Annotated in this window: 55 protein-coding genes and 1 pseudogene (1 of these 56 running past the window's edge); 32 read left to right on the forward strand and 24 right to left on the reverse strand. The window is 68.3% G+C overall.

Translation table 11 applies throughout. The features are described 5' to 3' along the window. Positions 1 to 36: 36 nt before the first annotated feature. The 6 genes from NS3_RS12695 to NS3_RS12715 all read left to right on the forward strand — a co-directional run bounded on the left by NS3_RS12695 (position 37) and on the right by NS3_RS12715 (position 4457). The gene (locus NS3_RS12695) at positions 37 to 375 is read left to right on the forward strand and encodes an ESX-1 secretion-associated protein (RefSeq protein WP_067858622.1); all 339 of its coding nucleotides are present in this window, start codon (positions 37 to 39) and stop codon (positions 373 to 375) included. Next, positions 372 to 671, forward strand: a complete 300-nt coding sequence (locus tag NS3_RS12700; RefSeq protein ID WP_067858625.1) for a WXG100 family type VII secretion target — start codon at positions 372 to 374, stop codon at positions 669 to 671. The genes NS3_RS12695 and NS3_RS12700 overlap by 4 nt, the downstream gene beginning before the upstream one ends. 5 nt (positions 672 to 676) lie before the next feature. Then, the gene (locus tag NS3_RS12705; RefSeq protein WP_245649586.1) at positions 677 to 1993 is read left to right on the forward strand and encodes a hypothetical protein; all 1317 of its coding nucleotides are present in this window, start codon (positions 677 to 679) and stop codon (positions 1991 to 1993) included. A gap of 1 nt (position 1994) precedes the next feature. Beyond that, complete coding sequence (locus tag NS3_RS29050; RefSeq protein ID WP_157101296.1) at positions 1995 to 2510, forward strand: hypothetical protein; 516 nt, start codon at positions 1995 to 1997, stop codon at positions 2508 to 2510. An 86-nt stretch (positions 2511 to 2596) separates the two neighbouring features. Next, entirely contained in the window at positions 2597 to 3220 is a 624-nt protein-coding gene (locus NS3_RS12710) for a TetR/AcrR family transcriptional regulator (protein ID WP_174550467.1), read from the forward strand. 82 nt (positions 3221 to 3302) lie between these two features. Beyond that, complete coding sequence (locus NS3_RS12715; RefSeq protein WP_067858627.1) at positions 3303 to 4457, forward strand: acetyl-CoA C-acetyltransferase; 1155 nt, start codon at positions 3303 to 3305, stop codon at positions 4455 to 4457. A gap of 99 nt (positions 4458 to 4556) precedes the next feature. Here NS3_RS12715 and NS3_RS29055 read toward each other — a convergent pair whose 3' ends face one another. Further along, positions 4557 to 5093 carry a GNAT family N-acetyltransferase gene (locus NS3_RS29055; protein WP_157101297.1) on the reverse strand — a complete coding sequence of 179 codons (537 nt, stop codon included), beginning with the start codon at positions 5091 to 5093 and terminating at the stop codon, positions 4557 to 4559. Further along, positions 5090 to 6244, reverse strand: coding sequence for a helix-turn-helix domain-containing protein (locus tag NS3_RS12720; protein WP_067858630.1), 1155 nt, complete (start codon positions 6242 to 6244; stop codon positions 5090 to 5092). Before NS3_RS12720 ends, NS3_RS29055 begins: the two co-directional genes overlap by 4 nt. Positions 6245 to 6391: 147 nt before the next feature. Between NS3_RS12720 and NS3_RS12725 the strand changes: the two genes are divergently transcribed. Further along, complete coding sequence (locus NS3_RS12725; protein ID WP_067858634.1) at positions 6392 to 7054, forward strand: HAD family hydrolase; 663 nt, start codon at positions 6392 to 6394, stop codon at positions 7052 to 7054. Here NS3_RS12725 and NS3_RS12730 read toward each other — a convergent pair. The 4 genes from NS3_RS12730 to NS3_RS12745 form a co-directional block, all read right to left on the reverse strand. Next, positions 7047 to 7916 carry a helix-turn-helix transcriptional regulator gene (locus NS3_RS12730; protein WP_067858637.1) on the reverse strand — a complete coding sequence of 290 codons (870 nt, stop codon included), beginning with the start codon at positions 7914 to 7916 and terminating at the stop codon, positions 7047 to 7049. The two genes, NS3_RS12725 and NS3_RS12730, sit on opposite strands and share 8 nt — an antisense overlap. Before the next feature lie 98 nt (positions 7917 to 8014). Further along, entirely contained in the window at positions 8015 to 9358 is a 1344-nt protein-coding gene (locus NS3_RS12735; protein ID WP_245649587.1) for an outer membrane protein assembly factor BamB family protein, read from the reverse strand. Positions 9359 to 9384: 26 nt separating this feature from the next. Next, the gene (locus tag NS3_RS12740; RefSeq protein ID WP_067858893.1) at positions 9385 to 10710 is read right to left on the reverse strand and encodes a hypothetical protein; all 1326 of its coding nucleotides are present in this window, start codon (positions 10708 to 10710) and stop codon (positions 9385 to 9387) included. 210 nt (positions 10711 to 10920) lie between these two features. Continuing rightward, entirely contained in the window at positions 10921 to 11790 is an 870-nt protein-coding gene (locus NS3_RS12745) for a helix-turn-helix transcriptional regulator (RefSeq protein ID WP_067858643.1), read from the reverse strand. 101 nt (positions 11791 to 11891) lie between these two features. Between NS3_RS12745 and NS3_RS30435 the strand changes: the two are divergent. Both NS3_RS30435 and NS3_RS30440 read left to right on the forward strand, forming a co-directional pair. Next, positions 11892 to 12308 (forward strand): annotated as a pseudogene (locus tag NS3_RS30435) (SDR family NAD(P)-dependent oxidoreductase); the annotation flags it as partial. Positions 12309 to 12351: 43 nt separating this feature from the next. After that, positions 12352 to 12660 carry an SDR family NAD(P)-dependent oxidoreductase gene (locus NS3_RS30440; protein WP_307609864.1) on the forward strand — a complete coding sequence of 103 codons (309 nt, stop codon included), beginning with the start codon at positions 12352 to 12354 and terminating at the stop codon, positions 12658 to 12660. A gap of 197 nt (positions 12661 to 12857) precedes the next feature. Here NS3_RS30440 and NS3_RS12755 read toward each other — a convergent pair whose 3' ends face one another. From NS3_RS12755 to NS3_RS12770, 4 genes are read right to left on the reverse strand one after another with little or no spacing between them, the layout of a single operon-like run. Beyond that, on the reverse strand, positions 12858 to 13955 hold the full coding sequence (locus tag NS3_RS12755) for an NAD(P)H-dependent flavin oxidoreductase (protein ID WP_067858646.1): 1098 nt from the start codon (positions 13953 to 13955) through the stop codon (positions 12858 to 12860). Next, the gene (locus tag NS3_RS12760; protein ID WP_067858649.1) at positions 13952 to 14713 is read right to left on the reverse strand and encodes a CoA-transferase subunit beta; all 762 of its coding nucleotides are present in this window, start codon (positions 14711 to 14713) and stop codon (positions 13952 to 13954) included. The genes NS3_RS12755 and NS3_RS12760 overlap by 4 nt, the downstream gene beginning before the upstream one ends. Beyond that, on the reverse strand, positions 14710 to 15597 hold the full coding sequence (locus NS3_RS12765) for a CoA transferase subunit A (protein ID WP_067858652.1): 888 nt from the start codon (positions 15595 to 15597) through the stop codon (positions 14710 to 14712). The genes NS3_RS12760 and NS3_RS12765 overlap by 4 nt, the downstream gene beginning before the upstream one ends. Positions 15598 to 15603: 6 nt before the next feature. After that, complete coding sequence (locus tag NS3_RS12770; RefSeq protein ID WP_067858655.1) at positions 15604 to 16374, reverse strand: enoyl-CoA hydratase family protein; 771 nt, start codon at positions 16372 to 16374, stop codon at positions 15604 to 15606. 80 nt (positions 16375 to 16454) lie between these two features. Here NS3_RS12770 and NS3_RS12775 point away from each other — a divergent pair, with 80 nt between their 5' ends. The 5 genes from NS3_RS12775 (at position 16455) to NS3_RS12795 (ending at position 21545) form a co-directional block, all read left to right on the forward strand. Then, on the forward strand, positions 16455 to 17279 hold the full coding sequence (locus tag NS3_RS12775) for an SDR family oxidoreductase (RefSeq protein ID WP_067858658.1): 825 nt from the start codon (positions 16455 to 16457) through the stop codon (positions 17277 to 17279). After that, on the forward strand, positions 17276 to 18217 hold the full coding sequence (locus tag NS3_RS12780; protein WP_373865297.1) for an SDR family oxidoreductase: 942 nt from the start codon (positions 17276 to 17278) through the stop codon (positions 18215 to 18217). The genes NS3_RS12775 and NS3_RS12780 overlap by 4 nt, the downstream gene beginning before the upstream one ends. Before the next feature lie 228 nt (positions 18218 to 18445). Beyond that, positions 18446 to 19984 (forward strand): hypothetical protein, encoded by a 1539-nt coding sequence (locus NS3_RS12785; protein ID WP_157101298.1) that lies wholly within the window; start codon positions 18446 to 18448, stop codon positions 19982 to 19984. A gap of 23 nt (positions 19985 to 20007) precedes the next feature. Beyond that, positions 20008 to 20523: an ImmA/IrrE family metallo-endopeptidase gene (locus tag NS3_RS12790; RefSeq protein ID WP_067858895.1), complete on the forward strand. Its 516-nt coding sequence runs from the start codon at positions 20008 to 20010 to the stop codon at positions 20521 to 20523. Next, a complete protein-coding gene (locus NS3_RS12795) occupies positions 20520 to 21545 on the forward strand; it encodes a hypothetical protein (RefSeq protein ID WP_067858667.1) in 1026 nt (341 codons plus the stop codon). Before NS3_RS12790 ends, NS3_RS12795 begins: the two co-directional genes overlap by 4 nt. Positions 21546 to 21960: 415 nt before the next feature. On the opposite strand, the gene NS3_RS12800 is transcribed toward NS3_RS12795, so the two are convergent. After that, complete coding sequence (locus tag NS3_RS12800) at positions 21961 to 22377, reverse strand: helix-turn-helix domain-containing protein (protein ID WP_011207048.1); 417 nt, start codon at positions 22375 to 22377, stop codon at positions 21961 to 21963. A gap of 362 nt (positions 22378 to 22739) precedes the next feature. Next, positions 22740 to 23903, reverse strand: a complete 1164-nt coding sequence (locus tag NS3_RS12805; RefSeq protein ID WP_067858670.1) for a steroid 3-ketoacyl-CoA thiolase — start codon at positions 23901 to 23903, stop codon at positions 22740 to 22742. 180 nt (positions 23904 to 24083) lie between these two features. On the opposite strand from NS3_RS12805, the gene NS3_RS12810 reads away from it, so the two are divergent. Next, on the forward strand, positions 24084 to 25349 hold the full coding sequence (locus NS3_RS12810; protein ID WP_067858673.1) for a cytochrome P450: 1266 nt from the start codon (positions 24084 to 24086) through the stop codon (positions 25347 to 25349). A gap of 211 nt (positions 25350 to 25560) precedes the next feature. Here the strand turns inward: NS3_RS12810 and NS3_RS12815 are convergent, their stop codons facing one another. Genes NS3_RS12815 through NS3_RS12835 form a run of 5 tightly spaced genes read right to left on the reverse strand, consistent with a single transcriptional unit; the run spans position 25561 to position 30069 of the window. Next, entirely contained in the window at positions 25561 to 26013 is a 453-nt protein-coding gene (locus NS3_RS12815; protein ID WP_067858676.1) for a nuclear transport factor 2 family protein, read from the reverse strand. After that, entirely contained in the window at positions 26010 to 26897 is an 888-nt protein-coding gene (locus NS3_RS12820; protein ID WP_067858898.1) for a TIGR03619 family F420-dependent LLM class oxidoreductase, read from the reverse strand. Before NS3_RS12820 ends, NS3_RS12815 begins: the two co-directional genes overlap by 4 nt. A gap of 17 nt (positions 26898 to 26914) precedes the next feature. Continuing rightward, entirely contained in the window at positions 26915 to 28087 is a 1173-nt protein-coding gene (locus NS3_RS12825; RefSeq protein WP_067858679.1) for a thiolase family protein, read from the reverse strand. Then, the gene (locus tag NS3_RS12830) at positions 28084 to 29124 is read right to left on the reverse strand and encodes a thiolase family protein (RefSeq protein WP_067858682.1); all 1041 of its coding nucleotides are present in this window, start codon (positions 29122 to 29124) and stop codon (positions 28084 to 28086) included. Before NS3_RS12830 ends, NS3_RS12825 begins: the two co-directional genes overlap by 4 nt. A gap of 12 nt (positions 29125 to 29136) precedes the next feature. Further along, positions 29137 to 30069: a Zn-ribbon domain-containing OB-fold protein gene (locus NS3_RS12835; protein WP_067858901.1), complete on the reverse strand. Its 933-nt coding sequence runs from the start codon at positions 30067 to 30069 to the stop codon at positions 29137 to 29139. A gap of 224 nt (positions 30070 to 30293) precedes the next feature. Between NS3_RS12835 and NS3_RS12840 the strand changes: the two genes are divergently transcribed. Together NS3_RS12840 and NS3_RS12845 are read left to right on the forward strand one after the other, a co-directional pair. Continuing rightward, positions 30294 to 31331 carry an LLM class F420-dependent oxidoreductase gene (locus NS3_RS12840; protein ID WP_067858685.1) on the forward strand — a complete coding sequence of 346 codons (1038 nt, stop codon included), beginning with the start codon at positions 30294 to 30296 and terminating at the stop codon, positions 31329 to 31331. Between the two features lie 22 nt (positions 31332 to 31353). Continuing rightward, positions 31354 to 32907 carry an acyl-CoA synthetase gene (locus tag NS3_RS12845; protein ID WP_067858688.1) on the forward strand — a complete coding sequence of 518 codons (1554 nt, stop codon included), beginning with the start codon at positions 31354 to 31356 and terminating at the stop codon, positions 32905 to 32907. Between the two features lie 106 nt (positions 32908 to 33013). On the opposite strand, the gene NS3_RS12850 is transcribed toward NS3_RS12845, so the two are convergent. Next, positions 33014 to 34057, reverse strand: a complete 1044-nt coding sequence (locus NS3_RS12850) for a sigma-70 family RNA polymerase sigma factor (RefSeq protein ID WP_067858904.1) — start codon at positions 34055 to 34057, stop codon at positions 33014 to 33016. 129 nt (positions 34058 to 34186) lie between these two features. Between NS3_RS12850 and NS3_RS12855 the strand changes: the two genes are divergently transcribed. Next, the gene (locus tag NS3_RS12855) at positions 34187 to 34606 is read left to right on the forward strand and encodes a VOC family protein (RefSeq protein WP_067858691.1); all 420 of its coding nucleotides are present in this window, start codon (positions 34187 to 34189) and stop codon (positions 34604 to 34606) included. A gap of 117 nt (positions 34607 to 34723) precedes the next feature. Here NS3_RS12855 and NS3_RS12860 read toward each other — a convergent pair whose 3' ends face one another. Continuing rightward, a complete protein-coding gene (locus NS3_RS12860) occupies positions 34724 to 35551 on the reverse strand; it encodes a crotonase/enoyl-CoA hydratase family protein (RefSeq protein ID WP_067858694.1) in 828 nt (275 codons plus the stop codon). Positions 35552 to 35615: 64 nt separating this feature from the next. On the opposite strand from NS3_RS12860, the gene NS3_RS12865 reads away from it, so the two are divergent. After that, positions 35616 to 37265, forward strand: coding sequence for an acyl-CoA synthetase (locus NS3_RS12865; protein ID WP_067858697.1), 1650 nt, complete (start codon positions 35616 to 35618; stop codon positions 37263 to 37265). An 87-nt stretch (positions 37266 to 37352) separates the two neighbouring features. Further along, positions 37353 to 38153, forward strand: coding sequence for an acyl-CoA thioesterase domain-containing protein (locus NS3_RS12870; protein WP_157101299.1), 801 nt, complete (start codon positions 37353 to 37355; stop codon positions 38151 to 38153). Between the two features lie 102 nt (positions 38154 to 38255). On the opposite strand, the gene NS3_RS12875 is transcribed toward NS3_RS12870, so the two are convergent. Then, positions 38256 to 39386, reverse strand: coding sequence for an acyl-CoA dehydrogenase family protein (locus NS3_RS12875; protein ID WP_067858700.1), 1131 nt, complete (start codon positions 39384 to 39386; stop codon positions 38256 to 38258). A 37-nt stretch (positions 39387 to 39423) separates the two neighbouring features. Then, on the reverse strand, positions 39424 to 40617 hold the full coding sequence (locus NS3_RS12880) for an acyl-CoA dehydrogenase family protein (protein ID WP_067858703.1): 1194 nt from the start codon (positions 40615 to 40617) through the stop codon (positions 39424 to 39426). A 182-nt stretch (positions 40618 to 40799) separates the two neighbouring features. Here NS3_RS12880 and NS3_RS12885 point away from each other — a divergent pair, with 182 nt between their 5' ends. The 12 genes from NS3_RS12885 (at position 40800) to NS3_RS12940 (ending at position 52613) form a co-directional block, all read left to right on the forward strand. After that, a complete protein-coding gene (locus NS3_RS12885; protein ID WP_067858706.1) occupies positions 40800 to 40988 on the forward strand; it encodes a ferredoxin in 189 nt (62 codons plus the stop codon). Between the two features lie 43 nt (positions 40989 to 41031). Continuing rightward, positions 41032 to 41937, forward strand: coding sequence for a 3-oxoacyl-ACP reductase (locus NS3_RS12890; protein ID WP_067858709.1), 906 nt, complete (start codon positions 41032 to 41034; stop codon positions 41935 to 41937). Between the two features lie 355 nt (positions 41938 to 42292). Beyond that, a complete protein-coding gene (locus tag NS3_RS12895; RefSeq protein ID WP_067858711.1) occupies positions 42293 to 43057 on the forward strand; it encodes an MlaE family ABC transporter permease in 765 nt (254 codons plus the stop codon). A 4-nt stretch (positions 43058 to 43061) separates the two neighbouring features. Beyond that, positions 43062 to 43913: an MlaE family ABC transporter permease gene (locus NS3_RS12900; RefSeq protein ID WP_067858714.1), complete on the forward strand. Its 852-nt coding sequence runs from the start codon at positions 43062 to 43064 to the stop codon at positions 43911 to 43913. A 13-nt stretch (positions 43914 to 43926) separates the two neighbouring features. Then, on the forward strand, positions 43927 to 45132 hold the full coding sequence (locus tag NS3_RS12905) for an MCE family protein (protein WP_067858717.1): 1206 nt from the start codon (positions 43927 to 43929) through the stop codon (positions 45130 to 45132). Further along, complete coding sequence (locus NS3_RS12910) at positions 45129 to 46169, forward strand: MCE family protein (protein ID WP_084495450.1); 1041 nt, start codon at positions 45129 to 45131, stop codon at positions 46167 to 46169. Before NS3_RS12905 ends, NS3_RS12910 begins: the two co-directional genes overlap by 4 nt. Beyond that, entirely contained in the window at positions 46166 to 47245 is a 1080-nt protein-coding gene (locus NS3_RS12915) for an MCE family protein (RefSeq protein WP_067858720.1), read from the forward strand. The genes NS3_RS12910 and NS3_RS12915 overlap by 4 nt, the downstream gene beginning before the upstream one ends. Next, complete coding sequence (locus tag NS3_RS12920; RefSeq protein WP_067858723.1) at positions 47242 to 48540, forward strand: MCE family protein; 1299 nt, start codon at positions 47242 to 47244, stop codon at positions 48538 to 48540. The genes NS3_RS12915 and NS3_RS12920 overlap by 4 nt, the downstream gene beginning before the upstream one ends. After that, on the forward strand, positions 48537 to 49760 hold the full coding sequence (locus NS3_RS12925; protein ID WP_067858726.1) for an MCE family protein: 1224 nt from the start codon (positions 48537 to 48539) through the stop codon (positions 49758 to 49760). Before NS3_RS12920 ends, NS3_RS12925 begins: the two co-directional genes overlap by 4 nt. Continuing rightward, on the forward strand, positions 49757 to 51175 hold the full coding sequence (locus NS3_RS12930; RefSeq protein WP_067858728.1) for an MCE family protein: 1419 nt from the start codon (positions 49757 to 49759) through the stop codon (positions 51173 to 51175). The genes NS3_RS12925 and NS3_RS12930 overlap by 4 nt, the downstream gene beginning before the upstream one ends. Beyond that, entirely contained in the window at positions 51172 to 52128 is a 957-nt protein-coding gene (locus tag NS3_RS12935; RefSeq protein WP_067858732.1) for an Rv1363c family protein, read from the forward strand. Before NS3_RS12930 ends, NS3_RS12935 begins: the two co-directional genes overlap by 4 nt. Then, positions 52125 to 52613 carry a h domain protein gene (locus NS3_RS12940; protein WP_067858735.1) on the forward strand — a complete coding sequence of 163 codons (489 nt, stop codon included), beginning with the start codon at positions 52125 to 52127 and terminating at the stop codon, positions 52611 to 52613. Before NS3_RS12935 ends, NS3_RS12940 begins: the two co-directional genes overlap by 4 nt. 148 nt (positions 52614 to 52761) lie before the next feature. Here the strand turns inward: NS3_RS12940 and NS3_RS12945 are convergent, their stop codons facing one another. The 3 genes from NS3_RS12945 to NS3_RS12955 form a co-directional block, all read right to left on the reverse strand. Further along, positions 52762 to 54159 carry a sensor histidine kinase gene (locus NS3_RS12945; RefSeq protein ID WP_067858913.1) on the reverse strand — a complete coding sequence of 466 codons (1398 nt, stop codon included), beginning with the start codon at positions 54157 to 54159 and terminating at the stop codon, positions 52762 to 52764. A 92-nt stretch (positions 54160 to 54251) separates the two neighbouring features. After that, the gene (locus NS3_RS12950) at positions 54252 to 54971 is read right to left on the reverse strand and encodes a response regulator transcription factor (protein ID WP_067858738.1); all 720 of its coding nucleotides are present in this window, start codon (positions 54969 to 54971) and stop codon (positions 54252 to 54254) included. A 99-nt stretch (positions 54972 to 55070) separates the two neighbouring features. Further along, on the reverse strand, positions 55071 to 56136 hold the 3' portion of the coding sequence (locus NS3_RS12955) for an alpha,alpha-trehalose-phosphate synthase (UDP-forming) (protein ID WP_067858916.1). Its footprint extends 533 nt past the window's final position; only the last 1066 of its 1599 coding nucleotides appear in the window; the start codon falls outside the window, past its right edge; the stop codon is at positions 55071 to 55073.

Below are 56136 nucleotides of genomic sequence, written 5' to 3' on the forward strand. Positions count from 1 at the left end.
GTGACGGCACCGACGAATCCGCGCTAAAGTTCGTTCATGAGTGTTGGGGGGATGCCAACTTCGGGTCAAGACCTCTCGGTCGTGCCCGAGAAGGTGCGTGAGGTAGGCGCGTACGTCTACGAATTGTCCGAGGCGTTGCGAACGGCGCTGGATTCCGCTGCAAGGGAAGTCGATTCGCTGGTCGACGGTACTTGGACCGGTGACGCGGCGAACGAGTTCTCAGAGGGCTGGAGGGATGTCCGCGACGGCGGTGCCCAGATCATGACCGCTCTGACCGAGATGGCGGAGAGGCTCGGTGTCACCGCCGATTCCTATCGTGCTCGCGACGAGAGTAACGCTTCGAGTCTGGACGTTTCGAGTTTGGATTTGCCGTGAGTTCACAATTTTCGGTGGATCTAGACCACCTCGATGAGATCGTGGCGCGCTTGTCGGGACTGGCAGGCTATATCGGTGACCACCTCGATGAGATCGACGACAGGGTCGCTACCTTGACTGGCACCGGCTGGGAAGGCGTCGCTGCACAGGCGTATGCCGACGCCCACTCGCAATGGGCTGTCGGCGCACGGGAGTTCGTGGAAGGCGTCCGCGATATGAGCGATGCCGCCAGGGTGGCGCACGCACGGTACACGCGGGCTGTCGAGACCAACTACAAGATGTTCAACGGGGGATAAGCGCTGTGGGCGTACTGGTCATCGACTGGCAGACCTACTACGAAGCCGCCAAGAAATGTCACGACCTCGCCGCCGACCTCCGTACCGCCGACAAACCGGTCCACGATGCCATCAAAGGTGAATGTGCGGGCATGGCGGGTGACACGGCGGGGTGTGAGAACTGGGCGGCAGCATACGACAGTGCGGCTTTACAGACGATGCAGACCTGCACGAATCTGGCCGACGCGCTCACCAACTTCGGCAATATGCTCTACGCCGCAGGATACAACTGGGCGCTGAGCAACAAATCCGATCCGATGCCCGACCGACCCGCCGTGTCGGCGATGTCGGAGCATAGAGTGTCGATCCCGAGTTCTAAAGGCAGCGACGGCGATGGCGTCATCGAAGGCAATGGCAGCCTCCCCGGCTTCTACGACGCATTGGTCGGCGAGATCCAGAAAGAATTCGGGAGCAATCTCCCCAACGGGAATAAAGACAAACTTGCCGTCGCCGCATCAACGTGGAAGACGTTCGCCGAACACTCCGCCATCACCGGCGCAGCTGCCCGAATTGCGGAAATCAGCGGCCTTTTCGACGATATCCAGGACAAGAAGGGCGGTCTCGAAGCCCTCCTCGGACACCTCACCACACTGAAGGGCGGCGCCACCCAACTCGCATCCGCGTCCATCAATCTCGCCGCGCCGGTCGGGGACTACAGCAATGCCACCGCCGAGGTACGGGAGAAGTTCAAATCAGCGGTCACAAACGCTCTGATCGCGGCCGGGACAACAGTTCTTATCGGTGTAGCAGCCTCCTGGATCACCGCTGCCCTCAGCAATGTCGCCGCCGGGGTGGGCGTCGTGGCCATTGCTGGCAACACCGCGAGAGTGCTCAAGAGCGCCTATGACGTCAGCAAGCTCTACCGAATAATCGGTGCTGCCGCGGCAACAGCGGGCACCGCCGCCTTCGTGGTCACCGCCTTCGACGAGATGCCGGATCTCACCGGCATCGCTGCCGAACTCGCCGCTATCGTCGTCATGAAGGTGTATCTGGATGCCGATGACGCAGAGGACATCAACTCGACAAGTCCGAGCGGAGCATTCACGAATGCGTCGCTGACGACCAAAGTCAACAAGATCGCGAACTATTATGGCGTTCCCGCGCAGGAAGTGAGGGACGCGATCCACAAAATCAAGGCGCAAGGGGCGTGGCGCGGCGATGGTGCCAACAAGAATCCGGATGTCGTCGTCGACTTGGATACCGGCGAGGTGTATGTGAAGCTGCCCGGCGGTGAAGTGTCCGAAGACAGCCTCGGAAACATACTCGACGAGTTGGAAGATTGACGTGAACAAGTCGCGCTCGGAGATCGAAGAGTACGAAGACAGGTGGATTCTGCGGCCTATGCGTGGCGCCCGTGTCATACGTACGCTCTGGCATCCAGAACATGTTGAATTCGAGACGGATACACCGTTTCGGATCGTCGTCGGGTACGGGGCCGAGATGGCGCGCGGTTCTATAGCGGAGGAGGCGCCGTCGCGTCATGCGATCGGCCATTGGGCGAGGGATGAAGTCGAGCAGATGGTCTCGGCGACGATTCTGTCGCCAGTGTTCTTCAAATCTGGAAGCCTGCGTATCGCTTTCAGGAACGGATGGGCACTATTCGTTTCCGGTCGGCATCCTGAAGTGTCGGCCGCCGTAATCTTCCGCGACATTCCGATGTGGAACCGCTCCGGCCTGGTCGACAGTGGTGAGTTCTCCGTGGTTGCGGTCGATCGGTGGACCGGACGGAGGATCGACGCTCCACCCTGGCCGCCACGACCTTCGGATATCGACACAGACTCCGACGACATCAACGGCTGAGCGTGCCGGCGACGGGCGGCGTCGGACCGAACTGCTAGGAAGCGGTTCGGCCGCCATCTAGCACCAAGCAAATGCTTGGTTGTACTATGGCCAACGTGACCGCACCAGACGCCTCGAAATCAGCACGGCGCAACGAACTGCTCGGCCTGGCCGCCGAGCTGTTCGCCGAACGGGGCCTGCGTGCGACGACGGTGCGCGATATCGCCGACTCCGCGGGCATCCTGTCCGGCAGTCTCTACCACCACTTCGATTCCAAGGAGTCGATGGTCGACGAGATCCTGCGCGGCTTCCTCGACGATCTGTTCGGCCGCTACCGCGAGATCGTCGCCGCGGGCCTGAGCTCGCGCGACACCCTGGAAGCCCTGGTGCTCGCCTCCTACGAATCCTTCGACCGCCACCACGCGGCCGTGGCCATCTACCAGGCCGAGGCCAAGCGCCTGCGCGACGCCGAACGATTCGCCTACATCGACGAATACAACCGCGAGTTCCGCGAGCTATGGCACCAGGTGCTCACCAACGGCGTCGCGGATGGCAGCTTCCGCCCCGAACTGGACGTGGAACTGGCCTACCGCTTCCTGCGCGACACCGTGTGGGTGGCGGTGCGCTGGTACCGCCCCGGCGGACCGATCACCGTCGAGACCCTCGCCAAGCAATACCTCACCATCGTGCTCGACGGACTCACCGTGCCCGAGCGCACCGACCAGGCGTAGCGCCTCCCCGCGCAATCACACCGCCGCGTCACCACTAGGAGTTCAGATGTCCGCACCCTCCGCTCGCCGCCCCTACGCCCCGATGCGCGACGCCTACGTCGTCGACGCGGTGCGCACTCCCGTCGGCAAGCGCAACGGCGCACTGGCAGGCGTGCATCCGGCCGATCTCGGCGCGGCCGCGCTGCGTGGCCTGTTCGACCGCCAGCCGCTCGACCCGGCCCGCGTCGACGACGTCATCGTCGGCTGCGTCGACAATGTGGGCCCGCAGGCGGGCAATATCGGCCGCACCATGTGGCTGGCGGCCGGCTACCCCGAAGAGGTGCCCGGCGTCACCGTGGACCGCCAGTGCGGCTCCAGCCAGCAGGCCATCAACTTCGGTGCCCAGGCCATCATGAGCGGCACCGCCGAGGTGATCGTCGCGGCGGGCGTGCAGAACATGAGCGCCATCCCGATCTCGGCGGCCATGCTGGCGGGCAAGGAGTACGGCTTCGACTCGCCGTTCGTCGGCGCGCAGGGCTGGGACCACCGCTACGGCACCGGCGAGGTCTCGCAGTTCCGCGGCGCGCAGATGATCGCCGAGAAGTGGGACATCACCCGCGAGGACATGGAGCGCTGGGCGCTGCGCAGCCACGAACGCGCCCGCGACGCCATCAAGAACGGCCGCTTCGACGGCGAGATCGTGCCGGTCGGCGACTTCTGGATCGATCAATGCCCGCGCGAGACCAGTCTGGAGAAGATGGCCTCGCTGCCTGCCCTGGCCGAGGGCAGCCCGCTGACCGCCGCCGTGGCCAGTCAGATCTGCGACGGCGCGTCCGCCACCCTGCTCGCCTCGGAGTGGGCGGTGCAGGAATACGGGCTGAAGCCCCGCGCCCGCATCCACCACGTCAGTGCCCGCGGCGCCGACCCGATCTTCATGCTCACCGCGCCGATCCCGGCCACCAAGTGGGCGCTGGAGAAGACCGGCCTGACCATCGACGACATCGACGTGGTGGAGATCAACGAGGCGTTCGCCCCGGTGGTGCTGGCCTGGATCAAGGAGACCGGCGCGGACCCGGAGAAGGTGAACGTCAACGGCGGCGCGATCGCCCTGGGGCACCCGCTCGGCGCCACCGGCGCGAAGCTGTTCGCCACCCTGCTCAACGAGTTGGAGCGTCGCAGCGGTCGTTACGGCCTGCTCACCATCTGTGAGGGCGGCGGCACGGCCAACGTGACCATCATCGAGCGCTTGGATCACTGATCCGCTCCTGATCGCCCTCCGGGACAGCGGTATTCACGGGGACAGCCGCGAATACCGCTGCCAGGCAGGGTCGAAACGACGATCAGCCCGACCCGCAGGTCAGGCATCGAGGCGGCAGAACCATTGCTGAAGGTCACCGCTGGGGACACCATGTGGCTCATACCCGCAACGCTCGAAAAGACGTTGACTGGCGAAGTTCCGAGTATGGATGTTCGCGGTCGCGAACAAAGCGCCTGCCTCGCTCGCTCGGGCATCTCCGAGGGCGGCGATGTGTGCTTCCTTCAATGTCCGGTCGGCAACCGACCCGCCTTGGCCGCGAACTGTTGTACTGACGCCGATCACCCCGACATGCACAGAAAACCTCCCGGCGGCGGCATCCGGCATCAAATGGGCGACTGCGAGGATCTCGCTGTCGGTGAGCGACCAGCCGACTACCAGCAGATTGCCTGGTCGGAAGTAATGCGAACTCTGTCGAATGAAGCCTTGCGCATCCCATTCCCACTGCTTCGGATGAGGTAGCTTTCGTCCCTGCGGCGTCTTGGGATGAGGATCGGTACAGGAAAACGTCTGAAATGGATGATTTTTCACCTCTCGGCGTTCGGTGATGGTGCCCCAGCGGATGTCAGGTGGATTCACTGCGCGGACCGACCGCGTGCAGCCAGCCAGTCCTCGAGATCGGTGACACTCGGCGGCGCGGCAAATACACGCTCGTAGTCGTCGTCAGCTTCGATGTCGTCGGGCTCGGGAAAATCGATCTCATCGACAGGCACGTCCAACACCCACGCAAGATGTTCGGGCGAGGTCGCACCGGCCCCGACTCGCTTCTGAAGTGCGTCGACCAGGGCCGCCGGAAACACGCGGGCCGCCGACTGTTGCTGGCGAACGATCAATTGCTTCACACCACCGATCGCCACACGCTCCTCGCTCGCATTGGCGCGAAGCAGATCCAGTGTGCGCCGCTTCAGCGCGGCGACCACCTCCGCCGACACCGGCACACCCAGCGATCCCAGTCGAATACTCAAAGCCTGTGTGGATACCCCTGTCTGCCAGAGGAATTCCGCCACCGCAGGCTCGTCCATCCGAAGCCAATCCTCCCGGACTACCAGGTCCTCCGGCATCAACAACTTTGCCGCGAATCGGTTCGCGGGCGCCTCGTCCGCTTCTCCGGGATCGGAGTTTCCGTTGTGGTGTCCGAGCGCCAGGTGGGCCAGTTCATGAGCCAACGACCAGTTGCTCCGGAACCAGTACGGCGTGGTCGTGAGTATGACGACCGAACGGGAGCCGATGCTCAGCGAGTAGTCGGTGGACAGCATCGGCAGACGTACCACGTCGACATCCAGTCGGTCCTCGACTCTTGCGCCGTAGTCCCTGACGAAGTGTTCGCCCAATGCCGCCCGCATGGCCACGGGAGTCTCGGGCAGCGGTGCACTCGGAGAAGGTCCGTCCGGGTAGGCCGCGGCATACGTTTCGACCACACGATCGAGTAGCTCCTCGTCCTCCGGACGGCCGGCGTTGGCTCGGAGCCTCTGAGCGGGGTCCCAGCTGTGCCGAGCCGCGATCTTCACGCGATGCGGATCCTGCTCCCCGGTGACCAGCCAGTAGAGATCGGCCTCGAGTGCGTCCGCGATCCGGGCGAGTTCCACCGAAGAGAACCCTCGCTGCCCATTCAGAGCGCGCGACAGTGCGTCGGTCTTCATGCTCGTTCGCTCCGCGAGCTGACGCTGACTCCACCCATCCGGCATGACGGATCGAATTCGCTCACCCACCGCGCGCAGCTCATCGTCCATGTCTCCAGGCTAGCCCTGGTGTTGGGAATTTCCCAACACGTATTCGGTGCGGTCGTCCCTCGTCGTTCCGGGCTCATGAAGCACGATGGAAAAGCGGTCCCTCACTACAATCGGGGTCGAGACGTGCGGGACGTGGGAGGGGATCACGTGGCGATTCAGGCCGTGGTGTTCGATGTCGGCGAGACATTGGTGGACGAGACCCGAGTATTCGGCGCCTGGGCTGACTGGCTCGGCGTTCCCCGGCACACGTTCGCCTCCGTATTCGGCGCGACCCTCGCTCGGGGGCTGGACCACCGCGAGACCTTCCAGGTGTTCCGCCCGGGGTTCGACCTCGCCGCCGAGCGGGAGGCCCGCGCCGCCGCAGGTCAGCCGGAGTCGATCGGCGAGGACGACCTGTACGCGGACGTGCGTCCCGCCCTGACCGAACTCCGGGCACTGGGAATTCGGGTCGGCGTAGTCGGCAACCAGACAGCGCGCGCCGGCGGGCTACTCCGCGGACTCGAGCTGCCCTGTGACTTCATCGCGACCTCCGACGACTGGGGCGTGTCCAAGCCCGACACCGCGTTCTTCGATCGGATCGTCGAGGAAGCCGGGCTGCCGGCCGACGACATCGTGTATGTCGGTGACCGTCTCGACAACGACCTGGCCCCGGCCAAGGCGGTCGGGATGCGGACGGCGTTCATCCAGCGTGGCCCATGGGGCTGGATCCACCGCGACTCGCCGTTGGTGGAGGAACTGGCCGATTTCCGGATCGACCTTTTGACCGAACTTCCCGCCCTCGTCGCGGCTGACGGCCGCTCGGTCAGCTGAGCCGGGCGCTGCCCGGGAGTGATAGGGGGACAAGGGGTCTCGTGCCGTCGGCGAGTTCGCGGAAGATCGCCTCGGCGGGCGAGCCGGGATCGGCGCAGTAGATGATGATCCGCTGGTCGCTGTCGGGCAGATGCAGTACCTGGCATTCGAAGTCGAGTTCGCCGAATTCCGGGTGGGTGACGCGCTTGCGGTGGTTGCGGCGTTCGGCGACGTCCTGGGCGGCCCACATCTCGGCGAAACGCGGTGCTGTGCCGAGCAGTTCGGTCACCAGGGCGCGCAGGCCCGGATTGCCGGGATAGCGGGCATAGGCGGCGCGCAGGTCGGCGACGGTGGTCCTGGCGAAGTGCGCGGTTTCCGGGTCCGACCAGCGCGGGTCGTCGGCCGGGCGGCGGAACGCCCAGCGCACCAAGTTGCGGTCTGACGCGGGCATGTCGGTGAGGTCGGAGATGAAGAACACGGCCATGGCGTTCCAGGCCAGGATGTCGTAGCTCGCGTCGACCACGTAGGCGGGCATGGCGGTCAGGCCGTCGAGGATGGCGCGCACAGCGACGGAGACGGTGCGGTTCGGGCCTGCCACGACGGGCGGCTGGTGCCCGGCGGTGCGGAACAGGTAGTTGCGTTCGTCGGCGGTGAGCATCAGTGCCCTGGCCAGCGCGCCGATCACCTGCGCCGAGGGATGCGGGCCGCGGGCCTGTTCGAGGCGCACGTAGTACTCGACGGAGATGCCCGCCAGCTGTGCGACCTCCTGCCGCCGCAGGCCGGGTGTGCGGCGTGGTCCGGTCTGTGGCAGTCCCACATCGGCGGGCAGCAGGTCGGCGCGGCGGGCCCGCAGGAACGCCGCGAGATCGGTCCGATTCGCCATGATCCGATTGTGCGCGCTGCGACGGCGGCCAGGGTGGTACCGCCGATACCACCCTGGCAGCCCGGGGCAGCAGGCCGCGAGGAGTTGGCGACTCGGTGTCAGTGTTCGAGGGGCCGGAGTCCGATTATCGTTCGGGCGCTGGCGTAGGTGTAGTGGCCCTTATCGTGTGCGGCGAGTTGGCCGGATCCGGTGAGGGCCTCGGTGTCGGTGTTGACGGCGAGGAAGGGAATGTCCCAGGAGATTGCGCCGGTTCGGGGGTCGATTGCCCAGAGTCCGGTGTAATCGGAGAGGACTACGGTGTGGCCGTCCCAGCCCAGGATCGAGCCGAAGCGGGTGGTGTCGGTCCGCCACAGCCGGTGTCCGGTGCGTAAGTCGAGGCCGGTTGTGGTGTGCGCGTCGGTGTCTTGTAGGAGGGCGACGTCGCCGAAGATCGCCGCTGCGGTGCCGGTCGTGGCGTCGGTTTCCTGGGGTGCGGAAATCAGGTCGCAGCTGGTCCAGAGGAGGCGGCCGGTGCGGCGGTCATAGCCGCTGTCGCCGAGCAGGACGGGAACGGTGTCGTCGGTGGGGAGGTCGATCGAAAGAGTTTGTGCGACTTTGCTATTGGAGGTGGCAATGGCGCGGCCGGTGCGGTCGAGGAGGTCGCTGCCGGTGATTTCGTGGCCGCCGCATTCGGTTCGGGCGCGCACGAGCAATGCGCCGCTGGTTGCGCCGGCATCGGAGCATCCGTCCTGGGTGGTGGTCCAGGTCGGCTTCCCGCTGGCGAGGTCGAACCCGGCGATATCGGCGCCGAGGGTGAAGACACCCTGGCCGTGGGACACGTCCAAGGACTCGAAGGGCAGGTCTTCCCACAACGTACCCATGTCGAATGTCTGAGACCAGTACGCATCAGGGTCGGCGAGGGTGCCGGCATGGACGCGCACGTCGTCGGATTCGACGTCGCCCTCGGCGACGTACACGCGATCATCGAGTGTCGCGATGGCGAAGGGAAACAACTTTGTCGGTGTGCGGGTGACATCTCCGGTGGTGAGGTCGTAGCCGACGAGTACTCGATCGAAGCTGAAACATACGACCTGGCCATCGACAGGGGTGGACCCGCAACCGGTCAGGTCCGCGGCGGGGGTCTGCCAGCGCTTCGCGCCGGTGCCGGCATCGATGCCGACCAGCACCGGATCTCGCAGGTACCCGTCGTCCGGCACACCGAGCACCGTCACAAGTATGTCGCCACCGTCGACGAACCCTGGTCCGCCGAAGTCGAATTCGGTGCCCGCCCGCGGATCACGGAACTCCGCGCCTGCTCGTCCGAGCCCGGCAGCGCTTGTCGACCACGCGAGGCCGGGAGCGGAGTCCGCGGTGCCGGTGATCTTGCGCGTGGTGTCCTCGGGTTGTGAATGGACCACCACCGCACCGGCAGTGGCGACTACGGCCGCCGCAGCGGCGAGCACGAGGTTGCGCAGCCCGGGAATCGTTCTCATCGCGACACCTCCAGTCCCGGATTCGAGGCGATGGCCTCGAGTAGCTCGAACGGCAACGGTTCGGCGGGACCATCGCCGGAGGTGACCTGGATCCGGATCCCGGACGGGCGGGTGACGGTCACAGTGCGGGTCGTATGCGTGGAGGGTGACGGCTCCATCACTGTGCTTTGCGATTCGCGCGTCTCGACCACTGTTCCGTCCGGTAGCCGACGTGACGTCGCGCCGTCATTCGACGAAATCTCCGGCGGGAGAGGCTGTCCAATGCTGATCGCCACGCTCAACCGTGATTGCCGGCCAGGTGTGGTTATCCGAACTACCTGGCAAGCCCCGCCTCTGCTTTCCGGTAGCAGCGCCCCCAGCGGCGTGTCGAGGGTCAAGCCGTCGAGTGGAATGCGCGCCAGGACCGCGTCCCATCGACGAGCCTGGGCCTGATCGATCGCGGGGGAGGACTCCGCCCAGATATCGCAGGACTCGGGTGGGTTCGGTGTTCCGGGCGGAACCGGCGCGGTGACGCGGAGTCCGGGGACGGTGACGAGCGCGACGAGATCATCGATGGTCAGCGGGACGGTTCCGGTAGGGCCGTTTTCGTCACCGGCTTCGTCGGTGGCGTAGGCGTAGACGACGGATCCGTCGGGCAGGTAAGCGATGGCCGAGCGCAGAAGGGTGCGAACACCATTCGTCTCGGACCAGGTGTCATCGGTATCGACGATCGTGCCGTCGGGAAAGCGGCGTCTCTCATCGAGAGAGCCGGCGACGCACGGCGGGATCGGCATGGTGGACTCGCGAACGTTCACCGACAGCAAGCCCGATAGGTCGCCGCGCAGTAGCGTGGCGAGCGCGTCGGTCCAACCGCCGAACTCCTTGTCCTCCGTGGGGTCGCCGACGATCGGCTGGAATACCAGTGACCGATCCACCGGTGCGAAGGCGATCTCGACACCGGCGGGCAACGCCGCACGCAGCGCCTGCGTCATCGCGACGGCCTTGGGCCCGGAGAACCACGGATAGGACGGGTTGTCGTATTCGGGTGTTCCGAAGGTAGTCATCGAAAACGATTGGCCTGGCTGTGGCGGCTCCACGACATCACAACCCGGGATCTGCACCGGAAATGTCACCGGTGGAGTGACATACGAGTATTCGGCCGGTTCCGGCGGCTCCGAAGTGGTGGGGGTGAGCGGTGCGGTCGTCAACTCCGGCTCCCGCTCGTGCAGCAGGCCGGCGATCAGGTAGCCGGTCGCGACGATCGCCACGCACGTCAAACCCAGCGTCCAGTACTCAACGGCGGGGGAAGGTGCCGTCGCGTCCTTGCCGTCACCGTTTTCCATGTCCTGCATTGTGTCTGCCCGTTCGAGATCTGAGAAACGTCAACGGCCCGGGTCGCGAATCCCGCCTTCGTTCGGATACGCGCTTCTCGGCATTTCAGTATGCACAGACCGACTCGGTGGTAACGATGTGGTCGGAGACCGATCCGCGGACGGGTGAGGTGACGTTGTCGTATCTCTCCTCGTATGCGGGTATTCGAGGCCCGGCCTCCCTCAGACGCGCCGCGCGCTGCCCGGCAATGCCAGTGGGACAAGGGGTCTCCTGCCTTCGGCGAGTTCGCGGAAGATCGCTTCGGTGGGCGAGCCGGGATCTGCGCAGTAGATGATGATCCGCTGATCGCTGTCGGGCAGATGCAGCACCTGGCACTCGAAGTCGAGCACGCCGTATTCGGGGTGCGTGACCCGCTTGCGGTGGTTGCGGCGTTCGGCCACGTCCTGGGAGGCCCACATCTGCGCGAAACGCGGTGAGGTGCCGAGCAGTTCGGTGACCAGGGCGCCGAGGCGCGAGTTGCCGGGATAGCGGGCGTAGGCGGCGCGGAGGTCGGCGACAGTGGTCCTGGCGAATTGCAGGGTCTCCGGGTCCGACCAGCTCGGGTCGTCGGCGCGGCGACGGAACGCCCAGCGGACCATATTGCGATCCGAGGCCGGGGTGTCGGTGAGGTCGGAGATGAAGAACACGGCCATGGCGTTCCAGGCCAGGATGTCGTAGCTCGCGTCGGCCACGTAGGCGGGCATGGTGGTCAGGCCGTCGAGGATGGCGCGGACGGCGACGGAGACGGTGCGGTTCGGGCCTGCCACGACAGGCGGCTGGTGTCCGGCGGTGCGGAAAAGGTAGTTGCGTTCGTCGGCGGTGAGCATCAGGGCCCTGGCCAGCGCGCCGATCACCTGTGCCGACGGGCGCGGGCCGCGGGCCTGTTCGAGGCGCACGTAGTACTCGACGGAGATGCCCGCCAGTTGCGCGACCTCCTGACGCCGCAGGCCGGGTGTGCGTCGCGGCCCGGTCTGCGGCAGTCCGACATCCGAGGGGCGCAGGTCGGCGCGACGCGCCCGCAGGAACGCCGCAAGGTCGGTCCGATTCGCCATGTCCCCAGTGTGCTCGCTCGTGGCGGTTGGAGGGTGGTACCGGTGATACCACGCTCGTTCGGCCCTCCCCGGGGGCTGTGCGCACTGGAACCGTTGTCGGCATGACCAACGACAGCACCACCATTGCTCTGATCACGGGAGCCAACAAGGGCCTCGGCTACGAAACCGCACGCTCGCTCGCCGCCCGCGGCGTCACCGTCCTGCTCGGCGCCAGGGATCCCGAGCGCGGCCGGGCCGCCGCGGAGAAACTGGCCGCCGAGGGCGGCGAGGTCCGCTTCGTCCGGCTGGATGTCACCGACGCTGCCTCGATCACCGCGGCGGCCGAGTACATCGACACCGAATTCGGCCGGCTGGACATCCTGGTCAACAATGCCGCCATCACCGGCGGCTTCGATACCGGCCTGCAACCGTCCACCACCTCGGTCGATTCCCTGCGCACCGTGTACGAGACGAATGTGTTCGGCCCGGTGGCGGTCACCAACGCCGTGCTGCCGCTGCTGCGTCGCGCCGAGGCCGCGCGCATCGTCAATGTCTCCAGCGAGGGTCGGCTCGGTGCAGCTGATGAACGACCAGGACGGCCCGATGTGGCCGATGACGTCGATCACCTATCCGTCGTCGAAGACGGCGCTCACCATGATCACCACCATGTACGCCAAGGAGCTGTGGGACACCCCGATCAAGGTCAACGCCGCGAACCCGGGCTACTGCGCGACCGACCTCAACCACAACACCGGCTTCCGCACCCCCGAACAGGGCGCCGAGCCGATCGTGCATCTGGCGACCCTGCCTGCCGACGGCCCGACCGGGCAGCTCTGGGGCTACCGCTGGGGCGCCACCGATGGCATCGAATACGGGCGACTGCCCTGGTGATCAGCACCTGTGCAGACCTGGGGACAACTTCCGATCCGGGCCCCGGATCCAGGACGCGCCGGTAGGCCCCGCGCGGAATCCGCTCCGCTGTAGACCCGCCGATGCCGTGACGGCCGCTCGACGCAGGCGTGCGTGGAACCTCGAACACAGAACGGGCTCGGACCGATCCACCGGTCCGAGCCCGCCGTGTCGCCGGGTCACTCCGAGGCAGTCACCTTCGAAGAATTACGCAGGGCCGCGAGCGCGTCGAGCCGCGCCTCGGCCTCGTCGACGATCCGTTCGACGAGTTCCTTGCAGGTCGGCAGGTCGTCGATGATGCCGGTGACCTGACCGGCCGCGAGCACACCCGCCTGGGTATTGCCCTCGACCAGGCCCGCCCGCAACAACATCGGGGTATTCGCGGCCATGATGACCTGCGACCACGTGAGGTCCTTGGTCTTGCGCATGGCCAGCCCGTCGCGCACCAGGGCCGACCACTTCATGCCGGTCATCTTCTTGAACTTCGCCGCGTTCGCCACCGCGGCGGTGAAGCCGCGCCAATTGCCCGAATGTTCCAGGCGCTGCACCAGTTCGGTGTTGAGCACCCGGTGCGGCATGCCGTCGACCTTGAGCGAGACCACGGTGTCCTGCAGGTGCCGGTTCAAGTACTCCTGCTTCACCGCGTCGGGCACGCTGCTGTCCTGGGTGAGCAGGAAGCGGGTGCCCATCGCCACCCCGGCCGCGCCGTAGGCGAGCGCGGCGGCCAGGCCGCGGCCGTCGAAGAAGCCGCCCGCGGCGACGACGGGGATATCCACCGCGTCCAGCACCGAGGGCAGCAGCAGGGTGGTGGCGACCGGGCCGGTGTGCCCGCCGCCCTCGCCGCCCTGCACGATCACCGCGTCCGCGCCCCAGGAGGCCACCTTCACCGCGTGCTTTGCCGCGCCGATTGACGGGATCACCACGACCCCGGCGTCTTTGAGCTTCGCGATCAGGTCCTGCTTGGGCGCGAGCGCGAAGGAGGCGACGGCGACCTTCTCGCGGATGAGCAGGTCGATGCGCTCGCCCGCGTCGCCCGCGTCGGCGCGGATGTTCACGCCGAAGGGCCGGTCGGTCTGCGCCTTGGTCTTGGCGATCGCCGCTTCCAGCTCGGCGTAGGTCATCGTCGCCGAGGCCAGGATGCCCAGGCCGCCGGCGTTGGAGGTCGCCGAGACCAGGCTCGGGCCGGCCACCCAGCCCATGCCGGTCTGCACGATCGGGTGCTCGATGCCGACCAGGTCGGTCAGCGCGGTCCGCAAGCGCGGTGTCGGGGTGGTCACGAGGACGGCACCTCCTTCTCACGAATCTTCTTCGGATCCAGCACTTCCCGGATGATGCGCAGCTGCTCGGCGCTGGGCGCGGGGGTCTGCGGCGCCTCGGCCAGGCCGACGACCTCGAAGGAGGTGTTCTCGGCGACCTCCTCCGGGGTGACGCCGGGGTGCAGGCTGCGCGCGCGCATGGTGTGCTCGGGGCCCTCGAAGTCGAAGACGCCGAGGTTGGTCACCACGCGGTGGATCTTCAGGAACCGGAAGGCCGGGTTGTCCGGGTCGACCTTGTCGTAGCCGACGCCGCAGACGATGTCGACGGCGTCGACGAAGACGCGCTTGTTGTGCTTGGCGACCCAGTAGCTGGTCGCGTGGTTGATGGTGTTGCCGGGCGCGCCGCGCAGGCCGAACATCTGCCGGGTCGGCTGCTGGTGCGCGCCGAACGCGGAGAGGTTCTGATTGCCGAACCGGTCGATCTGGTTGGCGCCCATCACCACATGGCGACGGCCGGAGGCGAGCACGTCGAAGACCTTGCGGAACGGGATCCAGCCCTCGATGGGGGACTTGCCGCCCAGCGGGGGAGTGTCGGCGAGCAACAGCGCCTCGCCGTCGGACATCAGCAGATCCGGCTCGGTGGTGAGCCGGGCCAGCCGGGCGCCCAGGGTCGCCATCGGCGTCATCGGCGAGGCCACGATCTCGCCCGCGCCGTCGAAGATCTCGGCGCAGGCGACCGCGCAGTACTCGGCCCTGGTGATGGTCTCGGTGCTGGTCATCGCGAGCCCTCCTGCTGTTGCGCGAACCGGCGGACGGCGGCCTGGTACTCGTCCTCGGAGACCGCCAGATAGGTGTCGACGAACTGCTGCCAGGACTCCGGCGTCTTCGCCGCTTCCACGTAGTGGCGCTGGAACTTCTCGTCGCGCCCGTAGCCGCCCGCGAAGGTGAAGTGCGCGCCGCCCGGTGCCTCGACCACGCCGTCGACCATCATGCGGTTGAGCAGAAGTTGCTGCGGGACAACCGTTTTCACCAATTCCTCGGTGTCCACCACGCGCTCGACCGAGAGGTAGCGGCGCTCGGCGGCCATGCAGTACAGGTCGTCGAAGTACGGGTCGATGCCGGTGTAGGCGGCATTGCCGTGCTCGTCGGCGATGTCGAGATGCACCAAGGCGGCGTCGAGGTTCAACGCGGGCATGGCGGTGAGGGTTTCGGTCCTGCCCTCGGCGTCCGGATACGGCGAGGCGACGGTCTTCAGCTCACCCTCCCAGAAGGTGAACACATCTGAGCCGAGGCCCGCGCGGATCGGCAGGAACGGCAGCCGGGCCGCGGCCGCCTCCAGCCCGCACTTGAGCATGCCCTCGTCCATCTCGCGCGACACGATCGCTCCGGAAGTGCGGGCCTTGCCGAACCACGGGTCGTAGAACGGCGCGGAGTCCAGCGACACGAAGCCGTAGTAGGCCTTGCGGACCTTGCCCGCCGAGCACAGCAGACCCAGGTCGGGGCCGCCGTAGCTGACCACGGTCAGGTCGGTGAGGTCCGAGCGCAGGATGGCGCGCACCAGCGCCATCGGCTTGCGCCGCGAACCCCAGCCGCCGATACCGATGGTCATGCCGCTGCGCAGCTCGCCGACCACGTCGTCGAGCGACATTCGTTTGTCTTTCATCGGTCCTTACTCCTGGTTTCCGGACTTGCTCGCCGCGAGGTCGTCGTCGAAGCGGGCGCGGATCTCGTCGGCGACGCCCGCCAGATTCAGCTCGAAGGTGAAGCCCTGCTCGTAGCGGTAGCTGCGGTGCACGTCCTGGATGTCGATGCCGTTGAGCGCCTTCTTCGCCGCGCGGATCACCCGGCCGTCCTTGGCGGCGATGTTCTCGGCCACCTTCAACGTGGCGGCGTCGAGTTCGGCGCGCGGCACCACCTGGTACACCGAGCCGTGGTGGTGCAACTGCTGGGCGGTGATGGTGCTCGCGGTGTAGAACAGCGCGCGCATCAGATGCTGGGGGACCAGCCGGGCCAGGTGGGTGGCCGCGCCCAGCGCGCCGCGATCGACCTCGGGCAGGCCGAAAGTGGCGTCGTCGGAGGCGATCACGACATCGGCGTTGCCGACCAGGCCGATGCCGCCGCCGAGGCAGAAGCCCTGCACCGACGCGATCACCGGGACCGGGCAGTCGTACACCGCGCCGAAGGCCTCGAAGCAGCCGTGGTTGGCGTCGATGAGCGCCTGGTGTCCGGGCTTGCTCTGGATCTCCTTGATGTCGACGCCCGCGTTGAAACCGCGGTTCTCCGCGCGCAGCACCACGACCTTGGTCTTCCGGTCGCGCCCGGCCTCGCGGATCTCGTCGGCGATGGCGAACCAGCCGTCGGTCGGGATGGCGTTGACCGGCGGATAGTCGATCGTGACGACGGCGACGCCGGTGGATTCGGTGTGACGGTTGATGCCCATCGCAGGCCCTTCGTTGATGCAGCTCTGGTTGACAAAGCGAGTGGTTGGCAAAGCAAGCAGTTGCTTGGTAGGTTAGCACGGTGGGACTCGAAATCGACCTGTCCGATCGCGTCGTCTTGGTGACCGGCGGGGTGCGCGGTGTAGGCGCGGGCATCAGCCGGGAATTCCTCGCCGCCGGAGCGACCGTCGTCGTGTGCGCGCGCCGCGAACCCGAGACGCCGGTGAGCTACGAGGGCAGGCAGGCGCACTTCCTGCCCTGCGATGTGCGCGACGCCGAGGCGGTGCGCGCCCTGGTCGACACCGTGGTCGCCACCCACGGCCGCCTCGATCACGCGGTCAACAACGCCGGTGGCGCGCCGTTCGCGCCGGCCGCGACCGCGAGCGTCAACTTCCACACCAAGATCCTGGAACTGAATCTGATGTCGGCGCTGTGGGTTTCGCAGGCCGCCAATGCCGTGATGCAGGAGCAGCCCGAGGGCGGATCGATCGTGATGATCTCCAGCCTCAGCGGGCACCGGCCTTCGCCGGGCACCGCCGCCTACGGCGCGGCCAAGGCGGGCGTGGACAGTCTCACCCAGTCGCTGGCGATGGAATGGGCGCCCAAGGTGCGCGTCAATTCCCTGATCGTCGGGCCGGTCGAGACCGAGCTGAGCGAACTGCACTACGGCGATCGGGCGGGCATCGACGCGGTGGCCTCGACCATCCCGCTCGGGCGGCTGGCCAAGCCCGAGGACGTAGGCCGGGTCGCGGTGTTCCTCGCCTCTCCGTTGGCCTCCTACGTCAGCGGGGCGATGGTGCAGGTGCACGGCGGCGGCGAACGGCCTCCGTTCCTCGCCGTGTCCACCGCGGGAAATGGCACTTCGGGAAACAGCACCGCGAGCACGGGCGAGCAGCAGCGGGCATGACCCGCACCGAACGGAAAGAGGACAACGGAATGGATCAGCAGATCTGCGCGGGGCGCGTCGTCATCGTCACCGGCGCCGGACGCGGGATCGGCCGCGCGCACGCGCTGGCCTTCGCCGCGGCGGGCGCCCGGGTGGTCGTCAACGACATCGGCTCGTCCCTGCACGGCGACGCCACCGGTGAGCGCCCCGCCGAACAGGTGGTCGCCGAGATCCAGGCGGCGGGCGGCGAGGCGGTGGCCAACTACGACGATGTCGCCGACTGGACGGGATCACGCAATCTGATCCAGCAGGCCGTGGACACCTTCGGCACGCTCGACGTGCTGGTCAACAACGCCGGATTCGTGCGCGACCGGATGCTGGTGAATCTCTCCGAAGAGGAATGGGATTCGGTCGTCCGGGTCCACCTCAAGGGACACTTCGCGACCATGCGGCACGCGGCCGAGTACTGGCGCGCGGAAGCCAAGGCAGGCCGCCCGGTCGACGCGCGCGTGATCAACACCAGCTCCGGCGCGGGCCTGCAGGGCAGCGTCGGGCAGTCCAATTACGGTGCGGCCAAGGCGGGTATCGCCGGGCTCACCCTTACCGCCTCCGCGGAATTCGCCCGTTACGGCGCGACCGTCAATGCCATCGCGCCCTCGGCGCGCACCCGGATGACCGAGACCGTCTTCGCCGACATGATGGCCAAGCCCGACTCCGGCTTCGACGCCATGGCCCCGGAGAACATCTCCCCGCTGGTGGTGTGGCTGGGCAGTGCCGAATCGGCCGGGGTGACCGGCCGGGTGTTCGAGCTCGAGGGCGGCAAGGTGGCCCTCGCCGACGGCTGGCGCCACGGCGTCGCCGTCGACCGGGGGGCGCGCTGGGATCCGGCCGAGCTGGGTCCGGTCGTCGCCGATCTCATCGCCAAGTCGGCGCCGCCGGAAGCGGTGTACGGAGCCTGATCAGGCATTCTCGACCGTGGCCGGGTCCAGCGCGTCGAAAGTGGTGTTGTAGCCGCTGTACTCGGCATTCTCCCGGTTGCCGACGTTCTTCGCACATTATTCGGGAAGCGCATTAGTATTTGCTCCCGTTGTACGAAGTCCCGGCGGGAGTGGGTGACCGAGCGGGATCGTCGCTGTACAGAGGGGAGGCGGCGCATGGCCGCTGGTCGCGCGAGGCGCGTTGTGGCCGTGGCGAGCGCTGTTACCGGTATCGCGCTGTTCGCTTCCGGCGGCGCGTGGGCTTCGCCGGGAGGTGATCCCCACGACGGCGGCAAGCCACCGTTCGACTCGGTCACGCCTGTCCAGGCCGAGCCCGCTCAGCCCGCGCTGGACCCCGGCGATGCCCCCCTCGATCTGCCGGTGGACAAAGGCGGTCCGGGTAACGGCAACTCCGGGAACGGGAACTCCGGGAACGGGAACTCCGGGAACGGGAACTCGGGCGGGGCCGCCCCGTGGATCGTCGCCCCTGGCGGCGGCTCACCCGGCAGCGACGGTCTCGGCGGCGCCTCGAACGACAACTCCGGGGCGGGCAACCCGGCCGACGGCAACTCGGACGGTGGGAGCCCCGGCGGCGGAAACTCCGGCAACAGCAATGCGAACGGGACCCTCGGCAACGGGAACCCGAACAACAACAATCCCAGCGGCGGAAATCCGGGGAACGGCAACTCCGGCGACCAGGGCAATGCCGGGAACCAGGGCAATGCCGGCAACCAGGGCGACGGCGGCGCGGACCCCGGGCAGGGCGACGGCGGTCCGATCGCGCAAGACCCCGGCATTCCCCCGACCGGCCCGGCCTCCGAGGCGGGCGCGAACGGCGCACCGGCACCCGGGGGCGTTCCTGTCGCACCGGAACTCGCGCCGACCCCGCCCGCGACCCCCGGGCCGATCGATGCCGCGGGCTCCGGCGCGGGTTCGGCGGCGGTCGGCTCGGCGGGCGCGATCATTCCGCTCGGCGCCGGCTCGGCCGGTCTCGCCGCCGTACTCGGCATCGGTTCGTCGGGACTCGCCGCCGTACTCGACACCGGCTCGGCGGGCGTGGGTCCGGGCCTGGCGACCGGCTCGGCCGGAGTCGGCATCGGTCTCGGTGCCGGGTCCGTGGGCCTCGGCCCGGGGCCGGGTACCGGCTCGGCCGGCAATGGTCTGGGGCTGGGTATCGGCTCGGCCGGCAATGGTCTGGGGCCGGGTATCGGCTCGGCCGGCCACGGTCTGGCGCTCGGCGCCGGTTCGGCCGCGGCACCGCTGCTGCTCCTGTTGATCCCGCTGCCCAGCCTGCCCGCGCCCGCTGCCCCCTCGGCGCCTGCCGCGCCGCCGACGCCGCCGGACATTCCCTCCGCGCCGGCGCCCGCCCTCCCTACCGGGCCTTCCCTGCCTACTGCCGGACCGTCCGCTGAGCAGGCCGCTGCCGGGCCGTCCACTGAGCAGGTCGCGCTCCCGGTGTCAGCGCCCACCGTTGTCGAGGCCGCACCAGATTCGGCGGCGCCTACCCCGGCCGACCGGCCTCGGCCGCTCGCGTCGCCACCCGCACCGCAGGCCGCGCCGGACCATTCTGTGCGGCCCGCCGGCGCCGACGGCGAGCCTCCCGATCCGGACGCGCTGGTGGTGATCGGCGGTCTGGCCGCGATGGCGCTGGCCGCCGCGGGCGCGGGCGCGGTCAGCTTCCAGAGCGCCTCCGCCACCCAAGCCCGAGTCGACGCCGCGCGCGCCGAGTTCTTCGGCCCGAGGTTGTAGGGCCCGAGGTTGTGAGGATGACCATGAGTCAGAGCAGACCCCAGAACAGTTCACGGTCCTACCGTCGGGTCGCGGCCGCGGTCGACGCGGTCTGCGCGGTCGCCGCCGACTTCGACGCCACCACGCTGGACGAGGTGGTCGCCGCCGTCTCCGCTGAGCGCATGCGCGATATCGAGATCGCCGACGCCGACCTCGGGCCGGGTGTCTGTGGTCAGCGGCGCTTCTATCCGGACCGCGACGTGATCGTGCTGGCGACAGCGTTGCCCAGCCGTGAGCACACACTGGCACACGAACTCGGGCACATCGTGTTCGAGCATCAAGGCGCGCCCGCGGTCGAGGTGACCCTCGAGGCCAGTGACGACCTGATCGCTTACATGCTCAGTCAGCGGGCGCACCAGCAGATCGTCGACGACGGCGCGGACGAGATGGCCGAATGGGAGGCCGAGACATTCGCCGCGATGTTGATGACCCGGCTGCGCGTGTTCAACAGCCGGGGCGCGGGCGTCTCGGCCCTTCGATTCGACGAGGCTCTCGGATGATCGTCTGGTTGACGGCTCTGCTGGTATGGGTCGCCGTCGGGGCCCGCGTCGGCCGCGTACTGGTGCGACCCGCGACGACGCCGCGCGTGGCGATCGTGATCGCGGTGGCCGCGGTCGGCACGGCCGCCACCGTGACGGCTCCGGAAATCGCACTGGCACTGGACAATTTGCGTCCGGAGGGGCTGCCGACCGGATCGTTGTCCGCCGGCGCGCACCTGTCGGCCTGGATCGCCTTCGCCACGGCCACCTCGGTGGTGGCCGCCGCCGCGTGGCCGGTGGTGTCGCGGCGCAATCTTCGCCAGATCGCGCTGGTGATCTACGGTGTGGGCGTGCTGGCGATGCTGGGCGCGCTGGTGTCGTCGTTCACCGCCGGTTGGGTGGTGCTCGCGCTGGCCTGTGCGTTCATCGTGCTCACCGGCGTGCGCAATCTGGACTGGACCGCACTCGGCCGAGGTATCGCCATCTATGCCGCGGGCTCTGCCGTGGTCGGCGTGCTCGCGTCGCTGCAGGCCTGGCGCTCGTGGACCGGCGCCGAGTCGATGGGACCGGGGCAGGAGCAATGGGCGTGGCAGGTCTGGTCGGCGGCCGCGGCCCTGATCTCGCTCGGCGCGGTGTGGATCGTGGTGGAACTGTGGGCGCGCGCCAAACAGACGTTGCGTGAGACCAGGGCATTGCACCGGACGATGCTCGAGCGCTTTCCCGAGGTGATCGCGCACGAGCGACCGAGTTCGTCCACCCAGTTGCGCGCCTCCGATCAGGTCGCCCAGATCATGGACGCGCTGTATCTGCAGTCCGGCAGCGGTATCGAACTCGTCGCCGCGGGCAGGCCGCCCGCCGACGTGCCGATGCGGGCCGAACGGGTGGCCCGCTGGGCGCGTAACCCGTTGGGCGAGATCGTGGTCGACGCGCGCTGGATCGCGCCGCCGGAGGGCATCAGCCCGCGTGGCTGGGTGCGGACGATCGCCCGGGCTTTCGACGCGTCCGACGAAGTCATGCTGGTGAGCGGCAATGCCGAACGCTGACCGCCCGATCGCACGCTGACCGCATCCGCACAGCGACCTCGACCTCACATCCGTGGGCGCCCCACTGTGAGGTCGGGCGTCGCCGGCCGGCACTGTGCTGAACACCGGGTAAACACCCGGACATTAGGGTCTTCTCACAGAGATTCGCGATCGCTGTACGATCACCGGAAGCGTTGCCCGGGCACGTTTTGGTGAGATGGGTATCCGGTCGCGGAAATGCACGCACGTCTGTACTTGCAATAGTGAGTTTCCGCGTGAGACGCCGAAACGTGAATTGGTCGTGGCATTGCCGCCACCTCGCCGCCGCTCGCCGCTCCCGCACGCGGCAGCGCGACGGCATGGCCGCCCAGGCGGGCGGCGGGCAGAACGCGGGCAGTGCGGCCCGAAAGCCGCACTGCCCGCGTCGCCTGTGAGCCTATTCCGTGCCGTCCGGAGGAATTTCGGGCAGGCCTTCGCTTGCACGCAACTTCTCCGCCATGGAGGTCAGCAGGTTCTGTGATTCTTCGGAGAGGTCGAACGCCCTACTCGACAAGCGACGCAGTCCATAGCCCTGCAGCTGGGACAGCAGCTCCAGATCGTGATCGATCTTGGCAGCGTAGATGTCGTTGAAGAAGTAGTCCGGCTTGACCTTGAAGAACTTGGCCAGCGCCGCCACCGTTTCATCCGAGGGATTCGTCCGCTGTCCCGACCGCAGCTGCGAGAGATACGGTTTCGAGATCGGATGACCGGAGGCGGTCAGCGCAGCCGCCACCTCCGCGTTGGTGTGAGGCTTGCGCCCCGGGGGATGCACGGTTTCGAACAGCTTGTTCAGCCGCGCCGCGAAATCAGCCATTGTGAGCCGCCCAATTCCCTTCACTGTACTAACAGTCGTTATCTCGGATACCTATCATTGATATTAGCGGCTCAGTAACTGAAAACCTACGCCTGATTCGGGTTTTCCTCGGCGAATCAGGGCTCCGATGTGGCGAACCGGTTGTCTCTGTCGCGTTTGCGGGTCGCCCCAACGTCTCCAGTGGACACCCGGTACGCCCCGGTTCCGGCCCGTCGCGGAGGTCTTCGAAAGTCGTCCCATGATAACTATGGGATAGCTGACATCTCATGTGTTTTGTGCCGAAGGAGATGGTGTGGTGTACGACACGTTTTGGCGCGCTGGGGATGAAGGTTCAACATGGTGCCGAGAATTGGGCAAATCGGCTAGAGGCGCTCGATGATCGTGCCGGTCGCCATCGCTCCGCCGGCGCACATCAAGATCATCGCGGTGCTTCCGCCGGTCCGTTCGAGTTCGTGCAAAGCCGTTGTGATGAGCCGAGACCCGGTCGATCCGACCGGGTGGCCGAGCGCGATCGCGCCGCCGTTGACGTTCACCCGGTCCATGTCCGGCTTGTGCACCTGGGCCCAGGACAGCACGACCGAGGCGAAGGCTTCGTTGATCTCGAACAGATCGATATCGCCGATGCTCATGCCCGACCGCTCCAGCAGCCGGGAGCAGGCCTGCACCGGGCCGTCGAGATGGAACTCCGGCTCGCCGCCGACCAACGCCTGGGTGCGGATCCGCGCGCGCGGGCGCAAACCCTCGCGCTGGGCGACCTTTTCGTCCATGAGCAGAACCGCGGCCGCGCCGTCGGAGATCTGCGAGGAGCTGCCCGCGGTGTGGATGCCGCCTTCCATGACCGGCTTCAGCTTCGCCAGTCCTTCCTTGGTGGTCTCGCGCAGGCCCTGATCGCGGGTCACCTCGTGCTGCTCGCCGGTGAGGTTGCCCTCCTTGTCGACCACCGGGGCGGTCACCGGGATGATCTCGCGGTCGAAGCGACCCTCGGCCCAGGCCTGGGCGGCCAGTCGCTGGGAGCGCACGCCGAGTTCGTCCACGTCGTCGCGAGTGATGCCGCGCCGCTTGGCGATCCGTTCGGCGGCCTCGAACTGGTTGGGCAGATCGATGCTCCACGAGGCGGGGCGGCGCGCGCCCGCGTTCTCGCCGAGATTGGCGCCCAGTGGAACTCGGCTCATCGCTTCCACGCCGCAGGCCATGCCGATCTCGATGGCCCCGGTGGCGATGAGGCCGGCGATCAGGTGGTTGGCCTGCTGGGCCGAGCCGCACTGCGCGTCGACGGTGGTCGCCCCGGTCTGCCAGGGCAGTCCGGCGTGCAGCCAGGCGACGCGGGCGATGTTGTTGGACTGCTCGCCCGCCTGGGTGACGCAGCCGCCGATGACCTGTTCGATCAGGGCCGGGTCGAGGCCGGCGCGATCGAGCAGGCCGCGCTGGGCGAGGCCGAGGAGTTCGGCGGCGTGCAGGCCGGCGAGTGCGCCGCGGCGCTTGCCGATCGGGGTGCGTACGGCCTCGACGATGACGGGAGTGCCCATCGGGGGAACCTTCCTCTAGGGGAAAACTGGAACGTGTGACAGCTGGTTGCCCAGGTCTTCTTTACTAGTGCAGCCACCTGTGCTGGAATTGATTGTAGAACGTGTTTCAGTTTGTCGACGTGGTCAATCGGGACGTGGGCAATCTGCGAGCGAGACAATCTGCGGTGAAGGAGACATCTGGTGGTTGAGACTCGGAACGCCCGCCCGAATCTGCCGGAAGGGTTCGACGTGACGGACCCCGACATCTACGCCGAGCGAGTTCCGGTCGAAGAATTCGCCGAGCTGCGCCGGTCCGCCCCGGTCTGGTGGAACCCGCAGCCGCCGGAGGTCGGCGGTTTCCACGACGAGGGTTTCTGGGTCGTCTCCAAGCACGCCGACATCAAGGAGGTGTCGCGGCGCAGCGACGTGTTCTCCAACTTCGAGAACACCGCCATCCCGCGCTTCAACGACGACATCACGCGCGAGCAGATCGAGCTGCAGCGCATCGTCCTGCTGAACATGGACGCTCCGGAGCACACCAAGCTGCGCAAGATCATCTCGCGCGGCTTCACCCCGCGCGCCATCAACGGCCTGCGCGACGAGCTCTCGGCCAAGGCCGAGCAGATCGTCAAGGCCGCCGCCGAGGCGGGTTCGGGCGACTTCGTCACCCAGGTGGCCTGTGAGCTGCCGCTGCAGGCGATCGCCGAGCTGATCGGCATCCCGCAGGAGGACCGGATGAAGGTCTTCACCTGGTCCAACCAGATGACCGGCTACGACGACCCGGACAACGACGCCGACCCCGTGGTCGCCTCGGCCGAGGTGCTCGGCTACGCCTACCAGATGGCCGCCGCCCGCAAGGCGTGCCCGGCCGACGACATCGTCACCACCCTCATCGAGGCCGACGTCGACGGCGACAAGCTCACCGAGGAGGAGTTCGGCTTCTTCGTGATCATGCTGGCGGTCGCGGGCAACGAGACCACCCGCAACGCCATCTCGCACGGCATGATCGCCTTCCTGGAGAACCCCGACCAGTGGGAGCTCTACAAGAAGGAGCGCCCGGCCACCGCCGCCGACGAGATCATCCGCTGGGCCACCCCGGTCACCTCCTTCCAGCGCACCGCGCTCGAGGACGTCGAGCTCGGCGGCGTGCAGATCAAGAAGGGGCAGCGCCTGGTGCTGGCCTACCGGTCGGCCAACTTCGACGAGGACGTCTTCGAGAACCCGCAGAAGTTCGACATCATGCGCGAGGACAACCCGCACCTGTCCTTCGGCGGTACCGGTGCGCACTTCTGCATCGGCGCGAACCTGGCCCGCCTGGAGATCGACCTGATCTTCAACGCCATCGCCGACCACCTGCCCGACATCACCAAGATCGGCGATCCGCAGCGGCTGCGTTCGGGCTGGCTGAACGGCATCAAGGAGTTCCCGGTGGACTACAGGACCGGTGGTTGCCCGGTCGAGCACTGACGCTCGGGTCCGCCCCGGCCGCGAGCGACACCGCGGCCCGGCGGCTCGGCGTAGCGACTGCGGTGCGGCGTAGCGACATCGCGGTCCGGCCGGTCTGTGCGTGACGGTGCCGAGTACGGCGCCGCGTGTGCGAGACCTGCGGAATGCGAAAGGCCCTCGAATCCAGGCGGATTCGAGGGCCTTCGTGGTCGCCCGGCGGCGATGCGGAGGTTCAGCCCACGGGCCGCGCGGTCTTCATGGCGCGGTCGAGCTCCCAGTAGGCGCGCAGCGCCGCGATCTTGCCCTCGGCGTCGACCCGGTAGGTGAAGACCCCTTCGGCATCGATGAGGTGCCCGCCCAGGGTGGTGCGGATGAGGCCGGTGAAAGCGACCTCGTTGCCGCAGGCGAAGGAGTCGTCGAAGAGGAATTCGATGGACTCGGTCGGGGCGATCGCGGTGTCCCAGAACGCGCCGATGGCGTCGAGGCCGTGATGGCCCTTGCCCTCGGGGTCGAAGCCGGACGGGCCGATGGGGTCCTCGACCACGCCGTCGGCGGCGAACAGCGACAGCCAGGCGAGCTTGTCGCGGGAGCGTACCGCGGCCTGAGAGGCCAGGCCCGCCGCCCGCGCGGGATGCTCGGGTATCGAGGCGTCGGCCGGGCCGGTGGTCGTCGAGCCCGCGGTCATCGCGTCCGCCCCTGGATGGGGTCGGCGATGTACTTCTCGGCGAAGCGGCGCAGCGACTCCTGCTTGGCGGCGAGGTCGCCGTCGAAGCCGATGCCGTCGAACAGCCAGGGCACGACGATCGCGTCGGTCACGCCCGCGTCGGCGAGATCCTGGTACCCCTCGCGGCCTGCCTTGTCCACGCAGACCGCCTGGATCTCGAACGGGATCTCGGAGCGGCCGAACTCGGCGCGCAGGGCGTCGAGCTTGCCGATGGTGCCGGTCAGTTCGGCGAAGGTCATCATGGCCGAGGTCCAGCCGTCGCCGACCCGGGCCGCCCGGCGCAGCGCCACGTCGGTGTGCCCGCCGATATAGAACGGCACCGGCTCGCTCGGCGCGGGGCTGATCTGCAGCTCGTCGAAATCGTAGAACTCCCCGTGGTATTCGACCATGCCGCCGCCCAGCGCCAGCTTGATGACCTCGATCATCTCGTCGACCCGGGCGCCGCGACGGGCATAGGGCTGCCCGCACCACTCGAATTCCTCCGGCGCCCAGCCGATGCCGACGCCGAACCCGAACCGGTTGTTCGACAGGTTCGCCACCGAGCCGACCTGCCTTGCCAGCAGCAGCGGATTGCGCGAGCCCAGCTTGAGGACATTGGTGTAGAAGCGCAGCCGGGTGGTCACCGCGGCCATCGCGGTGGCCCCGATCAGCGGGTCGACCCACGGGGTGTCCGCGCCCCAGAATCGGGAGCCGTCGGCGGTGTAGGGGTACTTCGCCGCCGCCGACTTCATGTAGAACAGCGAGTCCGGCAGTGCGATGGAGGTGAAGCCGCACTCCTCGGCGGTGCGCGCCAGCTCGCCCAGCTGCTTCAGCGGGCTGAGCGCTATGCCGAGGGTGAACTGCAACGGCTGTGCGGACACTGTCATGCGCCCGGCCGATCCGAGCCGACGACCCACATCGAGAAGTACTGCGAGCCACCGCCGTACGCGTGACCCATCGCCTTGCGCGCCCCGGCGACCTGGTAGTCGCCCGCCCGGTCCATGACCTGCTTGGCGGCCTCGGCGAAGCGGATCAGCCCGGAGGCGCCGATCGGGTTGGAGGAGAGCACGCCCCCGGACGGGTTGACCGGGAGCCGGCCGCCGATCTCGGTCTCGCCCTTCTCGGTGAGCTTCCAGCCCTCGCCCGGCGCGGCGAAGCCCAGGTTCTCCAGCCACATCGGCTCGAACCAGGAGAACGGCACGTAGATCTCGGCGGCGTCGATCTCCTCGAGCGGATCGGTGATGCCCGCGGCCGCCCACAGCGCGGCGGCGGCATCCTGGCCCGCCTGCGGGTTCACGTGGTCACGGCCGGCGAAGGTGGTCGGCTCGGTGCGCATGGCGGTGCCGTGGATCCAGGCCACCTTGCGGCCTTCGGACTCGACCTTCTCGGCGGCTTCGGCGTCGCCGATGACGATCGCGCACGCGCCGTCGGAGGACGGGCAGGTCTCGTCGAAACGGATGGGGTCCCAGAGCATCTGGGATTCCAGCACCTTCTCCAGCGTGATGTCGGGCTGCTGGAGGTGGGCGAGCGGGTTCTTGGCCCCGTTGCGGCGGTCCTTGACCGCGACCATGGCGCCGATGTGGGTGGGCGCGTTGGAGCGGCGGATGTAGGAGCGCACGTGCGGGGCGAAATACCCGCCCGCGCCCGCGCCGACCGGCATGGTGAACGGGACCGGAATCGACAACGCCCACATGGCGTTGGACTCCGACTGCTTCTCCCACGCGATCGCCAGCACCCGCTTGTGCACCCCCGCCTGCACCAGGTTGGCGGCCACGATGCCGGTCGAGCCGCCCACCGAGCCGGCGGTGTGCACGCGCAGCAGCGGCTTGCCGGTCGCGCCGAGCGCGTCGGCGAGGTAGAGCTCGGGCATCATGACGCCCTCGAACATGTCGGGGGCCTTGCCGACCACCACGGCGTCGATATCGGCGATGGTGAGGCCGGAATCGGTGAGCGCGCGATCGATGGCTTCGCGGCACATGCCCGCCATCGACACATCGTGGCGCTTCGTCACGTGATGGGTCTGTCCGGTGCCGAGCACCGCGGCCGGGAAGCTCATCGGCTCGCCTCCGAATCCAGGACGGTCACAAGGTTCTGCTGCAGCACCGGGCCGCTGGTGGCATGGGCGAGCGCGCGTCCGGCCGTGCCGGTCATGATCGCCGTGGCCGCGTGGCCGATGCGCTCGAGTCCGGCGGCGAACATGGGGTTCGCGGCCAGCGCGCCACCGGAGGGGTTGATCCTGGTCTCCGGTTTCAGGCCGATGGCCTCGGTGAGGATCAGCTGCTGGTGGCTGAAGGGGGCGTGCAGTTCGGCCAGGTCGAAGCCGCTCACATCGCCGCCGGTGGCGGCCTGGGCGGCCGCGGCGGCCGAGGGGGAGACAGTGAGATCCCGCGCGCCCAGCGTGGGGGAGTCGATGCGATGGGCCATCGCGGTGATCCAGGCGGGGCGTTCGCGCAGTTCGCGGGCGCGATCGCCGGTGGCGAGCACGATCGCGGCGGCGCCGTCGGTGATCGGCGCGACGTCGTGGGCGCGCAGCGGGTCGGCGACGTAGGGCGAGTCGAGCAGGGCGTCGAGGTCACCGGATTGGCCCGCGGCCACAGCGGCCATGTCGCGTTCGCTCCAGCGGCCCGCGTCGATACCCGCGCGGGCCTGCAAGCCCGCGATGGACAGCGAGTCCGGCCACAGCGGGGCGACCAGATACGGGTCGAGCTGCATGGTCAGGACGCGGCGCAGGCTGCCCGCCGAGGACTTGCCGAAGCCGTAGACCAGGGCCGTGGACGCCTGGCCGGACTTCAGCTTCACGAAGGCCTCGTAGAGCGCCCAAGCCGCGTCCATCTCCACGTGCGACTCGTTGATCGGCGGCACCGCCCCGATCGAGTCGACCGCGGAGATGAACGAGAAGGCGCGTCCGGCCAGGTAGTCCGAGGAGCCCGAGCACCAGAAGTCGATGTCGGACTTGGTGATTCCGAGTTCGGTGTAGAGCTGCTGGAAGCAGGGCACCAGCATCTCGACACCGTTGGTGGTGCCGAAGGTCTCCGGCACGTGCGGCGCGTGGGCGAAACCCACGACCGCGATGTCGGTGGAGTTGTCGGTCAACGTGCTCGCCTCTCAGAGATGGTGCTGGTAGGTCTCGTAGTCGGCGTCGGGTTCACCGCTCGGCTCGAAGTGGTCCACGTTCTCGAGCCCGTGGCCCCACTGCTCGCGCGGTTTCCAGACCGCCTTCACCCGCATGCCCATCCGTACCTCGCTCGCCTCGCAGCCGAGCACCAGGTGCAGTACCGGGATGTCGGCTCCGTCGAGCAGCACATAGGCCGCCACATAGGGCGGCTTGATGCGCTGTCCGAGGAAGGGCACGTTGACGATGCAGAAGGTGGTGACCGTGCCGTGGTCGGACAACTCGATGTAGTCCTCGGTGGGCAGGCCGGAGGTCGGATTGGCGCCGCGCGGCGGGAAATACACCTTGTCGCCGGCGTCGGTGCGCGCGCCGATCAGCTTGCCCTCGGCCAGTCCGCGCAGATACACCGTCTCCTGCGGGGAGGCGGTGTGCTTGTAGGACAGATCGACCGGCGTGGTGATCATGGTGACCGGCTCGGCGCCGCCCTCGGAAGGGGTCGGCGCCGTGGGCGCTGCGGAGCCTTCGCCCGGCTCGAAGCAGACGATGTCCTTGATGTCGCCGGTGGTCTCCTGCGCCCAGCGCGCCCGCACCCGCAGACCGGTGTGGATCTGCTCGGGGGAGGCGACGTCCACGGCGTGCAGCAGGGCGGAGTCGGCGCCGTCGAGGGTGATCAGAGCCCAGGCGAACGGCCGGTCGAAGGGCTGGCCGGGCTGCGGCTCGCGCACCCAGGTCCAGGTGGAGACGGTGCCGGTGTCGGCGACATCGACGAAATCGGTGAGCGGGAGATTGCTCACGGGGTCGTATTCCGGCGGGGGAACGAGCACCCGGCCGTCGCTGCCGCGGGCTCCGACGACCTTGCGGTCGCGCAGTCCGGTCAGGAACGCTCCGATGGTCGGTCCGACCGAGCGGGTGTAGTCGAAGCGCATCCTCAGGGGCGCGCTCAGCACATCGGGTGCCGTGCTGGTGGCGGTGTCCAATTCCGGCCCTTTCTCGGCGGTGACAGTGGTGGTGAGGGCGCCGTGGCGAGGTTCGTGATCGTGCTCGACGGGCGCCGGGACGACGCCGGACGCGCTATTCCCCTCGGTCACGCTTTCGAGTAGAACAGGTTCTTATTCTGGTGGCAAGCAGCAGTGCGCGGAAAGGGTCGATCATGAAGTTCGGACTGCAACTCGGATATTGGATGGCGCAGCCGCCCGCCGACGCGGGGGAGTTGGTGGTCGCCGCCGAAGCGGCCGGGTTCGACGCCGTCTTCGCGGCCGAATCCTGGGGCTCGGATGCCTTCGGTCCGCTCACCTGGTGGGGTTCGCGCACCGAGCGGGTCCGGCTGGGCACTTCGGTGGTGCAGATGTCGGCGCGCACCCCGGCGGCCACCGCCATGCACGCGCTGACCCTCGATCACCTCAGCGGGGGGCGCGCGGTGCTCGGGCTGGGCGTGTCCGGCCCGCAGGTGGTGGAAGGCTGGTACGGGCAGCCGTTCGCCAAGCCGCTGCAGCGCACCCGCGAGTACGTCGAGATCATTCGTAAGGTGCTGGCCCGCGAGGCGCCGGTGACCAACGACGGACCGCACTATCCGCTGCCGTACGCGGGTCCGGGCGCGACCGGTCTCGGCAAGCCGCTCAAGCCGATCGTGCACCCGCTACGTGCGGATCTGCCGATCTGGCTGGGCTCGGAGGGCCCGAAGAATGTGGCACTGACCGCCGAGATCGCCGACGGCTGGCTGGCGATCTACTTCGCTCCGCGACTGGCCGAGATGTACCACTCCTGGCTGGACGAGGGCTTTGCCCGGCCGGGCGCGCGCCGCTCCCGCGAGGACTTCGAGATCGCCGCCAGCTGTCAGGTGGTCATCACCGACGATCCGGCCGCCGAACTCGAGCGGATGCGCTGGATCATGGCGCTCTACATCGGCGGCATGGGCGCCCCGGAGATGAACTTCCACGCCCAGGTCTACCGGCGGATGGGTTACGACCGCGAGGTCGACGAGATCGGCGCGCTGTTCCAGGCCGGGCGCAAGGCCGAGGCCGCCGCCGCGGTGCCCGACGAGCTGATCCTGGACACCGCGATCATCGGAAACGAGGCCCATGTGCGCGAGCAATTGAAGGTCTGGGAGGCGGCCGGGGTGACCATGATGTTGGTGTCGGCGCCCGACGTCGAACACCTCCGAAAGCTCGCCCCCCTTGTCGATCGGTAGAACACGTTCTAAATTCGACAGGGTGACGACGCAGGAGTCAGAAATTCTCGGTCTTTGGAACATCGCTGCCGCCGATCCGGATCGGATCGCGTTGGTCGATCCATCGGGACGGGAGGTGACCTATCGCGAACTGGCCCAGCTGGCGAACCGCTACGCCGCCGGCCTGCACGATCTGGGCCTGCGCACCGGCGACGTGCTGGTGAGCATGGTGCACAACTGTGCCGAGGCCATCGCGATCTACTTCGCGGCCTATCAGTCCGGTCTCTACATCGTGGCCGTGAACTGGCACCTGACCGGCCCGGAAGTCGCCTACATCCTCGGCGACAGCGAGGCCAAGGCGTTCTTCGCCAGCGATCGCTTCGCCGCCGCGGCGTCCGCGGCCGCCGACGAGGCGGGCCTGCCCGCGTCGGCGCGCTTCGCGGTCGGCGAGATCGACGGCTTCACCCCGCTGTCGGAACTGGGCAGCGCGGACGCGGGCAGGCCGCGGGAGCGCACCACCGGCGCGCCGATGCTGTACACCTCGGGAACCACCGGGCGTCCCAAGGGAGTTCGGCGCCCGCTCACCGGAGCCGACCCGGATGTGGTGTCGCCGGCGAACACCTCGTTCTTCGCGCTGTTCGGGCTCGGGCCCTACGACGATCACGTGCACATCTGTGGCTCCCCGCTCTACCACACCGCGGTGCTCAACTTCGCGACCATCTCGATCCAGTTGGGACACAAGGTCGTTCTGATGGACAAGTGGGACGCCGAGGAGATGCTGCGGCTGATCGACAAGCATCGCGTCACCCACAGCCACATGGTGCCCACTCAGTTCCATCGCCTGCTCGCGCTGCCGGAACAGGTCCGCGCGGGCTACGACGTGTCCTCGCTGCGCAGCATGGTGCACGGCGCGGCGCCGTGCCCGCAGGAGACCAAGCGTCGGATGCTCGAGTGGTGGGGCCCGACGGTCACCGAGTACTACGCGGCCACCGAGGGCGGCGGCACCGTCATCAGCGGCGCCGAATGGCTGAACAAGCCGGGCTCGGTGGGCAAGTCGTGGCCGTACTCGGTGATCAAGGTGCTCAGCGAGGAGGACGGCTCGGAACTGCCGCCCGGTGAGACCGGCCTGGTCTACATGAAGATGGGTGCCTCCAGCTTCGAGTACCACCACGACAAGGCCAAGACCGACGAGTCGCGCGTCGGCGACCTGTTCACGGTCGGCGACATCGGCTATCTCGACGAGGACGGCTATCTCTTCCTGTGTGACCGTCGCTCGGACCTGATCCTCTCCGGCGGCGTGAACATCTACCCGGCCGAGGTCGAGACCGTGCTCATCACCCATCCGAAAGTCGCCGACGTCGCGGTCTTCGGCATCCCGCACGAGGACTGGGGCCAAGAGGTCAAGGCGGTCGTCCAGCCGGCCGAGGGGGTGACCGGCGACGACGAGCTCACCGCCGAACTGCTCGCCTTCGCCGCCGAGCGCCTGGCCAAGTACAAGATGCCCAGGTCGATCGACTACCTGGACGAGCTGCCGCGCGATCCGAACGGCAAGCTCTACAAGCGCAAGCTGCGCGAGCGCTACGTCCCGGCGTCCTGAATATCGCGCGCCGGCTGCCGCACTGTGCACGACCCGCGAGCCCTGGACCGACTGCTCCTGCTGCTCGTCGGGTCGTGCACCGGCCCTGGGCCGGAAGGTCGGCGAGCTAGTACGCCGCCTGCTCGGCGACGTCTTCGGCCTGCTCGGCCGCAGCTTCCTCGCGCAGTTCCATCGGCAGGCCGAACAGCGGGAACAGCCGTTCGGTGTCGAGGAAGAAGTTCAGCCCGCTGATCGAGCCGCTGGACAGTTCGAGCACCGTGATCGACCACGGGGCGAAGACTCCCGGCGTCTCGGTCGGCTTGTAATGACCGAAGGCGGGCAGCCCGTTGGCCCCGTCGAGCCGGATCATCCGCGAACCCTCGCAGGCGCTGCCGGTGCCGCGCATGAACGCGGCGACATTCTCCGGCCCGCTGATCCATAGCTCGATCGGCGGCATGGACAGCGCCACATCGGCTTTCAACAGTGCCGTCAGCGCGTCCATGTCGTAGGCCTCGAACGCGGTGACGAAATCATCGATGAGCTTTCGCTGCTGGTCGTCGGTTTCGTCGTACTCGTCGTTGTCGGCCGGCCGCACCTTCGCCATGGTGGCGCGCGCTCGTTGCAAAGCGCTGTTGACCGAGGCGGGGGACAGCATCAGCGCCTCGGCGGTCTCGTTCGCCGAGAAGCGCAGTACCTCGCGCATGATCAGAATGGCGCGCTGGGTGGCGGGCAGGTGCTGACAGGCCGCCACGAACGCCAGCCGCAACGAGTCCTTGGCGGTGGCGTGCTCGGCCGGGTCGGCGCCGAAAGCCAGCGCGTTGGGGATCGGCTCCACCCAGACGTAGTCCGGTTGCGGGGCGGGGAGCGGCGAATCCGGCCGGGACGGCCCGGACAGATCCATCGGCCTGGCGCGGCGCTGGGGTCCGTCGAGCATGTCCAGGCAGACGTTGGTCGTGATCTTGTAGAGCCAGGACCGCAGGCTGGCGCGGCCCTGGAAGGAGCCGTAGGACTTCCATGCCCGGGTGAAGGTCTCCTGCACCGCGTCCTCGGCCTCGAAGGAGGAGCCGAGCATGCGGTACGCGTAGGCGCACAGTTCCCGCCGGTGGGATTCGAACGAGGCGAGCACGCTCGCGTCGGCCGTGGCGGTGGTCGAGCCTGACGTATCGGTCATGGCGATCACGATGCCACAGCCCACCGACAGGAAACAGGGTACGAAATCGCTTCGTGGCGACCGATGAATCCGCCCGTGGGTCTCCGTCTGCACTGATGAAACCGACACCGTGTGCGAGAGGAAAACGCCATGAGCAGCAAGATGATCTTCGTCAATCTCCCGGTCGGCGATCTGACCCGTTCCAAGGATTTCTACCAGGGATTGGGCTGGAAGCTGAACGAGGATTTCACCGACGACAACGCCGCCTGCATCGTGGTCGACGACAACATCTGTCTGATGTTGTTGACCAGGGAGTACTTCCAGACCTTCACCCGCCGCCCGGTTGCCGAGACCACCGCGGCGACCGGTGCGGCCTACGCCCTGTCGCTCGGCAGCGCGGCGGAGGTCGACGCGCTGACCGAGGCGGCATTGGCGGCGGGCGGGACCGAGGAGATCAACGAGGACAAGCGCGCCCAGGAGGCCGAGGTCGGCATGCACGGGCGCACCTTCCTCGACCCCGACGGCCACCAGTGGGAGCCGTTCTGGATGGATTACCCCGGCGCGGAGTGACCCCGCCGGTCGGCGCCGAAGGTCCGGGCGTCCGAGGCCGGCGCCCGGGTTCTCGGCGTCCGTCCCCGGATCGTCGGCGTCCGGATCTCGGCGTCTCCGACCCTCGGTATGCCGACCTCAGTGCCCGGTGAAAGTGGCCTTGCGCTTTTCGGCGAAAGCCCGGGGGCCCTCCTTGGCGTCGGCGGAGGCGAAGACCGCGGCGCCGAACTCGGCCTCGATCTTGAAGGCCTCCTCCTCGTGCAGGCCCTCGGTGTCCCGGATGGTGCGCAGGATGGCCTGGACCGCGAGCGGGCCGTTGGCCGCGATCTGGTCGGCCAGCTCCAGCGCCTTGTCCAGCGCGGTGCCGTCCGGGACCACATGGCCGATCAGGCCGATCTCCTTGGCCTCGGCCGCGGCGAGATGGCGGCCGGTGAGCAGGATCTCCGCGGCGATGGTGTACGGGATCTGCCGGACCAGGCGCACCGCGGACCCGCCGAGCGGGAACAGGCCCCAGCGCGCCTCGGACACCCCGAATTTCGCGCTCTCGCCGGCCACCCGGATATCGGTGCCCTGCAAGATCTCGGTGCCGCCCGCGATGGCCGGGCCCTCGACCGCCGCGATGAGCGGCTTGGTGAGCCTGCGGCCCTTGAGCAGCGCGTCGAAGCGGGTGAGATCCCAGCCGCCGCCCTTGAACGAATCGCCCGGCGGGCGGGTGTTCATCGCCTTGAGGTCCATGCCCGCGCAGAACGCGCCGCCCGCGCCGGTCAGGATCGCCACGCGAATGTCCGGATCGGCATCCACCTGATCCCAGGCATCGCGCATGATCGCCATCATTTCGGTCGACAGCGCATTGCGTGCCTCGGGCCGGTTCATCGTGACGATCAGGACGTGACCGCGCTTCTCGACGAGGCAGTGGGGAGTCGCTTCTTCCGGCACCGCTTGCCCGGAGACCGCTGCTGAGGCCATGACTTCTGTTCTCCTGACTTCTCGAGTCTTGTCAGAAACAGTAACACGTTCTATTTTGGGGGGTGTGAGCTACAACATAGCGGACCTCGTCGAACATGCCATCGACCTCATGCCCGATCGCGTCGCTCTGGTCGACGACGCCCGTGAGGTGACTTACGCACAGCTGGAGGAGCGGGCCAACAAACTGGCCCATTACCTGCTCGAACACGGCGTGAAGCCGGGTGACAAGGTGGGTATCTACTCGCGCAACACCATCGAGGCCGCCGAGGCCATGGTCGCGGTGTTCAAGGCGCGCGCGGTGATGATCAACGTCAACTACCGCTACGTCGAGAACGAGTTGCAGTACATCTTCGACAATTCGGACATGGTGGCGCTGATCCACGAGCGGCGCTACAGCGACAAGGTGGCCGCGGTGCGGGCCAGGACGCCGAAGCTCGGCGCGGTCATCGTCGTCGACGACGATACGACCGGAACCATCCCGACCGCAGCCGATTCGGTCGAATACGAAGCGGCGCTGGCGCAGTCCTCCGGCGAGCGGGACTTCGGCGAACGCTCGCCCGACGACCTCTACATGCTCTACACCGGCGGCACCACCGGCATGCCCAAAGGCGTCATGTGGCGGCAGGAGGACGTCTGGCGCGTGCTCGGCGGCGGCATCAACTTCATGACCGGCGCCGTCGTGGGCGACGAGTGGGATCTGGCCAAGGAGGGGCAGACCAACGGCTCGCTGACCCGTTACCCGATCCCGCCGATGATCCACGGCGGTTCGCAGTGGGCGACCTTCCAGAGCCTGTTCGGCGGCGGCAAGGTCGTCATGCTGCCGGAGTTCAGCGGGCACGGGGTGTGGCAGGCCATCGAACGGCACGGGGTGAACGTTCTGTTCATCACCGGCGACGCCATGGGGCGGCCGATGCTGGACGCGCTGCTGGAGGGCAATCCGGAGACCGGCAAGCCCTACGAGCCGTCGAGCCTGTACGCGATCGCCAGCAGCGCGGCGCTGTTCTCGCCGAGCATCAAGGAGCAGTACCTGGATCTGCTGCCCAACCGAGTCGTCACCGACTCGATCGGCTCCTCGGAGACCGGCTTCGCCGGCATGAGCATGGTCGCCAAGGGCGCCGAGAACAACGGCGGGCCGCGGGTGAAGATCGACGCCTCCACCGAGGTGCTCGACGAGCAGGGCAACCCGGTGGTCCCCGGCTCCGGGCAGATCGGCGTGCTGGCGCGCAAGGGGCACATCCCGCTCGGCTACTACAAGGACGAGGCCAAGACCGCGGCGACGTTCAAGGAATTCCACGGGGTCCGCTACTCCATCCCGGGCGACTTCGCGCGCGTGGAGGAGGACGGCACCGTCACCATGCTCGGGCGCGGTTCGGTGAGCATCAACTCCGGCGGCGAGAAGATCTTCCCCGAGGAGGTCGAGGGCGCGCTCAAGGCGCATCCGGACATCTTCGACGCGCTGGTCGTCGGCGTCGCGGACGAGCGCTGGGGCCAGCGGGTCTGCGCGGTGGTGCAGTGCCGAGGCGAGAACCGCCCGACCATCGAGGATCTGCGTCCCGTGCTCACCCGGGAGATCGCCTCCTACAAGCATCCGCGTAGCCTGTGGTTCGTCGACGAGATCAAGCGCTCGCCCGCGGGCAAGCCGGATTACCGCTGGGCCAAGGAGCAGACCGAGGCGCGTCCGGCCGACGTGCACGCGGAAGTGGGCGCCAAGTAACCGGCACAGCAGTAGGCCGAAAGGGTCGAGGGGCCGCCGCGTCACGACGCGGCGGCTTTTTCGCGCCCGGCGGCGGACAGGAGTGAGATGAGTATTCCGCGCGCGTTCTTCGAGCGCACCGACCGGGGGTTCGAGCCGCTGCCTGCCGCCGTCGGCGCGTGGTCGCCGGACATGGTCAACGGGCCGGCGATCTGCGGCCTGCTCGGTGGTGAGCTCGATTCCGCGCACCGGCCGGAAGGTTTCGTCCCGGCGCGGCTCACCGTCGACCTGTTCCGCGCGACGCTGCGCAAGCCGCTCGAGGTCGCCACCGTGGAGGTCCGTCGCGGTGGCCGTATCGCCGTCGCCGACGCCCAGCTGCTCCAGGAGGGCCGCGCGGTGGCCCGGGCCACCGCGGTGTTCCTCCGGCCCTCCGAACAGCCGCCGGGCGAGGTCTGGACGCGGGGGGAGACGCCCGCACCGCCACCCGCCGAGATGCGCGGCGGCCCGGTGTCGTACCTGTGGAACAGCGGCGAGGACGACGCCGGGTGGTCGCGCCGCCTCGGCGGGCATCAGAACGATCAGCGCAAGCGCACCTGGCAGCGGCCGTTCCCGGTGATTCTCGGCGAGGAGCCGAACGTGCTCGCCACGGTCGCCACCGTCGGCGAGTCCACCAGCATGCTGACCAACTGGGGCGAGCGGGGCGTCGGCTTCATCAACGGCGACCTCACCCTGGTCCTGAGCAGGCTGCCACGAGGCGGCGCGATCGGCGTGCAGGCCGAGAACCATTTCAGCGCCGACGGGATCGCCGTGGGCAATGCCACCCTGTTCGACGAGGACGGGCCGTTCGGCGCGGGTGTGACCACGGCGGTGGCGAATCCCGCCGCGCAAGTGGACTTCTCGCGGCACTGATCGACTGCGGCCGCTGTCTGCCGTCGCCGCCGCTCGCACGAGTCGGCGGATCGGCGGTACCGCTCGGACCGGCGTCGGTGAACCGGGCCGGAGTCGGCCGGTTCAGGCCGGGTCGGCCAAGAGCGCGCCGAGGGCGCGCAGGTGGTCGGTGGCTCCGCCGAGGGCGAATTCGTTGTGCTTGGCGGCGGTGAAGTAGTTGTGCACGATGTGGTCGCGGTCGATGCCGACGCCGCCGTGGATGTGCACGACGGTGTGGGCGACGCGATGGCCTGCGTCGGCGGCCCAGAACTTGGCGGTGTGCACGGCCTCGGCGGCGGGCAGATCCTCCGCCAGCCGCCACGCGGCCTGGGTGACGGCCAGGCGCAGGCCCTGGACGTCGATGTAGGCGTCGGCCAAGCGCTGGGCGACGGCCTGGAAGCTGCCGATGGCCTTGCCGAACTGCTCGCGTTCCCTGGCGTAGCCCGCGACCAGATCCAGCGCGCGCTCCAGGGTGCCGAGCTGTTGGGCGCTCAGGCCGAACCAGGCGCGGGTCAGCAGCCAGTCCAGGACGGTCGCGCCGTTCTCGGCGGCCTCCGCCGAACCGACCAGCTCGGCGGGGGCCTCGGAGAATTCGACGATGGACTCGGCGCCGAGGTCGACGACCTGCTGGGCGGTGATCCGCACGCCTTCGGCCGCCGGATCGACCAGGAACACGGCGGGGGAGCCTGCCACCTGGGCGGAGACGAGCAGACGCGCGGCGCGCTCGGCGTAGGGGACGGTGATCTTGGCGCCGGTCAGCCGCCAGCCGTCCGGTGTCTCGGCCGCGACGGTGGCGGGCGCCTCGGGGCGGTAGTTGAATTCCTCGATCAGCGCGGCGCTGAGGACGGCGGAGCCGGTGCCCGCGCGGCGCGCCCACTCGCGCTGCTGTTCGGAACCGAAGCGCGCCAGCGTGCCCGCGCCGACGACCACCGACCACAGGTAGGGCACCGCGGCCACCACTTTGCCGAGTTCGCGCAGTACCGCGCACTGCTCGAGCGCGCCGAGCCCGTTGCCGCCGACGTCCTCGGGCAGGGCCGCGGACAGGACGCCGGTCTCGGCGAGCGCGGCCCACAGCGGTTCGTCGAAGCGCCCGGCGCCTGTCCGGCTCGCCGTGGTGTCGAGTTCGCGCAGCCGGTCGGCGGTCACCAGCTTGGCGCACACCTCGCCGGTCAGTGCGGCGAGATCGAGCTGGCCCTCGGTGGGGGTGAAATCCATGGTGTCGTCTACCTTTCCGGTTCCGCGTGGGTCCGACTCAGCGGGCCGAGGCGGGCTGGCGCAGGGCGGTCATGGCGATGATGTCGCGCTGCACCTCGTTGGTGCCGCCGCCGAAGGTCAGGATGAGCGCGGCGCGGTGCAGGCGTTCGAGCCTGCCGCGCAATTGCGCGCCCGCCGAGTCCTGGCGCAGGTAGGCCTGCGGGCCGAGCACCTCCATCAGCAGCCGGTAGGCCTCGGTGGCCAGTTCGGTGCCGTACACCTTGCAGGTGGAGGCGTCCCACGGGCGCGGCGCGGCGTCACCGCCCGCGTCGGCGCGGCTGGCGATCTCCCAGTTCAGCAGCTTGAGGTACTCGACCTTGGCGTGCACCTCGGCCAGCTTCACCCGCACCCATTCCTGGTCGATCACCCGGGAGCCGTCGGCGGTCGTGGTCTCGCGCGCCCACCGCAGGGTCTGCGCCAGTCCGGTCATCAGCGAGCCGGCGGAGGTGAGCGCCACGCGCTCGTGGTTGAGCTGGTTGGTGACCAGCGCCCAGCCACCGTTCTCCGGGCCCACCCGTGAGCTGACCGGTACCCGCACATCCTGGTAGTAGGTGGCACTGGTGTCGGGGCCGGCCATGGTGTGCACCGGGGTCCAGGAGAAGCCCTCGGCGTCGGCGGGCACGATGAGCATGCTGATGCCCTTGTGCTTCTTGGCATTCGGATCGGTGCGTACCGCCAGCCAGATGTAGTCGGCGTAGGCGACGAGGCTGGTCCACATCTTCTGGCCGTTGATCACGTAGTCGTCGCCGTCGCGCACCGCGGTGGTCCGCAGCGAGGCCAGATCGGTGCCCGCGCCCGGCTCGGAGTAGCCGATCGAGAAGTGCAGTTCCCCTGCGGCGATCTTGGGCAGGAAGAATTTCTTCTGCTCTTCGCTGCCGTAGTGCATGATCGTCGGCGCGACCGAATTGATGGTCAGGAACGGCACCGGCGCGCCTGCGATGGCCGCCTCGTCGGTGAAGATCAGTTGGTCCATGGTGGGCCGGTCCTGGCCGCCGAACTCCTTCGGCCAGCCCAGCGCGAGCCAGCCGTCCCGACCCATGTCGCGCACGACCTCCCGGTACACATCGCCTTCGCCGTACTCGCCGGTGGTGGAGCTCAGCGCCGCGCGCCGCTCGGGGGTGAGCAGCCGGGCGAAGTAGTCGCGCAGCTGGGCGCGGAGCTCCTCTTGCTGCGGCGTGTACGCGATGCGCATGGCGAGACCTCGTGTCGTGACGGCGGGTGGCAGCGGGTGTTCTGGGCGATACCGACGGTGCCCCGATGATTGCATATCGACTGAAACATGTTCCAGTATTGCCGGTGAATCCCGTCGATGCGGGCGCGTGTGTCCACATCGGCTTGTAGTCTGGCGTCCGAGTCGGGTGTAAAGGAGTTCTCATGAAGGTCAGCGTCGATCTCGACCAGTGCGAGGCCAACGGAATCTGCGTCGGATTCGCCCCCGACGTGTTCGAACTCGACGACGACGACCAGCTGCACATCCTTGCCGAGGAAGTGCCCGCCGATCGCCGCGCCGCGGTCGAGGATGCGGTGGCGCAGTGCCCGAAAGCCGCGCTGAAGCTGCTGTAACCGATGCTTGTCACCGGTAGGAACACGTTCTAGAGTCGGCCCGGTGAGCGAAACGAATCTGAGCTTGGCGGGCCGGGTGGCCCTGGTGACCGGTGCGGGTGCGGGACTCGGCAAGGCAGAGGCGCTGGCGCTGGCCCGCGCGGGCGCCTCGGTGGTGATCAACGACCTGTCCGAGAACGAGGCGGTCGCCGAGACCCTTGCCGAGATCAGGGGCTGCGGCGCCAAGGCGGAATTCGTCGCAGGCAGCATCGCCGAGCGTGCCACCGCCGACGCGCTGATCGAGACCGCCGAGCAATCCTTCGGCGGCGTGGACATCGTGGTCAACAATGCGGGCATCACCCGTGACCGGATGTTGTTCAACATGTCCGACGAGGAATTCGACGCGGTGATCGCGGTGCATCTGCGCGGCCATTTCCTGCTGACCCGCAATGCCGCCGCGTATTGGCGGAACAAATCCAAGCAGGCCGGAGCCCCGGTCTACGGCAGGCTGATCAATACCTCCTCCGAGGCGGGACTGCTCGGGCCGGAAGGTCAGGCGAACTACGGCGCGGCCAAGGCGGGCATCACCGCGTTGACCCTGTCGGCCTCGCGGGTGCTCGCGCGCTACGGCGTGCGAGCCAACGCGATCGCCCCGCGGGCCAGGACCGCGATGACCGCGGCGGTGTTCAGCGACGCGCCCGAGGGCGCTGTCGATCCGCTGTCGCCCGATCATGTGGCGAACCTGGTCGCCTACCTGGCCTCGCCCGCGGCGGAGCCGGTGAACGGGCAACTGTTCGTGGTCTATGGGCCGATGGTCGCGCTGATGGCGGCCCCGGTGGTCGAGCAGCGTTTCGATGCCGCCGGAGATGCCTGGGGCACAACGGAATTGGCCTCCACCCTGGGCGAGTACTTCGCCGGGCGCCCCGCTGATCGCAGCTTCTCGGCGTCGTCGCTGAAGGATCTGGGTTAGCGGCTCGGGCGCCGCATCGGACCGGCGGGGCCGGGGTTCGGTTCCGCCGTGGCGAAACGACCGGCGACACGGCCTAACTGATCATGTGTCCAATTGTTGATCACCGGTCCGCCTCTTGGTAGACATGTGTGTCCGCGCAGTGTGCTCGGGCTCACAGTCGATCTACGAAACATGGAGTACACGGTGCTGACACGTGTTCCAAATTTTGCGGACTGAAATTCGACAAATTGCAGGTCAAATGTGAGCGAAAACTCACAATTCAGATGTGAACGTGTTCTAATCATGACGGCGAAGCGGCCACGGCGATCGGTCGTGTCGTTCGCCGTAAGTGCTGAGTGAGCTAGGAGGATCGCGGATGAACGAGGTCCTTGCCGTTCCGCTCCGCGCCGTCGGAGGGTTCTTCGAACTCTGCGCCGATGTCGCCCGAGCGAGTTTCCGCAGGCCCTTCCAAGCGCGTGAGTTCATCGATCAGTCCTGGTTCATCGCGCGCGTCTCCATCGTGCCGACCCTGCTGGTCGCGATCCCGTTCACCGTTCTGGTGAGCTTCACGCTGAACATCCTGCTGCGAGAGATCGGCGCCGCCGACCTCTCCGGCGCGGGCGCCGCCTTCGGGGCGGTGACCCAGGTCGGCCCGATCGTCACGGTGCTCATCGTGGCAGGCGCCGGCGCCACGGCCATCTGCGCCGATCTCGGCGCGCGAACCATCCGCGAGGAGATCGACGCCATGCGGGTACTGGGCATCGACCCGGTGCAGCGGCTGGTCGTGCCGCGCGTGCTCGCCTCGATGTTCGTCGCACTCATGCTCAACGGCCTGGTGTGCACCATCGGCATCGTCGGCGGATTTCTTTTCTCGGTGCATCTGCAGGACGTGAATCCGGGCGCCTTCGTCAACGGCATCACCCTGCTGACCAATCTGCCCGAGCTGATCATCTCCGAGGTGAAGGCCGGGCTGTTCGGGCTGATCGCCGGGTTGGTGGCCTGTTACCTCGGCCTGAACGTCAAAGGCGGTCCCAAGAGTGTCGGTGATGCGGTGAATCAGACCGTCGTCTTCGCCTTCATGGCCCTGTTCGTGGTGAACGTGGTGGTCACCGCGGTCGGCATCAAGTTCTCGGTGCGGTGACGCGATGTCCTTCGTGATCGCTTCCCGTTTCCCCAAGATGGTGCGGCGGGTCCGCCGGTTCTCCGATTCGCTGGATGTGGTCGGCAAGCACGCGGTGTTCTACGCCCGAGCGCTGGCCTCCATTCCGCGGGCGCTGGTGCACTACCGCACCGAGACCATCCGGCTGATCGCCGAGATCTCCATGGGCACCGGCGCGCTGGCGGTGATCGGCGGCACGGTGGTGATCGTCGGCTTCCTGACGCTGTTCTCCGGCGGCACCATCGCCGTGCAGGGCTACAGCTCGCTGGGCAATATCGGTGTCGAGGCGCTGACCGGCTTCTTCTCGGCCTTCCTGAACGTGCGCATCGCCGCACCGGTGATCTCCGGTATCGGCCTGGCGGCCACCATCGGCGCCGGTTCCACCGCGCAGCTGGGCGCGATGCGGGTCTCGGAGGAGATCGACGCGCTCGAGGTGATGGCGATCCGCCCGGTGCCGTATCTGGTCGGTACCAGGGTGCTGGCCGGGATGATCGCGATCGTGCCGCTGTACGCGCTGGCGGTGATCGCCTCGTTCTTCGCGGCGCGCTTCGCCACGGTCGTCATCTACGGCCAGTCGGCCGGCGTCTACGACCACTATTTCTCCACGTTCCTCATCCCCAGCGACATCCTGTGGTCTTTCGCGCAGGCGATCCTGATGGCTTTGGCGGTCATGATGATTCACACCTACTACGGATATTTCGCCGCGGGCGGCCCGGTCGGGGTCGGCGTCGCGGTCGGCAATGCGGTGCGCGCCTCGCTGGTCGCGGTGGTCACGGTGACGCTGTTGATGTCGCTGGCCATCTACGGCACCTCCGGCAACTTCCACCTCTCCGGGTAGACGGGCTCAGGACATGGCGGGTACGAAGAATCCACAGGTGAGCAGGCTGGACAGCCCGCTCGGCCTCAAACTGGCAGGTCTGGCGATGGTGCTCGGGCTGGTGGCCGTCGTCGCGGTCGCGCTGACGATGTTCGTCGGCGGTTTCACCTCCACGGCCACGGTGCTGGTGCAGGCACCACGCAGCGGTCTGGTGCTCGATCCCGACGCCAAGGTGAAGGTGCGCGGCGTGGAGATCGGCACGGTGGCGCAGATCGATCAGAGCGGTGACGGCGCGACGCTGAAATTGGCGCTGGATCCGGACAAGCTGAAGCTGGTGCCCGCCAACGCCACCGTCGACATCCGGTCGACCACGGTGTTCGGCGCCAAGTACGTCAACTTCCAGATCCCGGACGAGCCCTCGGCCGAATCGCTGCGGGCGGGCGCGACGGTGGTCGCCGACCACGTGACCGTCGAGTTCAACACCCTGTTCCAGCAGCTGTCCGACATTCTGGCCGAGCTCGAGCCGCAGAAGCTCAATGCCACGCTGGCCGCACTCGGCCAGGCCCTGCAAGGTCGCGGCGAGACGCTGGGCCAGCTGATGGCAGACCTGGACGGGTACCTGCGCGAGATGAATCCGACCCTGCCCACGCTGCGCGCGGACATGCGGACAGCCGCGGAGGTCAGCCACCTCTACGCCGACACCACCGGCGATCTGCTGCGCACGGTGGACAACGCGATCGTCACCAGCGCCACGCTGGTCGACGAGCAGGCGAGCCTCGACGACGTGCTGGCCAACCTGATCGGTCTGGCCGATACCACCGGGGCGGTGCTGCGGGAGAACGAGCAGAACCTCGGCACCGCGCTGGACCTGCTCCGTCCGACCGTGCAGCTGCTCGAGGAGTACGCGCCGGGCGTTCATTGCATGGTCAACGCGGTGGCCCAGCTGCTGCCGCTCGGTGAGGCGGTCTTCGGCGGTATGCAGCCCGGCGTGGCCATGAACACCAACTTCATGTTCGGCGCCGAGCCCTACAGCTACCCCGACAGCCTGCCGAAGGTGAACGCCACCGGTGGCCCGCGCTGCGAGGGCCTGGTCGATCGGGTGCCGGGCAGCCACGTGAACTACCTCGTCACCGACACCAGCCAGGGCATGCCGTACGTGCCGTCCATGGAAACGAAATTCAATGGTCCCAAAGTGTTCCAGTTGCTGCTGGGAGGTCTTCCGGGGGTGAGCGCGCCGTGAAAAACACCGCGACCACGGTCAAACTGACCATCTTCACCCTGGTGATGGCGCTGATCTTCGCCGGCCTGGCCGTCGTGTTCAGTCAGATGCGCTTCGCCAGGCAGGACGGCTACTACGCCGTGTTCACCAGTTCCTCGGGCATCCTGCCCGGCGACAAGGTGCGCATCGCGGGCGTGCCGGTCGGTTCCGTCAATGCGGTGAAGGTGAGCACGGACGAGCCGGGCAGGGACTACCTGGCCCACGTCGAATTCGACATCGACCGCAAGTACCGGCTGCTCACCAGCACCCGCGCCCAGATCAAATACGAGAACCTCGTCGGTGACCGCTACCTGGAACTGGTCGAGGGGCCGGGCAGCGCCGACGAACTGCGCCCCGGCGGCACCATCCCGGTACAGCAGACCGCGCCCGCGCTGGATCTGGACATGCTGCTCGGCGGTTTCAAGCCGCTGCTGCGTGGTCTGGATCCCGGCCAGGTCAACGACCTGACCAACGCGCTGCTGCAGGTGTTCCAGGGACAGGGCGGCACACTGGTCTCGATGCTCAACAGCGGCGGTTCCTTCGCCCAGACCCTCGGCGAGCGCGACGCGCTGATCGGCAGCGTCATCGACAACCTCAATACCGTGCTCGCCACCATCGACGAGCGCGATCAGCAGTTCGACACCACCCTGAACGAACTGCAGCGCCTGGTCAGCGGGCTGGCCGCCGACAGCGACCCGATCGCCTCGGCTATCCCCAGGATCGCGGGCGCCACCGGGGATCTCACCGATCTGCTCGCCCAGGCCCGCCCCGATCTGCGCGCCACCGTCGAACAGACCGATCGGCTCGCCGGCAACCTCAATGCCGGTGAGGACACCATGGAGTGGGTCATTCAGCAACTGCCCGAGACCTACCGCAAGCTGATCCGCATCGGTTCCTACGGCTCGTTCCTGGCCCTCTACGTCTGTGCCACGAACTTCCTGATCGACGGCCCCGACGGCAAACCGCTGCTGGTCAACATGCCCGGCGGTCAGGACACGGGAAGGTGTGCGGCGGAATGACAGACACCGGAAAGACAGACAACCGCTCGCCCGTCGTCACCATGGGCATTGTCGGCGTCGTCGTCGCGATCTGCGTGGCGCTGGCGGCGCTGCAGTTCGACCGGCTGCCGTTCATCCGCTCCGGCGCGAACTACACCGCCTTCTTCTCCGACGCGGGCGGGCTGCTGCCGGGCGACCAGGTGCAGGTCGCCGGGGTGCGCTCGGGCCGGGTCGACGATGTGCAGCTGGCTGGAGACAAGGTGCTGGTGAAGTTCACCGTCGACGAGACGATCGTGCTGGGGGACCGGACCTCCGCCGCGATCAAGACCAACACCGTGCTCGGGCGCAAGTCGCTCGAGGTGGTGCCCGAGGGCGAAGGCGCGTTGCGCCGCGACGACACCATCCCGCTCGAGCGCACCACCTCGCCGTACTCGCTCAACGACGCGCTCGGCGAGCTCACCACCACCGTCGAGGGTCTGGACATGCAGAAGGTGGACGAGACCCTGGACGCGCTGTCGGTGACCTTCGCCGACACTCCCGCGCCGTTGCGCGGCGCCCTCGACGGCATCACCCAGCTCTCGCGCACCATCAACACCCGCGACGAGGCGCTGTCACAGCTGCTGGAACGCGCGCAGAGCGTCACGAAGATCCTGTCCGACCGCAGTCAGCAGATCAACGCGCTGCTGCTGGACGGCAACCAGCTGCTCGGCGAACTCGATGCCAGGCGCACCGCGCTCGGGCAGCTGATCGTGCACGTCAACGGGCTGGCTCAACAACTGCGCGGACTGGTCGCCGACAACGAGGCGCAGCTCGCCCCCGCGTTGGACAAGCTCAATCAGGTGCTGGATGTGTTACAGCGCAACCGCCAGGACATCAGTGAGGCGCTCGACGGGCTCGGCCCGTTCGCGGCGGCCCTCGGTGAACAGGTCGGCAACGGGCCGTGGTTCAACGCCTACGTCGTCAACGCGACCAGCGTCGGCCTGCAGCCCCTCGTCGACGCGCTGGTCTGGCCGGAGCACCTGCCCGACGACCTGCGCAACTTCTTCTTGAACCCGCCGCCCTCGATCGAGCCGGCCGTGCAGGAGCCGCCGCGATGACCACATCGAATCCCACCACCCGGACCTCCGGACTGCGCAGGCCGCCGCGCTGGGCGCTGCTGGTCGCCGCCGCGCTCGTGGTCGCCCTGGTCGGCGCACTGCTCTACCTCGGCATCACCCGGATCGGCACCATGCGGATCACCGCGTACTTCCCGTCGACCTCGGGCCTGTACAAGGGCGACGACGTGCGGGTCCTCGGCGTCTCGGTCGGCACGGTCGATTCGGTCGAGCCCGGCGACGAGCAGGTGAAAGTGCGCATGACCGTCGACCGCGGCGTCGACATCCCCGCAGATGCCCGCGCCGTCATCGTCTCGCCCTCGCTGGTGACCGCCCGCTTCGTCCAGCTCGCCCCCGCCTATACCGGCGGTGACAAACTGGCCGACGGCGACGAGATCCCGATCGAGCGGACCGCGGTCCCGGTCGAATGGGACGACATCAAGACCGAACTGTCCGAGCTGGCGACCACGCTGGGCCCGGTCGGCGACGACGAGCAGGGCTCCTTCGGACGTTTCGTCGACACCGCCGCGGACAACCTCGACGGCAACGGCGAGCGGATGCGCGAGACGCTGCGCGAACTGTCGGCCACCCTGACCACGCTGTCGGACGGTCGGACCGACCTGTTCGGCACCATCCGCAATCTGCAGCAGTTCGTCGAGGTCATCTCGGCGAGCAACGAGCAGATCGTGCAGTTCGGCGGCAGGCTGGCCTCGGTGTCCTCGGTGCTGGCGGGCGTGTCCGACGATCTCGGCCAGGGCTTGGACAATCTCGATCTGGCGGTCGCCGATGTGCAGCGCTTCCTCGACTCCAGCGGCACCGAGCTCACCGAGAGCACCCAACGCCTGGCCGAGGTCACCCAGATCCTGGTGGACAAGCGGCCCGAGGTGGAGCGGGTGCTGCACTCCGGGCCGACCGCGCTGGTGAACTTCTACCAGCTCTACAAGCCGGCCCAGGGCACCTTGACCGGCGCCGTCGCGCTCAACAACACCGCCGACCCGCTGAGCTTCCTGTGCGGTTCGGTGCGCGCGCTCGAGGAGAACGACTCCGATCGCAGCGCCGACCTGTGCGCGACCCATCTGGCCCCGGTCATCGACTCGCTGGCGATGAACTACGCGCCGATCATGGTCAATCCGGCCACCGGCGTGCATGCCTTCCCGAACCAGCTCACCTTCAGTCCGCCGAGCCTGGCCGACGAGGTGCCCGAATCGGTGAAGAACCCGCGGGCCGCACCCGCACCCGCGCCGGTCGTCGTGCCCAGCGGGCTGGCCGGACTGGCGATTCCCGGAGGTGGACGATGAGCCGCGCACGCCGCACGACCGCGGTGCTCGCACTGGGGGTGAGCCTCGCGCTGGCCACCACCGGCTGTGAATGGACCGGCCTGAACTCGCTGCCCATGCCGGGCGCGGAGGGCAAGGGCGAGGGCGCCTACCAGGTGCAGATCCAGATGCCCAATGTCACCACGCTGACCCAGAATTCGCCGGTCCGCGTCGACGACGTGGACGTGGGCTCGGTGACCGACATCGTGGTGCAGGACTGGCACGCGCTGGTGACCGTCTCGCTGAATCCGGAGGTGCGCCTGCCCGCCAACGCCGTCGCGAAGATCGGCCAGACCAGTTTGCTCGGCTCCAACCACGTCGAACTGGCCGCGCCCGAGGATGTCGCGCCGGAAGGGCAGCTCGCGCCGGGCGATGTGATCCCGCTGGCCCGCGCCGGCGCCTACCCGACCACCGAGGAAGTGCTGTCCTCGCTGTCGGTGGTGCTCAACGGCGGCGGCATCGCGCAGCTCGAGACCATCACCACCGAACTGAACGCGGCGCTGACCGGCCGCGAGGACGCCATCCGCGACCTGATGCCGCAGCTGAACGAGCTGACCACCAATCTGCAGGCGCAGACCGGCGACATCATCGCCGCGATGGAGGGACTCGACCGCTTCGGCGGGCAGCTCGCCGATCAGCGGGTGGTGCTCGAGAACGCGCTCGACGGCATCCATCCGGCGCTGACCGTGCTGGCCGACCGCAGGGAGAACATCACCCGCGCGATCACCGCGCTCGGCGACCTCAGCGACGTCACCCAGCGGGTCATCGACACCAGCGGGGAGAACCTGAAGGCCAACCTCGACGCGCTCTGGCCGACCCTGCAGCAGCTGGCCGACACCGGCGGCAATCTCGCCGAATCGCTGAAGATCCTGCTGTCGTTCCCGTTCCCGTTGAAGAACCTCGACAAGGCCATCAAGGGCGATTACCTGAACCTGTTCATGACCGTCGACATGACCGGCAAGCGGCTGGACTCCAACTGGCTGTCGGGCACCCCGCTGGGCGGGCGCTTCGGCGGCGTGGAAGGCATCGTCGGCAGCTTCGCCCCGAGCACGGCCAGCGACGTCGGCAACCCGGCCACCGGTCCGCTCGCTGAACCGACGCCGACGCCCTCGCCCACCCCGACCATTCCCGGTCTGCCGCCGATTCCCGGTCTGCCCGCCATTCCCGGGCTGACGGTTCCGCTGGAAGGGGGACAGCCGTGAAGCTGACCCGGTTCGTCCGCATCCAGCTGATGATCTTCTCGGTCCTGACCGTGGTCGGCCTGACCGTCATGGCAGGCAGCTATGTGCAATTGCCCGCCATGTTCGGCATCGGCCGCTACCAGGTGACCGTGCAGCTGGCCGCCACCGGCGGGCTCTACGAGCACGCCAACGTCACCTATCGCGGCACCAACGTGGGACGGGTCAAGGAGGTCCGGCTCACCCCCGAGGGCGTGGAAGCCGAACTGTCCATCGACAGCGACTACAAGATCCCCGCCGACGTGGCCGCCTGGGTGCGCAGCGTCTCGGCGATCGGTGAGCAGTACGTCGACCTCATCCCGCCCGACCCGTCCACCGGCGGCAGGCTGGGCGACGGTGCGGTCATCCCGGTCGACCGCACCCAGCTGCCCCAGGATGTCGGCGCTCTGCTCGACCAGACCGAGCGGCTGCTGTCCAGCGTCGAGGACACCAGGCTGCGCCAGGTGATCGACGAGGCGTTCAAGGCGTTCAACGGCGCGGGCCCGGACCTGCAGCGCTTCATCGACTCGGCGGCGCTGCTGGTGCAGGAGGCCCAGGACAGCACCGAGCCGACCAAGAAGCTGATCGAGCAGATCGGCCCGCTGCTGGACACCCAGGTCCGTTCCGAGGACGCCATCCGGTCCTGGACCGCGGACCTGGCCACTCTCACCGACCAGCTGCGCGCCCACGACCCCTCGCTGCGCAACCTGCTGCAGGACAGCCCCGCCGCGATGGCACGCGTGACCCAGCAGTTCAACGAGCTACAGCCCACGCTGCCGATCCTGCTGTCCAATCTGGTCAGCGTCGGACAGGTGTCCTCGATCTACCACGCGGGCATCGAACAGGTGCTGGTGGTGTATCCGCCGCTGATCGCCGCCCTGATCACCGCGATCCGCGGCCCGCTGGAATACGGCGTCATGGTCGACTTCATGACGACCGTGCACGACCCGCCCGCGTGCACCACCGGCTTCCTGCCCGCGGACCAGCGGCGCTCGCCGAGCGAGACCGACGCCATCCCCACCCCGCCCGGCCTGTACTGCAAGATCCCGCAGGACTCGCCGATCGAGGTGCGCGGCATCCGCAACACTCCGTGCATGGAGTATCCCGGCCGTCGCGCCCCCACCCCGGAGCTGTGCCGTACGGGATACGTCCCGCTGGGCGACGAACCGTTGTACGGTCCGGTGAACCCGGTTGCGCCCGCCACCGGTCCCGGCGAGGAGCCGGACAGCACCGCACCCGCCTCGTACCAGGTGCCCACGGTGGGCCGGTCCTACGATCCGTCCACAGGTGTCTACATCGGCACCGACGGCCGCACCTATCGGCAAGGAGATATCGCCCCCGGTGGTTCTGGGACGGTACCTTCGAGCTGGCAGGCGATGCTCGAGGAGCAGCAACGATGAGTGATATCAACGACGATTCACGACGTACCCGCCGCCGCGCGGTCCGCACCGCGGGCCCGCCGGAGGAGGACGCCACCGACGTGGGGGCGTCGGACGGCGGTGCGGCGGGCGCCGAGGCGGCCACCGTGAAGGCGAGCGCTGCCGAATCGACCGCGTCGAGCGGCTCGGCGGACTCGACGCCGGCCACGCGGACGACCCCGGGGAAACCGGCGGCGAAGCGATCCGCGGCCGGGCAGCCGACGAGCGCCGAGGCGGAAGCGAAGGCGAAGACATCGGCCGTGAAGAAGAGTCCGGACGCACAGGAAACCAGCGACGAGGCCGCCGAGCCGGCAACGGTCGTGCTGTCGAAGTCGGTGGACGAGACCGTCGCCGGAGAGGAGTCCGCCGAGCCGGCCACGGTGGTGCTGTCGAAGTCGGCGGACGCGGACGAGACCGTCGACGGTGACGAGTCCGCGGGCTCGGCTCGGTTCGCCATGCGCAGGATCGTGCTGGTCGCGGCCGCCGCGGTGCTGATCGCCGCGCTGGTGGCGGGTGCGGTGGTCTCGGTGTTCACCGTCCGCTCCATCGACCGTCAGGCCGACCGGCGCACCGCATACGTACAGACCGCCGAGCAGGCGATCCTGAATCTCACCACCATCAACGCCGACACGGCCGCCGAAGACATCGACCGCATCCTGTCGCTGGCTTCCGGCAAGTTCAAGACCGAGTTCGACGGCCGGGTCGATCCGTTCCTGACCATCGTGCAGCAGGCGGAGGTCCGTGCCACCGGTGAGATCATCGAGGCCGCCCTGGAGAGCGACGAGGAGAACTCGGCGAAGGTGCTCGTCGCGGCCAAGCAGAGCCTGACCAACGCGGGCCAGGAGGGGCCGCAGACGCGGTACTACCGCTTCCGGGTGACGGTGTCCGAATCCGACTCCGGCCTGACGGCCTCGAATGTGGAGTTCGTGCCATGAAATTCACCCGAGGCGTGCTCGCGGCGTTCCTCGCGGGCGTGCTCGCCCTGTCCGCTCTGCTGATCATGGGTTTCGGCGGCTACCGCTATTGGAGCGCCGACCAGGACGAGAAGGCCCGTGATCAGGCGCTGGCGGCGGCCACCACGACCGTGCCCGCCATGTTCAGCTACGAATACACCACTGTCGACACCGAACTGCCGAAGGCGGCCGATCTGCTCTCGCCCGCCTTCCGCGAGGACTACCTGGCGCTGATCACCACCGCCATCGCGCCCGGCGCCAAGGAGAAGCAGCTCAGCGTCATGGCCAGCGCGCAGGCGGGCGGCATCGTCGACGCCGATCGCGAGCACGCCGTGGTGATGCTGTTCCTCAACCAGGTGACCACCAGCAAGGACAGCCCGGAGGGCACCACCACCGGCAGCAGGCTGCGCGTCGAACTGGACAAGGACGGCGACCGCTGGCTGGTCGACGCCGTCACGCCGATCTGAATCCCGACCCCGGGCGCGCCGGTCGGACGCGTGCCGATCGGGACGCCCGCACCGGGACGCCGGTCGATGTCGTCGGCCCGGCTGGGGGACGCCCCAGGCCCGTCGCCCACAGTCCGAGCCCGGTGCGCGGCGATGCGACCGGTCCGGATCAGGTCTCCCGCGGTAGGCGCACCGTGAAACAGGTGCCCTCACCTGGCGCGCTGCGCACCGAGACGCGCCCGCCGTGCGCGGCGACCAGCGCCTGCACGATCGACAGGCCCAACCCGGAGCCGCCGCTGGCCCGGGTGCGCGAGACGTCGGTGCGATAGAACCGTTCGAACACCCGCTCGGCCTCCTCCGGAGCCAGACCAGGGCCGGTGTCGGCGACCTCGACGGTCACCTCGTGCGCGCCTGGCGTCAGCCGCACCGTCACCTCCGCCTCGGCCGGTGTATGGGTGAGGGCATTGGTCAGCAGGTTGGCCAGCACCTGCCGCAACCTGTCGGCGTCGCCGCTGACCTCGAGCGTCCCCGGCCCCGGCTCGACTGCCAGCTCGATCCGCCTGCGCGGGCCGTCCGGGGCGGCGGCCGCGGCCACCGCGCGCGCATTGTGCACCGCCTCGCCCGCCACGGTCAGCAGGTCCACCGTGCCCAGTCGCAGCGGGCGTTGCGCGTCCAGCCGGGCCAGCATGAGCAGATCCTCGACCAGCAGACCCATCCGGCGGGCCTCGTGCTCGATGCGGTCGACGACCATCGCCGGATCATCCGTCGCGCCCTGCCGGTACAACTCCGCGAACCCGCGAATCGTGGTCAGCGGGGTCCGCAGTTCGTGGCTGGCATCGGCGACGAACCGGCGCATCTTCGCCTCGGATTCGCGCGCCGCCGCCTCCGAGGCCTCGGTCGCGGCGAACGCCGACTGGATCTGGGCGAGCATTCCGTTGAGCGACTGCGACAACCGGTCCACCTCGGTATTGGTGCCGCGCACCGGCACCCGCCGGAACAGATCACCGCGCGCGATGGCCGCCGCGATGTTCTCGACCCGCCGCAGCGGTCGCAGGCTGCGCCGGATCACGAAATGCGCGGCCAGCGCCAGGACGGCGAGCACGGCCAGCCCGACGATCAGTTGCAGCGCCACCAGCCGGGCCACGGTGTCCTCGTTCTGGGTCAGCGGCACCGCGATCGTGGTCGTCTCCTCGGCCACGGCGACTTTCAACGCGCGCCAACGCACTTCGCCGCCGCCCAGCGACGGTACGGTCACCGGTTCGGCCGGGGGAACGCTCGACAGGTCGGGTGCGGCGTCGACGTCGTAGGGGCGCAGCACGAAGGGGTCCGTGCCGGGGCCGGAGTCGATGACGATGTAGAACGAACTCGGGGGAGTGCGCGGGTCCGCGGGTGGCGGCGGGGTGGTCGGCCGCGGCCGGGGCCGCGGCGACACTGCATCGCGCAACTGCTGATCGGTGCGGCTGAGCAGCGATTTCTCCAGCGCGGAGGTGACCACCGTGCCCGACACCAGCAGGCCGAGACCGGCCGAGGTCACCAGCGCCAGTACCAACGTCACCCGCAACGGGATCGCGCTCAGCCGGGTCCCCACCTGCTCGCGTACCCGTCGCAGCGGCCCGAGCGGGGCCGCGGCGGGGCGCGTCGATCCCGGTCGCGCGGCGATCACCGGTTCGGCATCCGCAGCACGTAACCCACGCCGCGCAGGGTATGGATCAGGCGCTGCTCCCCGGTGTCGACCTTCTTGCGCAGATACGACACATAGGTCTCCACCACCCCGACCTCGCCGCCGAAGTCGTAGCGCCACACGTGATCGAGGATCCGCGGCTTGCTCAGCACGGTGCCCGCGTTGACCAGGAAATAGCGCAGCAGCGTGAACTCGGTGGGCGAGAGCGCCACCGGCTCACCCGCCTTCCACACCTCGTGGGTGTCGTCGTCGAGTTCGATGTCGGCGAAGGTGATCCGCGAACTCGCCCGCACCGGCGCGCCGTGCCCGGCCCGGCGCAGCACCACCCGCAGCCGGGCCACCACTTCTTCGAGGCTGAACGGCTTGGTGATGTAGTCGTCGGCGCCCAGCGTCAGGCCCGCGACCTTGTCCTGCACGTCGTCGCGCGCGGTCAGGAACAGCACCGGGGCGTCGATGCCGTCGGCGCGCAGCCGGGGCAGCAGGCCGAAGCCGTCGATGCCGGGCATCATCACGTCCACGATCAGCGCGTCGGGACGGAACGCGCGGGCCCGGTCGAGCGCCTGCGCGCCGTCGACCGCCGTCTCGACCGCGAAGCCCTGGAACCGCAGGCTCACCGAAAGCAGTTCGACGATCATCGGCTCGTCGTCGACCACCAGGACGCGGGCCTCGGGACGCCGCACCGCGGGCGCATCACTCATGCGCTCATGATGCGCCCGCGGGCTGGGACCTCGCTGCGGGGTTCCTGTGAAGTCGCTGTGCGGCGTTTCGGCGCTCCCCGCCGGTCGGTGGGCCGGTGGTCAGCGGCGGGGGTCGTCGTCGGCGAACTCGTCGGGCTGGGCGATCAGCGCGCTGCCCGCCACCTGGTCGCGAGCCAGCGCCTCGAGGAACGCCCTGGCCCAGCGGTCGACGTCGTGGGCGAGCACCTGCCTGCGCAAAGAGCGCATCTTGCGCCGCTTGGTCTCCCTGTCGTCCTCGAGCGCGGAGACGATGGCGTCCTTCACGCTGTCCAGATCGTGCGGGTTGCACAGGTAGGCTTGGCGCAGCTCGGCGGCCGCGCCGGTGAACTCGCTGAGCACCAGCGCGCCGTTGAGACCGCTGTGACAGGCCACGTACTCCTTGGCGACCAGGTTCATGCCGTCGCGCAACGGCGTCACCAGCATGACGTCGGCGGCGACGAAGAAGGCGATCAGCTCGTCGCGGGGGATCGGCCGGTGCAGATAGTGCACCACCGGGTAGCCGACGCGGGCGAATTCGCCGTTGATCCGGCCCACCTGGCGCTCGATGTCGCCGCGCATCTGCTTGTAGCTCTCGACGCGCTCACGGCTGGGAGTGGCCAGCTGCAACATCACCGTCTCGGCCGGATCGAACCGGTTCTCGCGCAGCAGCTCTTCGAGCGCGTTCAACCGGATGTCGATGCCCTTGGTGTAGTCCAGGCGGTCGACGCCGAGCAGGATGTTCTTCGGATTGCCCAGCTCGGCGCGGATCTTGGCGGCCCGCTCCTTGATCGAGCGCCTGCGTGAATGCTCGTCCAGTTCGGTGGAGTCGATCGAGATCGGGAACGCGCCCACCCGCACGGTGCGGAAACCGACCTGCACCACGCCCAGCTTGGAACGGACCCCGACCGAGCCGCGCGAGGTCGGTTGTCCGGCCAGCCTGCGCGCCAGGTACAGGAAGTTCTGCGCGCCACCGGGCAGGTGGAAGCCGATCAGATCCGCGCCGAGCAGGCCCTCGATGATCTCGGTGCGCCACGGCATCTGCATGAACAGCTCGACCGGCGGGAACGGGATGTGCAGGAAGAAACCGATGGTCAGGTCCGGGCGAAGCATGCGCAGCATCTTCGGCACCAGTTGCAGCTGGTAGTCC

It is taken from the genome of Nocardia shimofusensis NBRC 100134, from assembly GCF_001613125.1.
GTDB classification, from domain to species: Bacteria; Actinomycetota; Actinomycetes; order Mycobacteriales; family Mycobacteriaceae; genus Nocardia; species Nocardia shimofusensis.

Excerpts from the sequence above, each read along its gene's own strand:
- NS3_RS12840 (WP_067858685.1), top strand. The coding sequence starts at position 30,294 with ATGAAGTTCGGACTGCAACTCGGATATTGGATGGCGCAGCCGCCCGCC.
- NS3_RS12935 (WP_067858732.1), top strand. The coding sequence starts at position 51,172 with ATGAGTGATATCAACGACGATTCACGACGTACCCGCCGCCGCGCGGTC.
- NS3_RS12950 (WP_067858738.1), bottom strand. The coding sequence starts at position 54,971 with ATGAGTGATGCGCCCGCGGTGCGGCGTCCCGAGGCCCGCGTCCTGGTG.
- NS3_RS12850 (WP_067858904.1), bottom strand. The coding sequence starts at position 34,057 with ATGACCGATACGTCAGGCTCGACCACCGCCACGGCCGACGCGAGCGTG.
- NS3_RS12745 (WP_067858643.1), bottom strand. The coding sequence starts at position 11,790 with ATGGCGAATCGGACCGACCTTGCGGCGTTCCTGCGGGCGCGTCGCGCC.
- NS3_RS12715 (WP_067858627.1), top strand. The coding sequence starts at position 3,303 with ATGCGCGACGCCTACGTCGTCGACGCGGTGCGCACTCCCGTCGGCAAG.
- NS3_RS12800 (WP_011207048.1), bottom strand. The coding sequence starts at position 22,377 with ATGGCTGATTTCGCGGCGCGGCTGAACAAGCTGTTCGAAACCGTGCAT.
- NS3_RS12860 (WP_067858694.1), bottom strand. The coding sequence starts at position 35,551 with ATGGCCTCAGCAGCGGTCTCCGGGCAAGCGGTGCCGGAAGAAGCGACT.
- NS3_RS12875 (WP_067858700.1), bottom strand. The coding sequence starts at position 39,386 with ATGGATTTCACCCCCACCGAGGGCCAGCTCGATCTCGCCGCACTGACC.
- NS3_RS12870 (WP_157101299.1), top strand. The coding sequence starts at position 37,353 with ATGAGTATTCCGCGCGCGTTCTTCGAGCGCACCGACCGGGGGTTCGAG.
- NS3_RS12760 (WP_067858649.1), bottom strand. The coding sequence starts at position 14,713 with ATGACCAGCACCGAGACCATCACCAGGGCCGAGTACTGCGCGGTCGCC.
- NS3_RS12825 (WP_067858679.1), bottom strand. The coding sequence starts at position 28,087 with ATGAGCTTCCCGGCCGCGGTGCTCGGCACCGGACAGACCCATCACGTG.
- NS3_RS12920 (WP_067858723.1), top strand. The coding sequence starts at position 47,242 with ATGACCACATCGAATCCCACCACCCGGACCTCCGGACTGCGCAGGCCG.
- NS3_RS12710 (WP_174550467.1), top strand. The coding sequence starts at position 2,597 with ATGGCCAACGTGACCGCACCAGACGCCTCGAAATCAGCACGGCGCAAC.
- NS3_RS12855 (WP_067858691.1), top strand. The coding sequence starts at position 34,187 with ATGAGCAGCAAGATGATCTTCGTCAATCTCCCGGTCGGCGATCTGACC.
- NS3_RS12835 (WP_067858901.1), bottom strand. The coding sequence starts at position 30,069 with ATGCGCTTCGACTACACCCGCTCGGTCGGACCGACCATCGGAGCGTTC.
- NS3_RS12795 (WP_067858667.1), top strand. The coding sequence starts at position 20,520 with ATGATCGTCTGGTTGACGGCTCTGCTGGTATGGGTCGCCGTCGGGGCC.
- NS3_RS12940 (WP_067858735.1), top strand. The coding sequence starts at position 52,125 with ATGAAATTCACCCGAGGCGTGCTCGCGGCGTTCCTCGCGGGCGTGCTC.
- NS3_RS12780 (WP_373865297.1), top strand. The coding sequence starts at position 17,276 with ATGACCCGCACCGAACGGAAAGAGGACAACGGAATGGATCAGCAGATC.
- NS3_RS12885 (WP_067858706.1), top strand. The coding sequence starts at position 40,800 with ATGAAGGTCAGCGTCGATCTCGACCAGTGCGAGGCCAACGGAATCTGC.
- NS3_RS12925 (WP_067858726.1), top strand. The coding sequence starts at position 48,537 with ATGAGCCGCGCACGCCGCACGACCGCGGTGCTCGCACTGGGGGTGAGC.
- NS3_RS12770 (WP_067858655.1), bottom strand. The coding sequence starts at position 16,374 with ATGGGCATCAACCGTCACACCGAATCCACCGGCGTCGCCGTCGTCACG.
- NS3_RS12730 (WP_067858637.1), bottom strand. The coding sequence starts at position 7,916 with ATGGCGAATCGGACCGATCTCGCGGCGTTCCTGCGGGCCCGCCGCGCC.
- NS3_RS12720 (WP_067858630.1), bottom strand. The coding sequence starts at position 6,244 with ATGGACGATGAGCTGCGCGCGGTGGGTGAGCGAATTCGATCCGTCATG.
- NS3_RS12740 (WP_067858893.1), bottom strand. The coding sequence starts at position 10,710 with ATGGAAAACGGTGACGGCAAGGACGCGACGGCACCTTCCCCCGCCGTT.
- NS3_RS30440 (WP_307609864.1), top strand. The coding sequence starts at position 12,352 with ATGAACGACCAGGACGGCCCGATGTGGCCGATGACGTCGATCACCTAT.
- NS3_RS12765 (WP_067858652.1), bottom strand. The coding sequence starts at position 15,597 with ATGAAAGACAAACGAATGTCGCTCGACGACGTGGTCGGCGAGCTGCGC.
- NS3_RS12905 (WP_067858717.1), top strand. The coding sequence starts at position 43,927 with ATGGCGGGTACGAAGAATCCACAGGTGAGCAGGCTGGACAGCCCGCTC.
- NS3_RS12815 (WP_067858676.1), bottom strand. The coding sequence starts at position 26,013 with ATGACCGCGGGCTCGACGACCACCGGCCCGGCCGACGCCTCGATACCC.
- NS3_RS12895 (WP_067858711.1), top strand. The coding sequence starts at position 42,293 with ATGAACGAGGTCCTTGCCGTTCCGCTCCGCGCCGTCGGAGGGTTCTTC.
- NS3_RS12695 (WP_067858622.1), top strand. The coding sequence starts at position 37 with ATGAGTGTTGGGGGGATGCCAACTTCGGGTCAAGACCTCTCGGTCGTG.
- NS3_RS12805 (WP_067858670.1), bottom strand. The coding sequence starts at position 23,903 with ATGGGCACTCCCGTCATCGTCGAGGCCGTACGCACCCCGATCGGCAAG.
- NS3_RS12900 (WP_067858714.1), top strand. The coding sequence starts at position 43,062 with ATGTCCTTCGTGATCGCTTCCCGTTTCCCCAAGATGGTGCGGCGGGTC.
- NS3_RS12790 (WP_067858895.1), top strand. The coding sequence starts at position 20,008 with ATGAGTCAGAGCAGACCCCAGAACAGTTCACGGTCCTACCGTCGGGTC.
- NS3_RS12880 (WP_067858703.1), bottom strand. The coding sequence starts at position 40,617 with ATGCGCATCGCGTACACGCCGCAGCAAGAGGAGCTCCGCGCCCAGCTG.
- NS3_RS12915 (WP_067858720.1), top strand. The coding sequence starts at position 46,166 with ATGACAGACACCGGAAAGACAGACAACCGCTCGCCCGTCGTCACCATG.